48 protein-coding genes, 1 tRNA gene and 1 pseudogene are annotated in these 51,689 nt (G+C 45.3%); 42 read left to right on the top strand and 8 right to left on the bottom strand.

Annotation, left to right across the window (positions count from 1 at the left end; genetic code table 11):
• From FYJ35_RS14475 to FYJ35_RS13140, 13 genes are all read left to right on the top strand, one after another.
• Positions 1-275 (top strand): hypothetical protein (locus FYJ35_RS14475; RefSeq protein ID WP_205839842.1); only part of this gene is annotated, 275 nt, incomplete at its 5' end.
• A gap of 224 nt (positions 276-499) precedes the next feature.
• Positions 500-1,933 carry a recombinase family protein gene (locus FYJ35_RS13085; protein ID WP_328597093.1) on the top strand — a complete coding sequence of 478 codons (1,434 nt, stop codon included), beginning with the start codon at positions 500-502 and terminating at the stop codon, positions 1,931-1,933.
• A 670-nt stretch (positions 1,934-2,603) separates the two neighbouring features.
• A complete protein-coding gene (locus FYJ35_RS13090) occupies positions 2,604-3,305 on the top strand; it encodes a DUF5027 family lipoprotein (protein ID WP_154527276.1) in 702 nt (233 codons plus the stop codon).
• Between the two features lie 11 nt (positions 3,306-3,316).
• A complete protein-coding gene (locus tag FYJ35_RS13095) occupies positions 3,317-4,159 on the top strand; it encodes a hypothetical protein (protein WP_154527278.1) in 843 nt (280 codons plus the stop codon).
• Positions 4,146-4,979, top strand: coding sequence for a hypothetical protein (locus FYJ35_RS13100; RefSeq protein ID WP_154527280.1), 834 nt, complete (start codon positions 4,146-4,148; stop codon positions 4,977-4,979). Before FYJ35_RS13095 ends, FYJ35_RS13100 begins: the two co-directional genes overlap by 14 nt.
• Positions 4,980-5,074: 95 nt before the next feature.
• Complete coding sequence (locus tag FYJ35_RS13105) at positions 5,075-5,734, top strand: ATP-binding cassette domain-containing protein (RefSeq protein WP_154527282.1); 660 nt, start codon at positions 5,075-5,077, stop codon at positions 5,732-5,734.
• Between the two features lie 47 nt (positions 5,735-5,781).
• A complete protein-coding gene (locus FYJ35_RS13110) occupies positions 5,782-6,402 on the top strand; it encodes a DUF5028 domain-containing protein (RefSeq protein ID WP_154527284.1) in 621 nt (206 codons plus the stop codon).
• 142 nt (positions 6,403-6,544) lie between these two features.
• Positions 6,545-6,618 (top strand) — tRNA-Arg (locus FYJ35_RS13115).
• Between the two features lie 363 nt (positions 6,619-6,981).
• A complete protein-coding gene (locus FYJ35_RS13120; RefSeq protein WP_154527286.1) occupies positions 6,982-8,049 on the top strand; it encodes a DUF5688 family protein in 1,068 nt (355 codons plus the stop codon).
• A gap of 152 nt (positions 8,050-8,201) precedes the next feature.
• On the top strand, positions 8,202-8,438 hold the full coding sequence (locus tag FYJ35_RS13125) for a hypothetical protein (RefSeq protein ID WP_154527288.1): 237 nt from the start codon (positions 8,202-8,204) through the stop codon (positions 8,436-8,438).
• Positions 8,419-9,147: a helix-turn-helix domain-containing protein gene (locus tag FYJ35_RS13130; protein ID WP_154527290.1), complete on the top strand. Its 729-nt coding sequence runs from the start codon at positions 8,419-8,421 to the stop codon at positions 9,145-9,147. The genes FYJ35_RS13125 and FYJ35_RS13130 overlap by 20 nt, the downstream gene beginning before the upstream one ends.
• Positions 9,144-10,001, top strand: a complete 858-nt coding sequence (locus tag FYJ35_RS13135) for an ATP-binding protein (protein ID WP_154527292.1) — start codon at positions 9,144-9,146, stop codon at positions 9,999-10,001. The genes FYJ35_RS13130 and FYJ35_RS13135 overlap by 4 nt, the downstream gene beginning before the upstream one ends.
• Positions 10,002-10,154: 153 nt before the next feature.
• On the top strand, positions 10,155-11,144 hold the full coding sequence (locus FYJ35_RS13140) for a tyrosine-type recombinase/integrase (RefSeq protein WP_154527294.1): 990 nt from the start codon (positions 10,155-10,157) through the stop codon (positions 11,142-11,144).
• Here the strand turns inward: FYJ35_RS13140 and FYJ35_RS13145 are convergent.
• Together FYJ35_RS13145 and FYJ35_RS15420 are read right to left on the bottom strand one after the other, a co-directional pair.
• Entirely contained in the window at positions 11,071-12,759 is a 1,689-nt protein-coding gene (locus FYJ35_RS13145; protein ID WP_154527296.1) for a DUF4368 domain-containing protein, read from the bottom strand. The genes FYJ35_RS13140 and FYJ35_RS13145 overlap by 74 nt on opposite strands.
• Positions 12,760-12,817: 58 nt before the next feature.
• Positions 12,818-13,027: a hypothetical protein gene (locus FYJ35_RS15420; RefSeq protein ID WP_154527298.1), complete on the bottom strand. Its 210-nt coding sequence runs from the start codon at positions 13,025-13,027 to the stop codon at positions 12,818-12,820.
• Between the two features lie 1,079 nt (positions 13,028-14,106).
• Here FYJ35_RS15420 and FYJ35_RS13155 point away from each other — a divergent pair.
• Both FYJ35_RS13155 and FYJ35_RS13160 read left to right on the top strand, forming a co-directional pair.
• Positions 14,107-14,979 carry a DDE-type integrase/transposase/recombinase gene (locus tag FYJ35_RS13155; protein WP_205839843.1) on the top strand — a complete coding sequence of 291 codons (873 nt, stop codon included), beginning with the start codon at positions 14,107-14,109 and terminating at the stop codon, positions 14,977-14,979.
• Entirely contained in the window at positions 14,972-15,778 is an 807-nt protein-coding gene (locus tag FYJ35_RS13160; RefSeq protein WP_154527302.1) for an ATP-binding protein, read from the top strand. The genes FYJ35_RS13155 and FYJ35_RS13160 overlap by 8 nt, the downstream gene beginning before the upstream one ends.
• A 123-nt stretch (positions 15,779-15,901) precedes the next feature.
• Here FYJ35_RS13160 and FYJ35_RS13165 read toward each other — a convergent pair whose 3' ends face one another.
• Both FYJ35_RS13165 and FYJ35_RS13170 read right to left on the bottom strand, forming a co-directional pair.
• Complete coding sequence (locus tag FYJ35_RS13165) at positions 15,902-16,252, bottom strand: hypothetical protein (RefSeq protein WP_154527304.1); 351 nt, start codon at positions 16,250-16,252, stop codon at positions 15,902-15,904.
• Between the two features lie 138 nt (positions 16,253-16,390).
• Complete coding sequence (locus tag FYJ35_RS13170; protein ID WP_154527306.1) at positions 16,391-16,774, bottom strand: hypothetical protein; 384 nt, start codon at positions 16,772-16,774, stop codon at positions 16,391-16,393.
• 370 nt (positions 16,775-17,144) lie between these two features.
• On the opposite strand from FYJ35_RS13170, the gene FYJ35_RS13175 reads away from it, so the two are divergent.
• From FYJ35_RS13175 to FYJ35_RS13220, 11 genes and pseudogenes are all read left to right on the top strand, one after another.
• Positions 17,145-17,408 (top strand): ATP-binding cassette domain-containing protein, encoded by a 264-nt coding sequence (locus FYJ35_RS13175; RefSeq protein ID WP_154527308.1) that lies wholly within the window; start codon positions 17,145-17,147, stop codon positions 17,406-17,408.
• 442 nt (positions 17,409-17,850) lie between these two features.
• Positions 17,851-19,215 (top strand): IS4 family transposase, encoded by a 1,365-nt coding sequence (locus tag FYJ35_RS13180; protein ID WP_456300131.1) that lies wholly within the window; start codon positions 17,851-17,853, stop codon positions 19,213-19,215.
• Positions 19,216-19,502: 287 nt separating this feature from the next.
• Positions 19,503-19,637, top strand: a complete 135-nt coding sequence (locus FYJ35_RS14880; protein ID WP_268892554.1) for a hypothetical protein — start codon at positions 19,503-19,505, stop codon at positions 19,635-19,637.
• Positions 19,638-20,305: 668 nt separating this feature from the next.
• Positions 20,306-20,494 (top strand): helix-turn-helix domain-containing protein, encoded by a 189-nt coding sequence (locus tag FYJ35_RS13185; protein WP_154527310.1) that lies wholly within the window; start codon positions 20,306-20,308, stop codon positions 20,492-20,494.
• Positions 20,495-20,512: 18 nt separating this feature from the next.
• Positions 20,513-20,812: pseudogene (locus tag FYJ35_RS13190) on the top strand (response regulator transcription factor); the annotation flags it as partial.
• Positions 20,813-21,090: 278 nt separating this feature from the next.
• Positions 21,091-21,792, top strand: coding sequence for a response regulator transcription factor (locus tag FYJ35_RS13195; protein WP_154527312.1), 702 nt, complete (start codon positions 21,091-21,093; stop codon positions 21,790-21,792).
• Positions 21,789-22,763 (top strand): sensor histidine kinase, encoded by a 975-nt coding sequence (locus FYJ35_RS13200; RefSeq protein WP_154527314.1) that lies wholly within the window; start codon positions 21,789-21,791, stop codon positions 22,761-22,763. The genes FYJ35_RS13195 and FYJ35_RS13200 overlap by 4 nt, the downstream gene beginning before the upstream one ends.
• Positions 22,764-22,904: 141 nt before the next feature.
• Positions 22,905-23,648: an ABC transporter ATP-binding protein gene (locus FYJ35_RS13205; protein ID WP_154527316.1), complete on the top strand. Its 744-nt coding sequence runs from the start codon at positions 22,905-22,907 to the stop codon at positions 23,646-23,648.
• A 1-nt stretch (position 23,649) separates the two neighbouring features.
• The gene (locus FYJ35_RS13210) at positions 23,650-25,551 is read left to right on the top strand and encodes an FtsX-like permease family protein (RefSeq protein WP_154527318.1); all 1,902 of its coding nucleotides are present in this window, start codon (positions 23,650-23,652) and stop codon (positions 25,549-25,551) included.
• Positions 25,552-25,567: 16 nt separating this feature from the next.
• Positions 25,568-26,335 (top strand): TraX family protein, encoded by a 768-nt coding sequence (locus FYJ35_RS13215; protein WP_154527320.1) that lies wholly within the window; start codon positions 25,568-25,570, stop codon positions 26,333-26,335.
• Between the two features lie 224 nt (positions 26,336-26,559).
• Complete coding sequence (locus FYJ35_RS13220; protein ID WP_154527322.1) at positions 26,560-27,150, top strand: recombinase family protein; 591 nt, start codon at positions 26,560-26,562, stop codon at positions 27,148-27,150.
• A 353-nt stretch (positions 27,151-27,503) separates the two neighbouring features.
• On the opposite strand, the gene FYJ35_RS13225 is transcribed toward FYJ35_RS13220, so the two are convergent.
• Together FYJ35_RS13225 and FYJ35_RS13230 are read right to left on the bottom strand one after the other, a co-directional pair.
• Positions 27,504-29,366, bottom strand: coding sequence for an SPFH domain-containing protein (locus FYJ35_RS13225; RefSeq protein ID WP_235906577.1), 1,863 nt, complete (start codon positions 29,364-29,366; stop codon positions 27,504-27,506).
• 266 nt (positions 29,367-29,632) lie between these two features.
• Positions 29,633-30,331: an MIP/aquaporin family protein gene (locus FYJ35_RS13230; RefSeq protein WP_154527325.1), complete on the bottom strand. Its 699-nt coding sequence runs from the start codon at positions 30,329-30,331 to the stop codon at positions 29,633-29,635.
• Between the two features lie 1,324 nt (positions 30,332-31,655).
• Between FYJ35_RS13230 and FYJ35_RS15015 the strand changes: the two genes are divergently transcribed.
• The 8 genes from FYJ35_RS15015 to FYJ35_RS13270 all read left to right on the top strand — a co-directional run bounded on the left by FYJ35_RS15015 (position 31,656) and on the right by FYJ35_RS13270 (position 42,509).
• Positions 31,656-36,398, top strand: coding sequence for a Cna B-type domain-containing protein (locus FYJ35_RS15015; RefSeq protein ID WP_205839844.1), 4,743 nt, complete (start codon positions 31,656-31,658; stop codon positions 36,396-36,398).
• 781 nt (positions 36,399-37,179) lie between these two features.
• Positions 37,180-37,455 (top strand): HU family DNA-binding protein, encoded by a 276-nt coding sequence (locus FYJ35_RS13240; RefSeq protein WP_154527327.1) that lies wholly within the window; start codon positions 37,180-37,182, stop codon positions 37,453-37,455.
• Between the two features lie 66 nt (positions 37,456-37,521).
• On the top strand, positions 37,522-38,478 hold the full coding sequence (locus FYJ35_RS13245) for a hypothetical protein (protein WP_154527328.1): 957 nt from the start codon (positions 37,522-37,524) through the stop codon (positions 38,476-38,478).
• A 57-nt stretch (positions 38,479-38,535) separates the two neighbouring features.
• Complete coding sequence (locus FYJ35_RS13250) at positions 38,536-39,165, top strand: hypothetical protein (protein ID WP_154527329.1); 630 nt, start codon at positions 38,536-38,538, stop codon at positions 39,163-39,165.
• A gap of 317 nt (positions 39,166-39,482) precedes the next feature.
• Positions 39,483-40,910 carry a DUF6612 family protein gene (locus tag FYJ35_RS13255; protein ID WP_154527330.1) on the top strand — a complete coding sequence of 476 codons (1,428 nt, stop codon included), beginning with the start codon at positions 39,483-39,485 and terminating at the stop codon, positions 40,908-40,910.
• Between the two features lie 309 nt (positions 40,911-41,219).
• Positions 41,220-41,420, top strand: a complete 201-nt coding sequence (locus tag FYJ35_RS15425) for an ATP-binding protein (RefSeq protein ID WP_328597094.1) — start codon at positions 41,220-41,222, stop codon at positions 41,418-41,420.
• A gap of 98 nt (positions 41,421-41,518) precedes the next feature.
• The gene (locus tag FYJ35_RS15430) at positions 41,519-41,959 is read left to right on the top strand and encodes an IS66 family transposase (RefSeq protein WP_154527331.1); all 441 of its coding nucleotides are present in this window, start codon (positions 41,519-41,521) and stop codon (positions 41,957-41,959) included.
• Complete coding sequence (locus FYJ35_RS13270) at positions 41,889-42,509, top strand: IS66 family transposase (protein WP_205839845.1); 621 nt, start codon at positions 41,889-41,891, stop codon at positions 42,507-42,509. Before FYJ35_RS15430 ends, FYJ35_RS13270 begins: the two co-directional genes overlap by 71 nt.
• Positions 42,510-42,821: 312 nt before the next feature.
• Here the strand turns inward: FYJ35_RS13270 and FYJ35_RS13275 are convergent, their stop codons facing one another.
• Positions 42,822-44,099: a hypothetical protein gene (locus tag FYJ35_RS13275; RefSeq protein WP_154527333.1), complete on the bottom strand. Its 1,278-nt coding sequence runs from the start codon at positions 44,097-44,099 to the stop codon at positions 42,822-42,824.
• 5 nt (positions 44,100-44,104) lie between these two features.
• A complete protein-coding gene (locus FYJ35_RS13280; RefSeq protein ID WP_154527334.1) occupies positions 44,105-44,824 on the bottom strand; it encodes an ABC transporter ATP-binding protein in 720 nt (239 codons plus the stop codon).
• Between the two features lie 615 nt (positions 44,825-45,439).
• Between FYJ35_RS13280 and FYJ35_RS13285 the strand changes: the two genes are divergently transcribed.
• From FYJ35_RS13285 to FYJ35_RS13320, 8 genes are all read left to right on the top strand, one after another.
• Positions 45,440-45,652: a hypothetical protein gene (locus FYJ35_RS13285; RefSeq protein WP_154527335.1), complete on the top strand. Its 213-nt coding sequence runs from the start codon at positions 45,440-45,442 to the stop codon at positions 45,650-45,652.
• Positions 45,627-46,817 (top strand): glucosaminidase domain-containing protein, encoded by a 1,191-nt coding sequence (locus tag FYJ35_RS13290; RefSeq protein WP_154527336.1) that lies wholly within the window; start codon positions 45,627-45,629, stop codon positions 46,815-46,817. The genes FYJ35_RS13285 and FYJ35_RS13290 overlap by 26 nt, the downstream gene beginning before the upstream one ends.
• 123 nt (positions 46,818-46,940) lie before the next feature.
• On the top strand, positions 46,941-47,444 hold the full coding sequence (locus tag FYJ35_RS13295) for an RNA polymerase sigma factor (protein ID WP_154527337.1): 504 nt from the start codon (positions 46,941-46,943) through the stop codon (positions 47,442-47,444).
• Positions 47,445-47,455: 11 nt separating this feature from the next.
• The gene (locus FYJ35_RS13300; RefSeq protein ID WP_154527338.1) at positions 47,456-48,217 is read left to right on the top strand and encodes a hypothetical protein; all 762 of its coding nucleotides are present in this window, start codon (positions 47,456-47,458) and stop codon (positions 48,215-48,217) included.
• Between the two features lies 1 nt (position 48,218).
• Complete coding sequence (locus tag FYJ35_RS13305; RefSeq protein WP_154527339.1) at positions 48,219-49,109, top strand: ABC transporter ATP-binding protein; 891 nt, start codon at positions 48,219-48,221, stop codon at positions 49,107-49,109.
• Positions 49,087-50,319 (top strand): ABC transporter permease, encoded by a 1,233-nt coding sequence (locus FYJ35_RS13310; RefSeq protein ID WP_154527340.1) that lies wholly within the window; start codon positions 49,087-49,089, stop codon positions 50,317-50,319. The genes FYJ35_RS13305 and FYJ35_RS13310 overlap by 23 nt, the downstream gene beginning before the upstream one ends.
• Positions 50,320-50,552: 233 nt before the next feature.
• Positions 50,553-50,792, top strand: coding sequence for a DUF6870 family protein (locus FYJ35_RS13315; protein ID WP_205839846.1), 240 nt, complete (start codon positions 50,553-50,555; stop codon positions 50,790-50,792).
• A gap of 138 nt (positions 50,793-50,930) precedes the next feature.
• Entirely contained in the window at positions 50,931-51,188 is a 258-nt protein-coding gene (locus FYJ35_RS13320) for a recombinase family protein (protein ID WP_154527342.1), read from the top strand.
• Positions 51,189-51,689 lie beyond the last annotated feature (501 nt).

The following is a 51,689-nucleotide window of genomic DNA, read 5'->3' on the forward strand; positions in this document are numbered from 1 at the left end:
ATGGAGGTAATGCCATGGATTCTTCTACGATTGCTCATGATCTTCGCGCCAGGGAATGGCGCCAGATTATTCTAGAGGCCAACAACTCAGATATTCCCAAGAGCCAATACATCCGCGAACACCACCTGGATGATCTGATGCCATGGTCTGAAACATACAGAAAGTATGAGCAGGAACAGGCAGCGCAGGATCCATCCCTGGCGATCGGAGGGGAAGACCCTCCGCGGCCCAGGACTCCGCGAAAGAAAGACAAACAGCGGAGTGCCTGGTTATAGCAGGAGACCCTTCGCCATACATTAGCCTCAGACCGGACCACTCCGGTCTGTTTGGCATACCCTCAGCCTAGATTACCTGATTTACATGGCAAAGTGATTCAAGCGCACATTTTCAATGTGCAGGCCATCCGGCAGAAAGCCTGCCAGCACTTTACTTCAGGCTGCAAAAACTATAGCAGCAAATCAAGCCATTCCAAAGACGCCGATTATGTACCGCTCACGTTATATATGCCAGATATTCCTCATCTAACCAAAACGAGCAATCCATAGAAGGGCAGTTGCGGGATAATTATGCATGGGCAAAGCGGAAAGAGATCCTTGTTATAGGTGAATATATTGATAGAGCGATATCTGGGACAAAAGACAAGCGCCCAAAATTCCAACGCCTCATCTCTGATGCGAGCACGAGAAAATTCCAGCTTGTAATCGTTTGGAAGCTGGATCGATTCGCTAGAAACCGATATGATAGCGCGATTTATAAGGCAAAGCTAAAGAAATATGGAGTAAAAGTAGTGTCTGTCATGGAGAACATCACAGACAGCCCAGAGGGCATCATTTCCGAAGGCCTTTTGGAATCCATGGCAGAATATTATTCCGCCAATCTCTCAGAAAACACTAAGCGGGGCAAACGTGAAACGGCATTAAAAGGCCATTGGAACGGTGGTCACCTGCCGTATGGATACAAGGTAGAGAAAGGAAAACTGGTGCCAGATGAAAAAACGGCACCCATTGTACGCTACCTCTTTGAACAATATGCTTCAGGAAGAGCAAAGGCAGATCTTATCCGTGAGATGGAGTCGAAGGGGATAAAATCCCCAAATGGGAACCTGCTAACGTATGGAAGCTTTAATTCTGTCCTGAGAAACCCTGTATATATCGGAAAAGGTACGTTTAAAGGGGATATTGTTGAGGGGATGGCTGTCCCGCTAGTTGACGAAGAAACATTTAAAAAAGTACAGGCGCAGATTAAACTTCGATCCAGGGCTCCTGCTGCCCGAAAAGCAAAAGTCGAGTACCTTTTAAGCGGGAAACTATATTGCGGAACATGTGGAGAAGCTATGGTCGGAGTATCCGGAACATCGAAAAGTAAAATGATTTATCATTATTATCGATGTTCACACAGGAAACATCCCTACAGGTGTCCAAAGAAAAATGAGAAGAAGGAAGACCTCGAACAGTTTGTGGTCAATAAGACACTAGAGTATATTTTAGAGCCGGATCAAATTGAGTATATCTCAGAAAGAGTTGTACGGGAGTATAAAAAGAATTTCTCCGAAGTTCAAATACATGAATTGGAATCCAGGCTGAAAAAAATTGAGGGAGAACTTGACCGGCTTGTTGATACTCTTTCGGACGCTCCTAAATCCGTACATGGGAGAATTTATGCCCATATAGAGAATCTGGAAGTGCAGCGAGCCGATACGCAAGAAGATCTCTCAAAAATGAAAGTCGCTGCGGGTATAGGATTGTCGAAAGAAGAAGTGTCTGCCTGGCTGTACAAGTTTACAACAGGAGATATTAATGATGATAAATTCTGTCACAATATCATTGATACGTTTATAAACTCAGTTTATGTATATGACGATCATATAGTCATTTTCTATAACATTCGCAGCGGGATGAATGTAGAAAAAAAGAGATGGCCGTCTCTGATATGATATCAGAAACGGCCATGAAGGCAAATAAAGGTTCGTATTTGCCCTTAAAAACGTGCGCGAATGAATTCAAATACGAACACTATCTGGTCTTTGTTTCAGGGCTGCCGGGCTTAGTGGTCATGCGATCGCCAGAGGATAAAACAGTGCAAGGATGAATAGGATTAGCAGAAAAAGGAGGTGTCACTGACTCTGTGTCAGGATAAAATTTAAATAATGCACAATTTAAAACTATGTATTACGAAAATATTTATACAAGATATTAAAGATGTCACATAAAAGTACTTTTACAAAACGAAAGCTTAACTTAACAAAAAAATGGTATTTTTTTTGTGTACTATTCATGTTGAAGGGACATGTCTGTCGCGGTAGTATTGGGGTGTAAACGTTATTTTTATAGGTGTTGACGTTCATAGATAAAGTAATTCGGTGGAAATGAAACTTAATGGCAGCGTTATATTAAGCCTATATTTAGTATGATTGTTTCTGGGTATGTTTTGGATAGGAAGGAGTTAGACCCTTGTTCTAATACATAGTCACCACAGAAAGAGAGAGAAAGTATGTCATTGTGAATTGATGTCAAGGGAAAGGCAGTCTGTGTTAGACTGCCTTTCCTTATAATCATGATCTTACCTATAGGAACATCGACTTAAGGGGGATGGAGGGGATAAACTTGAAACTTCGACTTATGTCCTTAATGGCAGTTGTTATATACCTGCTCGCAGGATGTTCATCGGGACAGAAGGCAGATATGGCAGAAGCATACAAACCGATACTTGCAGAAAAGATACAAGCAGATTCTGGAAAGAAAGAGACACAGTCGGCAATGGAAAAGGAAAACGCGGAAACGGAAGAGGCAGAGTATGAAACCCGCAGCATGGCACAGGATAATGTCTCACTGGGGGAAAAATTTAATGATTCATTTATTGCCGCAGAGGGACAGTTGGCTTATACGGTCAAGAAAGCAACTGTTTTTGATAGCTTAGAGGAAGGGGCTCTGACAAAAGATGACTTTTCAGAAACAATCGATTTATATCTGGATTCCAGGGGACGGATTAGTTCGAAATGGAGACTGGTGTTGTTAGACATTGAGATTGAGAACATTGATGCGGTGGGATGGGTAAAGAAAGAGGTCTTTAACATAAATAACTTCTATCTTGAAAATATAAAAAATGAAGATATCTATGGGGCTGTATATTTCAGCGGGGCTTCTAATTCGCCGGTGGAAGGAGATCCTGGGTATTACAGACTGGCACAGGGAGAACAGACAGAGCTTACACTGGGGTATTTCGTTCCGGCGGCAGGAATAGAGGCAGGACAAATATGTGGTATGTATGCTGACAGAGTGATGCTGGATATCGGTTTAGCTGAATGAAAGGAAGCACTATGCGCAAATGTATCATTATGGAATTGAAGAAGGCCTTTTTTCAAAAGACTATGGCGGTAGTACTGGCCCTTCTTTTGCTGTTGGTCATACTCCAGGCAAGAGAAGCAATTGGAATCGGTCTACTCAGTTTACGGTATAAGGGGGCAGGAAATCCACAGCTAACGGCAAGTTCAGCTTTTGTGCGATGGATGGGGGCCGATACGTCTTCTTTTTGGAGCACCTTGTTCTACTTTATGTTTCCTCTATTCGCTACCTTGCCATTTGGCTGGTCGCTGTCAAGTGAGAAAAAAACCGGTTACACAGGCATTCTGATTGGACGTGTGGGAAGGAAGAAATATTTTACAGCAAAGGCAGTGGCAGTATTCTTAGCAGGGGCAGTGGTGATTCTGCTCTCCCTTCTTATGAACTTTCTATTGGTATCCATGTATCTGCCCTGTCTTACACCGGAAGTGGTCTATCCTTATGGTGCCTTGTTTCAAAAAAGTATGTGGTCAGGCTTATACTATGAGGAGCCTGGACTGTATGTGTTTCTATATATCCTGCTTGATAGTTTTTACGGAGGAGTTTTAGCGTTGCTTTCGGTAACGGCGGCTTTTTATGGGGCTGGCAGAACCACCGCTGTGCTGGTTCCATTCATTTTATATACAGCTATGGAATACATCGATTCGAATTTTTTGACTTTTCTGGGGACAGGTTATGATTTTTCTCCGGCAAAATTTCTTCGTGCAATGCCGATGGCAAACAACCATAACGGTTTGATTGCTGCTTCGGAGGCCGGCGTTCTGCTTTTATTTATGGTGTCAACGATTATGAGGAAGGGCAGGAAATATGAAGCTGTATAAGCTGATTATTTTTGATCTGAAGAATGGTATATGGGCAAAAAAAACTGTCTATCTGGCTGTTGTTGCCATAGGACTGCTTGTATTTCTTGATTTTTCTGCACATTATCATGCCTGCTATGGAGAAAATGTGTTCTCAGGAAACCTGACTTTGGCTGATTGCCTTCTTTACTGCTTTTCCGGACGCAGGCCACATAGTTTGGATGAGCGAATATTCCTTCTGCCAATCGTCTATTTCCTGCCATTTCTTGCTTCAGCACTTCTTACGCTGAATTATCCGATGGAGAATTTACGCGGAAGGTATGGCATACAAGTGTTTATTCGGATAAGAAATCGAAGATGGTGGTGGTTTGCCAAGGAAGTCTATGTTGTGATTTCCACATGCTTCAGTTTTTGTCTTTTTTATCTGACTTTGTTTCTTTTGTCTTTGCTGGTAGGGCTTTCGTGTACACTTTGCTTTTCAAACGAGGTTCTCCTCAATTTACAGGATTATGTTTTTATGACAGACCCATCAACCTTCGAGCTCGTTATACAGCTTTTCTTTCTGCCACCATTGACCGCTGCTGTATTCAATTTATTCCAACTATTTCTGAGCTTGTATATGAATCGTCTTGGTGCCTTCGCTATTGTGGTAGCAGTTCTTCTGGTTTCTACCTATGTGCAGAATCCATTGCTGCCGGGAGTGTATACAATGGTGATCAGAAGTATCTGGGTTGATGGGGGGAAGGCAGTGCAATCCACAGGGGTTTTGCTCAGCCTGGTTTATATGGCGATACTGACGTTGGCCGGCTGGCAAAGGATGAGAAGATTCGACATCATGTAAAATAGTCTGAATATCTACGGGATGGATAGAAGCAGATACGGGCAGATGCGAAAATAATACAATATCTGCGTCGATCTTCAGAAAGGACAGGCGGTATGCTTTGTATTAATCATGTGAATAAGACCCTGAAGGATAGGAAGGTTTTAAATGACATATGTGTGACATTTGAGAGGGGCAAAATCTATGGATTAAGGGGAATCAACGGAAGCGGCAAGACGATGCTGATGCGTATGGCGGCCGGTTTGATTTTTCCAGACAGTGGAAGCGTGTCTATTGATGGCAAGCAGTTGGGAAAGGATCTGTCCTTTCCTGAAAAGATGGGAGTGCTGATTGAGAACCCGGCTTTTTTGAACGCTTACACAGGACGCAGTAACCTGGAGCTTTTGAATTCCTTGAGTGAAGAGGCCCATCCAGAGGATGTAGAAACTGCATTGCTCCGGGTGGGATTGGATCCGGAGGACAGGCGAAAGTATCGGAAATATTCTCTTGGTATGAAACAGCGTCTTGGAATCGCAGCAGCTATTATGGGGCAACCGGATCTATTGCTTCTGGACGAACCCATCAATGCATTGGATGAGGAAGGCATCGATCTTTTTGAACAAATCATACAACAGGAAAAGGATAGAGGAGCTATGGTACTAATCACTTGTCATGATGATGAGCGCCTGAGAAGATGGTCGGATGTAATTGTTGAGGTTGTGGATGGACGAATTGTCAGCCTCAAAGAAGCAGTCGGTCACAATATCGAGAATTAATAGCAGGGATCCAGAAGAGAGGGAGATGGAAGGAGTGAAAACAGACAATGACAAATATAGATACCGTTAATAAAGGGAAAAGAGGAAGACATACGGTTGTAATTTTGCTGTTGTTTTTTCTTGCTTCCTTCGCAGGCATGTATGTGCAGTCCTACAGAAGCGTCAACCAACGCTGGAAAGATGCTGAGACTGTGGTGTACCCTATGGGGGAAAAGGTCTATCCGGATGAGGATATACTGATGGATTTCACTATGAAGGGATACGCTTTTCGGGTTGACAAAGCTGAAATTTTGGAATATCAGGATTATCTGACGAAATACGGTGGAGAGGACGAGTATACCTTCGCACCTGATAGGGTGTATGACGTAACTGTCACGTTGTATAATGAAAATGCAATGGATGGGGTCGGTATCAACTTACAGGATATTTATATTGGCGGAAAAGCCTGGTACGCTAGCCTAAATACTCTGCTTTTGGAACTGGCGAATCCAAAGCTGCAGGGTTCAACAGCAATTGCTCTGAGAGAGAACAGTGAGATTCAGATTCACCTTCCTTATGGTTTGAACAAAGAGACATTCAGGAAAGAGAACTGGGAAAATATGAATGATATGGAGGCAAATCTGATAGTAACGTTGTATCCAACAAAGAAAATGATCAAGTTGGTTTGAAAGCAAGATCATACACCGGATAGTCAAAGTTGCTGAGACTTTACTAAATAACTCCTAAGGTGATTGCGAACCGTCTGCCTACCGGAAAACTCATATCGGCTGTGAGTTCGAAAAAAGAGCCGAAATTGTCAATTTTATACAAGTCCTCGTAGCTCAGCTGGATAGAGCGCGCGCCTCCTAAGCGTGAGGTCGGAGGTTCAAATCCTCTCGGGGACGCTGAAAATTCCGCGGAAAATCAAGGTTTTTTGGTTTTCCGCTTTTTGTATCTCTCCATAAAATTCACTTGATTTCTGTTAGCCAGCTAACACCGCAAGCCGGGAGTTCAAAACCTTCCGCCTTTGTTAGCCAGCTAACGTGTTAGCAAAACCCCCTCTTTTTTGCTAACAAAAATCGTCGTTTTGCTAACAAGAGCAAAAATCACTTAAAAATCCTGCTAACAAAAAAGTTCGATTGCACGAGTTCAATGCCGTGATACTCCGTATTTTTTGATCATTTGTTCTACCTTACATAGGCCGGTTAGACCCTCTTTTGAGGCGATCTGACCGGTCTTATTTTATTTCACGCAAAGGAGGACGACAGATGAATTATGAGCAGTTTCTGGAACAGATAAAAGAAGATCTGACAGCACGTTTTGTCACAGATCTTCCGCCGGAGTATGCCGATGTGAGGATCGGGATTCGGGACGTGGAAAAGCTCCAGGGGGAATCCTATCGCGGGCTTTCTTTCCGAAACGGGGATTCCCGGGTAGAGGTCGATCTTAACCTGAATCCTGCATTTCAGGCCTATGAAGCCGGAAAACCCTTTCAGGACCTTGTGAAGGACGTACAGATGCAGATCATGGAAGCGCTTGACCGTACCCCGAAGATCGACATTGATGAACTCAGCAAGTATGAGACCATCAAGCCGAAGCTGATGATGGAGATCATTTCGCAGAAAGGAAACGAGGACAAACTGCAGAAGATTCCCCATCAGAAGGTGGAGGACCTGGCGCTGATCTATCGCGTGGACATGGGTGGCAGTGCCGACGGCAGGATGACCTCCGTTGTCACCAACCGGCAGCTGGAGGCTTTCGGGATCACCGCGGAACAGCTTCATCAGGATGCCCTGGAAAACGCGCCGATCACCCATCCGGCCTCTCTGTGTTCCATGCGGGAAGTGATGGCGGAGATGACGGGCACAGAGCCGGAAGAGCCGGCCATGCTGGTGGCGACCGTGGAAGATGGCTTTATGGGCGCTTCCGTCATCCAGTATCCGGGGTTCATGGAGCAGGCGGCGGAGCAGGTCGGCGGTGATCTCTTTGTCCTTCCCTCTTCCATCCATGAGGTGCTCCTGATTCCGGATGATGGGAAAGCGGACTTCCATGACCTGGAGGCGATGGTGCAGTCGATTAATGAGGCGCAGGTGGCCCCAGAAGAGAGACTCTCCGATCATGTTTATCACTATGACAAGACGAATCGTGTTTTTGAGCTGGCGGAGAAAACAGCAGCGAGGAATCTGGCACAGGAAAGGGAAAAGAAAGCAGCAAGGGACGGAGCAGAAAAGAAGCCTTCTGTTCTTGCACAGCTCGGAGAAAGGAAGAAAGAGGCAACGGGTCATGAACCGAAAGCAAAAACATCGGAAAGGACTGCACCGGAAGCGGCCTTATAAAGTGATTTTCACAGGAACATGCCAGAACAAGGGAGCGTTGGAAGCCTGCTGCAAAAGGCGGATCCCGCTCCCTTTTCTTATGTCCCAGGGAGGACGGATCAAATGAAGAACGAAGGGATACCCTTCCGGGTATCAGAAAGGGAGGGCGCGAAATGAGGTTTACCGATGGAAGGATGGGGGCCATCGAAGCGCTGATGCGGGAGACGCCGGGCTGTGACCACTATGATGACGGCTGCGATGGGAGATTTTCGGAGTGCAGGAACTGCCGATATCACACGCCCTATTCGCTCCGGGGAGACTGCGCTTTTGAGGAATGCCCTTACCTGGTTCCGGCAGCATCTTCCGGGAGAAAGAAAGGCGGTGGGCGTCATGGCTGTTTTCCGGGTTGAAAAGAATGCCAACTACACCACCATGTGTAACTATCACCTGCGGGATAAGAAGCTGAGCCTGAAGGCCAAGGGGCTGCTTTCGTTGTTCCTCAGGCTGCCGGATGAATGGCATTACAGCATCCGGGGCATTGCCGCGATCAGCAGGGAAGGCGTGGACAGCATCAATACGGCGCTCCAGGAACTGGAGAAAAACGGGTATCTCATCCGCAGCCAGAAACGGCAGGAAAACGGGCGCATGGGGGAGATCGAATACGTGATCTATGAGATGCCGGAGGGAACTTTGCTCAATGGGGCTTTGCCGGAGGGGGCTTTACCGGATACAGGATCACCGTATACGGAAAATCCGGATACGGGTCTTTCGGATACGGAAAACCCAAGAGAAATAAAGAAAGATAGAACAAGTACAGAAAGAACAAATACGGAAATAAACAAGAAAAGAGAGAGGAAGCATCCGGTCCGCCACCGCTATGGCCAGTACCGGAACGTGCTTCTTACGGATGAGGAGGTGGAAAAATTGAAAAACGAATTCCCGAATGATTACCAGAACCGCATCGAGCGCCTGTCGGAGTACATGGCTTCGACCGGCAGGATCTACAAAAATTACCTGGCCACGATCCGCAGCTGGGCAAGGCGTGATAGGCAGAAAGAGAGGGAAAAGAAGTCCTATGATCATGGGAATTACCAGTTTTCTGCCGGGGAGAGCTTATGAAAGAGCTGCTGGAAGGCTTTTTAAGCAGGCTGGAAACGGAGACAACGCCAAAGGAGGGAGAATACCTGGGTGACGACGGCCTGCTCTACTGCGGGAAATGCCATACGCCGGTGCAGTGCCGGAAGGAACTTTTCGGAAAGATGCGGATCCTTCCCTGCACCTGCAGGTGCAGGCAGGAGGAGATGCGGCGGCAGAAAGAGGCGGATGAAGCCAGGGAGCGGATGAACACCATCCATCGGCTGAAAGCAACAGGTATTCAGGAGCGCCACCTGCTGGACTGGCGGTTTGATGTGGCAGAGGAGACGGATACGATCCGTTGGGCGAAACATTATGTGGAGAACTGGAGGAAAGTCAGGGACAAAAACCTTGGCCTTTTGCTTTGGGGAGATGTCGGAACCGGCAAGTCCTTCGCGGCAGCCTGTATTGCTAATGTGCTGCTGGAACAGGCGGTCCCGGTGCTGATGACCAACTTTTCCAGGATCCTGAACCAGATGGGGGCCATGTATACGGAGGAGCGGTACCAGTACATTGCGTCCTTCAATCACTATTCCCTGCTGATCATTGATGATCTGGGGATCGAGCGCAGTACGGAGTATGCGAAGGAGCAGGTCTATGCCGTGATCGGCGAACGCTATAAAGCGAATCTTCCGCTGATCATCACGACCAACCTGACGATCCGTGAGCTTCGGAACCCGGCAACGGTTGCGGACGCACGGATCTACAGCCGGGTGCTGGAAATGTGTACACCGGTGCAGGTCAGCGGCGGTGACCGCAGGCAGGCCGTCAGCAGACAGAAACAGGAGCTGGTGAAGGATGTCCTGTTCTCAGGGAAAGGAGGGGAAGTCAGCCAATGAGTACAAAGGCAACCGTGATCGCCTGTGTCAACCAGAAAGGGGGACGGGTTATGGAAAGCTATAGATTATGAAAAGTTAATGACACCAAAACCCTTTCCTATGCGAATTATCAGTTGATTTACTTCTCATAATCCGACAGGATTTCTTTGTCTCATGACAAAAAATCGTGAAGGAGGTAAATCAATCATGAGGACTTTATTATTACCGGAGCTCGCTGATAAAACATTTGTGGCTCTTAAAGAAGCAGGGGCTTCCAGCTACTATCAGACGACTTTTCAAACAGTTGCAAGACAGTTTATCCGCTACGCTACGGAGAAAGACGCCCAGACATTCAGCATGGATCTCGGCCTGCAGTTTCTGGAAGATCACTATTCCATGTCGGAAAGAATACGAGAAGGAAAGTTCTGTTACCAGTATCTGCGCTCTATCAATGCTATGGCAGAGTATCAACAAAGTGGCAGTGTGATCCTTTATCTCGCAAAAGACATGCGGAATTACGTCTTCCCTGATGTCTTTAAGGAAAGTGCGGACGCCTATCTCGCATATCGAAAGAGCATCGGTTTCAAGAAAAAATCAGTTCAGACATTCAGTCTCTATCTGGAGAGATTTTTCACCTTTCTTGACGGAAAGGGCATTCGCTTACTGAATGATATCGGTATCAGGGATGTGTACGCCTTTATGGATTCCTTATCTGCCTGTTATGAAAAGCCCACGATCAACCATACAATGCGGGCGGTCCGCTACTACCTGAAATACTGCTATGATAACCAGCTCATGGAACAGGAACTCTTTCCAAAGATCCCAAACCCTCACTATAACAGACAGAGCAGAATTCCTTCTGTTTATTCAGAAGAAGAAGTCAGAAAGCTTCTGTCCTCTATTGATCAAGGCAATCCTTGCGGATTGCGCGACTATTCCATCATTCTGCTGATTACCCGGCTTGGCCTCAGGAGCAGTGATGTGGCAAATCTCCGTTTTTCCAACATAGACTGGGAAAACGAAAAAACCTCATTAATGCTAGGCTTTTATAAGGACACTTCCGGTTTAACGGTAAGCAGTACAGTTTATTTTATGGCTGTACTGCTTTTCCACGCCATAACGTTATGTTTGACTTGTCAAAAGAACCGATATGATTGTAGATAATCTCTATCTCCTGCAAACGCTTCCCGCTGCTCTTATCAGCCTCATGGACGATGATCCTATCGATAAATTCATGCAGGATCTCAGGCGTAAGTTCCGGAATCTCCGTGTATTTCCGGACAATATGCAGGAATCTTTCTACATTAACCGCCTGGCGTGATTCTTCTTTAAGCCCTGCAGATAAAACAGTTTCCTCTTCTTGCAGAGACGCCTGCTCCACATCATATCCCTTTGTCAGCTTCATAAAACGTTCATCTGATAATTTCCTATGGACATTATCTTCATAAACCCTTTGAAATAACTGATCAAGTTCCCTGTACCGGTTCTGGATTTCCTCCAGCCGCCTGTTTTTTTGCTCGATGTCTCTGTGCTTCTCTTTGTAATCTTCGTCCATGATCATTTTTGTAAATTCATCCTCATAGGACGAGACATAGGAAACAACTTCACGGAGATTTTCAAGCACAATCTTTTCCACAACAGCATAGCGGATATAGTGCATGGTACAGTTGCCCGGCCCCTGACGATAACGGCCACATACAAAGTTATACTGACCTATAGAATCAGAAACCCGTCGCTGCAGGAACATCCGGCTTCCACAGTCCGCACAGTAGAGCATTCCGCTGAGGATCGGCATCTTGCCCATCCGGGTAGGCCTGCGCCGTCCCTTGCGTATTTTCTGTACAATAGAGAAGGTTTCTTCGTCAATGATCGGTTCCTGCGTGTCCCTGAAGATTTTCCATTCTTCCTGCGGATTATTCACTTTCTTTCGATTCTTGTAAGACTTGATATGGGTCTTGAAGTTTACGGTTTCTCCGAGATAATCCCTTCGTTCCAGTATGTTGACGACAACAGTAGACGACCACCCGTAGGGAGAGGTTGGAAGATGAGAAATTGGTTTCATCCCTTTCGTGATCATGTAGTGAGTAGGGCAGAGAATTTTCCGTTCCGCCAGCATTTTCGCAATCCGTGCCGGCCCGTTTCCCTCCACACACAGTTGAAAAATTTCGCGTACGACTTCGGCCGCCTCCTCATCAATCAACCAATGCTTCGGGTTATCCGGATCTTTTCGGTATCCATATGGTACGTTGCTGGTCATATGCTCCCCGGCAAGTCCTTTGGCTTTCTTGACAGCCCGGATCTTTTTGCTGGTATCTCTGGCGTACCACTCATTGAATACATTCCGAAATGGCGTCAGCTCATTTTCACCCTTGTCACTGTCCACGGCGTCATTGATCGCAATGAAGTGAATGTCGTGATCTGGAAAAAGGATTTCCGTATACATTCCGACTTGAAGATAATCTCGCCCCAGTCGGGACATATCTTTGACAATGATCCTTCGGATAGATCCGTCTTTGACACCGGCGATCATTTTCTCGAAACCCGGCCTCCGGAAATTTGTACCAGAATACCCGTCGTCAATGAAATAGAGATAGTTCTGAAAGCCATGCTCCACGGCATATTGTTTTAGAATCCGCTTCTGATTAAAAATACTGTTGGAATCGCCTTCCTGTTTGTCATCCTGTGACAGACGGCAGTAGAGAGCGGTAACGGAAGCCTCTGTATCTGCAGCGATTATGTTTGACTGTTTTGTCTCATTTCCTCCTTTCCCGACAGTCAAACAGATCTTCAGCCATTCCTATTATACCGCCGCATGGATGCTTCCGTCCGCTGCGTTTTCACTGTTTCTGCCGTTCTGCATTTCCTGTATGAAGATCGGATTTCCTTTTCCTATATTCTGCCAGGATCATTTTCTGGATCTTTGCAGGAGCCCGTTCCTTTGCCTGTTCAAAGCCATAAGAGCGGACAAGAAAGGTCGTATTTCCTATCGTATATGCTGAACAGGATGGTTCCTCCAGCATCCGGAAGGAATTTTTGTCATTCATCATGTGTCACTCTCTTTCATACTTGTATGGTTCGTTAAAAATAACAGATCAGACGGCCCTGACAGAGCCCACGGGAATCTCACCCCTGCGTGGTTCTCACCCAGCCGTACCCATTGCCTTTGGTGCAGTATCATCACTCAGACTGTGGCTGTACGGGAGTATCATTATCCATGATGAAAAGTCATCGCTGCGGTCCTGTCAGAGACCGCCTGCGGAACGCTGGTCAAAATCGCTCGCCTCGTTTCATCCCTCCTTTCACGGGTCATGGCGCACCAGTCCGACGGCTCGTTTCCATCATAAAGTATCTGAACTGTTGTTATACTGCGCTGATTGGGCGCTTTCTTTGTCAAGGAACAATCTGCACAGAAGAGGACAGGAGGGAAAGGAAAATCAACTGCCTGTCTCGCTATACAGGCTTACCCGTCAAATCCGACGAGATAAGCAATCAGTTTTGCCTGCAAAAGACTTTTCATGCAGCTATCGGTCTGAACTGCTGTTAGCATCGGATTTTTATAGCCAATAAAAACATCGGATTAAATCAGCCACATGATCATCGGATTAAAAAAGCCATTGCCAGTCATCTAGGTTCTGATTAAGCTAGTGAATGACCAATACACCAGTTGACAGGATCAATGAACAAAGAAGACATTAATGGCAATGACCTTCAGACAATCATAACACACGGTCTCAATGAGATAAAAGAAAAGCTTGGGCCGAATTTCGATATCAGGAAGGTCAATCTCGCTGAGATGCAGCGCATTACGGGAGTTTCCCGTGCGAAACTGCGGCGTCTCAAGAAAAATAACTTTATAGTCAGTCCTCATGGCCGGACAGGCCAGAAGGCGGACAGAACTGTCCTTACGGGGTTCACCGATATAATCGACGACCTGCTTCGGCAGAATGTTACAAATGCTTAAGTGATTTACAACCGCCTGAAAGAAAAGTCCTATACAGGCGGCATCACGCGGATACGTGTTTACATAGAGACACACAGGGATCTGGTCCCGGCTAAAAGGCAGCAGGTCTCCCCACAGGGCAATCGCGGACGGAGATATTCAACTCCGGCTGGCGACAGTTACCAGATGGACTGGGGTTTTATTGATGTAGGGACCAGCGCTGGCGGCACTTACCGACTTGCCTGCTTCGTCATGGTCTGCCATCACTGCGGCATGTGTTACATCGAGTTCTTTACCAACGCCCGGCAGGAAAACCTGTTTATAGGCATGCTGCATGCTTTCCAGATGATGGGCATTCCCAGTTACGTCCTTACTGACAACATGAAAAGTGTTGTGATCAGACGTGCATCTGACGGAAGCCCGATCTGGCAGAAGGATTACGAGCGTTTCATGAACACAGTGGGTTTCGAAACAAAACTCTGCAAACCCAGACATCCTTTTACAAAAGGTACCTCAGAGAGGCTGGTACGCTTTGTGAAGGAGAACTTCCTCCCGGGAAGAATCTTTACAGAGCTGACAGACCTTAACTATCAGGCAGATCACTGGTGCTTGGAGCAGAACAACCGGTACCATCAGTCTCATGACTGTGTCCCGTTTCAGATGCATGGAAAGGAATGCAGTCAGAAAACAACCAGGCTGGAACTTACTGATGAGATCCGGTTCTATCTGGCTCCGGAAAGAACGATCTCCTTCGATGGGTTTGTGGCCTATGAAGGCCGGAGGTTTGGTGTACCTTACGCTTATGATCAGAAGACCTGTCGTGTTATGCGTGATGGCTACACGCTCTACATTTACGATCAAAAAATGCAGTATGAGCTTACGCATCATAATGTAACGTGGAGCAGAAAAGATTCATTCTGCGCAGACCAATATCCGAAGCTTGAACCCGAGGAAGAGCCTACAGCGCCTGTCAAAGCAAGCATTTATCAGAAAGAATCATCATGCCACGATCCATGGTTTGATCAGTTCAATCTGGAGGAGGGCAGATGGCATGAATAAAGATGCAACCCTTTTCTTCAGAGAAATCGGGGTGATGGCAAAGGATCTCAAACTGGATGCAACTGCTGAAGAGATCGCCTGCTTTGCCCAGAATAATAATCTCAGCTATGACAACGTTTACTATATCCATAAACTCTTTAAACTTATGGATGAGAAAAAGCGCAGGCACATCGTAGAGATGATGTTGAATCTGAGCCGGCTTCCTATGAAGCATCCGTGTACGTTTGAAAGCTTTGATTTCACACGCTTTCACGGGCACGAGGCAGATGAACCTGAGAATCTCCAGACTTTATCTATGTTGGAAGCCCGTCAGAATCTGCTCCTCGTCGGTCCGCAGGGCGTTGGTAAAACCCATCTGGCTATGGCCATCGGCCACAAATGCTGTGAAAAGGGGCTCAAGACCTATTTCCTGAAGGCATCTGAGCTAAATGATAAGTTCACGGCTGCTCTGCTGGATGGACAGCGTGAAAAGATAATCCGCCGTCTGATTAAACCGACCTGCCTGATCATCGATGAATTCGGTTATTGTGATTTCGATAAGGAAAACACACGCCTTTTCTTCGATGTAGTGGATCGTCGGTATAGCAAAGATGCGCCTAATACAATGATCCTTACCAGCAATGTAGAGCCCGATAAATGGATCGATTTCTTCTCTGATGAGGAAGCACTAAAAAGTGCAATGGATCGCTTTTTTGATCAGTGCCTTGTTATCTCATTGCATGGTAACAGCTATCGAGGTTCAGGACGGAGAAAAATAGACATCCATGTCGGAGACCAACTATCAACAATGAATAATTAATAAAAAAGGAGCTGCTGGTGTATTGGCTCTATTAATCCGATACTGATTGGTTGTTTTAATCCGATGCTGAGTGGCGATTTTCGCCCGATGACAACACCAGCAACGTCGTAGGTCCGGAAAAGATCACAAAAAACAGCAGGGACAGTCCCGCGAACATGATAAGAAGCTCCTTTCGGGATATGCGCTCCTTTTCCGAAGCCGCTTCCTTTGCTTCCTCAGGGCTGTTCTGCCCCAGACGGCAGGCAAGGCTGTGACGGCGGCCAGCAACAGAAGAAGGAGGATGAGAAGAGGGTTAATCCCAGTGATCCACGCGATCAGGTCTTTCAGGAAGAAGAGATAAGGATGGTTCACGTAATCAGCCGCAATCCAAAGCATGATGTTTCCAACAATCAGAAATACAACCGGGAAAACCAGTAATTTAACGAGTCTGTTGATTCGTTTGCTGTTTTTGCTCTGTTTCGTTTCAGCTTCCATACCTTCCTCTTCCCCTCTGCGCATATTTTTCTCAAAACAGTTTCGACGGTTCATCGATACCGCCTCAATGCCCTGTGCTTTTCTCGAAATCATCTGTCTGTCCAAATGGGCGAAACTGCCATGTTATCAGCGAGTCCCTTATGTATGCAGACCCAGCTGTTCCAGCGTAATGCCTTCTATGTCATGTAGCCGAAAGAAGGAGCACCATTCACTCCTGTCATTGACACGAAACTCTGTTCCGTCCGGCGCGGTATAATAGCCCATACTCCCCATGCGGTCTGTCTCCCTGCATCCAAGCTTTAAAAGCTCATCACCGGTCCAGTCATGATCCGTCAGAAACAGCGCTTCCAGATTCTGTTCTTCCAGCACAACTGCCTCACGGAAAAGATTGACTTCCGCCACCTGCCAGGGAGTAACTTTCCCTTTTCCATATTGATGAATGCAAACCATCATGTCAATTGTTACGATTACGACAAGTGCGGTCAGGATTCCCAGCAGCCATTTTAATAATCGTTTCTTCATCAATCAGCTCCTCCATGAAGGCCAGGCAAAGCAAGTCCAAATTCCTCTGAATTTTCCTGAAATCACGAAACAGTGATTTCCCCTCTGTCTTTTTTGCAGGAAGTTCATAGATTGGTGTTTTTGCAAGGGGCAAACGAGGCAGAGAAAAACTGTCTTAACATCTGAGAAAGAACATAGATATATAGACTTATTATATCCTCACAGGTGCAGAGAGGTCTACTTGTTAACAACAGGATTTATATCAGTTTGGCATATTCCCGCGGCTTTGTAAAATCCACTATGATATTTTATCAAAACTTTAAGGTACACATATGGAGCGTTTAAGTTCTGATGCTATTCTTCTCCTGACAACAGAGATGGAGGTAAGTTTATGCAGCCAAACAAAGAAACTGTATTAGAAGTCAGCGAACTCACTAAAAAGGTTGATCGGATGATACTTGTCGATCATCTGAATTTCAGTCTTGAGAAGGGGGATATTTGTGGTTTTTTGGGAGAGAATGGGGCTGGGAAGGCCACGACGCTCCGTATGATGACACACCTTATTTTCCCAACATCCGGCGATGTTCTGATCCATGGACACTCAATAAGAACAGACACACGAGTAGCACTCTCTCAGGGATGTGGACTCCAATGAAATCCTGCAAAAAATGATTCCGATCGGCCTCGATGAAACCCATGGGTATAGATATACAGAAAAGAACATGATGTATGAAATGTTTTACGGGACCAATGCGCTGGTAAGTTTTCTTTGTAGCTATCTTGGCATTGTCTTTCTTCTGATCTGTGCGGCACTTCTGGCGCTAAAGCAACTGACAGAGACGACGGACAATGTTTATCGATATGGATTGCTGCAAAAGCTGGGAACGACACGCAGACAAATTAACCGGACACTTTTTATACAGACGGCTGTCTTTTTTACTGAAACTTCCCACACGGGAAATGTCTGAGAACCTTGAAAACTCAATATCTTAGCCGATAAAAAAGGGCGTAAGCCCCATACCTTGGTACAATAGATTCGACGAAAAACCAATCACACCTTGGAGGACTTGCGCCATGTCTATTGTACCATTTGATGCTTGCAACAAAAGAAAATTTCCAACTCAATCTCACGATTTATCCATGATTTCAAGGTCGGCTCCCTCTTGAAGAAATGTAACTGCAAGAAGGAAAAGGGCATCCCTTTCATGACGCTGTTCACCTACATTCTATGCAATGTCTTCCGTGACAGGAGTATGTACATGCAGAAGAGAACTGGTAGCTTTAAAGAGGATTTTTCCAAGAATGCCTATTATCGTTTTCTCCGCAGTGCTCATTCTAACTGGCTGCGTTTCACGACAAAACTTTCTGAGAAGATCATCAACGAGCATCTGCGCGGGCTGACTTCCAAAGACAGAGCTGACTGTTTTGTTGTTGATGATTCGCTCTATGAAAGGATTGGTTTCAGGCATACAGAACTGGCATCCAAAGTGTTTGACCACGTCAGCATGAAGTTCAAAAAAGGATTCCGCTTGATGACATTGGGCTGGACCGATGGATGCTCCTTTATTCCGATCAACTTTTCCCTGTTAGCGTCTTCGAAAAAAGAAAACATCCTGGGAGAGGTGAAGTCTTATGACAGGCGCTCGCTTGGAGGAAAGAGAAGAATCATGGCGCAGAGCAAAGGAACAGATGTCATGATCCAGCTGATTGACGAAGCCATAACAGCTGGGCATAAAGTCCGATATGTTCTCTTTGATAGCTGGTTTTCCAATCCTCATCAGATCGTAGAACTGAAGGATAAGGGACTGGATACCATCGCCATGGTCAAGGTCAGTTCCAGGATCAGCTATGAGTTCAACGGTGAACGCCGGAACATCAAACAGATTTATAACAGCTGCAAAAAGCGCCGTGGCCGTTCAAGATATCTTCTGTCCGTTCCCGTAAAAGTTGGACAGGATAAAAAAGACGGTCATTCTGTGGATGCCAGGATCGTCTGCGTCAGAAACCGTATAAACCGGAAAGACTGGCTGGCTCTGATTTGTACAGATCTGTCTCTGAGTGAGGAAGAAATCATCAGGATTTATGGCAAGCGTTGGGATATAGAGGTCTTCTTCAAAACCTGCAAGAGTTTCCTTAACCTTGGATCTGAGTATCACGGACTTTCCTATGATGCTCTTACTGCGCATGTGGCACTGGTATTTACCAGATACATGATGATGTCGGCCGCAAAACGCGATGATGAAGATGAACGCACACTTGGGGAGCTCTTCTATTTTATGGTGGATGAAGTGGCGGATATCACATTCAACCAATCCATGAGGATCCTGGTGGACGCCATGCTGGCAAGTATAAAAACAGTTTTCCGGGCTTCGGAAAAACAGATTACTGAATTCATGAACGATTTCATTAGCCGCCTTCCAGAATATATGCAGAAATCTCTTCTGCCAAACGCCGTTGCATGAAATGATAATTTTTGCCAGTTAAACTATTGAGTTTTCAAGGAGCAAGCCCACTTTTGATGTGGGAAGTTTGAGTTTTTTACCCTTCCTTTAATGGTCGCATGGGTCTACTCGGCTTTTTTGATCAGCAAGGGAATGGCTGTCGTGGAAGAGTTTATGAATATTCATATCTCAACCAATATCGGTTTGACAATAATTCTGTTCCTCATTATTTATGGAGGATATTTTCTTGCAACCTATCTGGCCAGCAAACGGATCGTGACAGAGTAAAAGAAAACGGAGGGATGAAGATGTTTGAAAATGTAAATTGGAACGGTGTATTTCAGAGTATAGTTGACACATGGCTGCCTGTAATCGGAGTTATTGTCGCCGCGATTGTGATTTCTGTCATTGTCCACGTGATACGGAAAAAGAGAAAACACTGAGTTATGGGATAATTTGACTGATATTAATCTTCACATCAGGAATATAGAACAGCGGCGCTCTTGGAAATGCAAGAAGCTGCTGTTTTTGTTCTTGAAGATCTCACCTCAACTGTAAAACGAGAGGGGTTGCATCTCGTTTTGCAGTTGAGGAGACAAAAAATGACAAAAGAAAGTTGTAAGTGGCGTTCATGGATAACGTAAACGCCGCTGGATGCAGGTACTGCATCATTATCGCGGACAAAGGCTTCTATTCCAACCAGAACGTGTCGGTTTTGTTGAATGCCAGAAGGCGGTACATTCTTCCACTCCGGGGAGGATTCTATCAATGTCATACTGGCGATCCGCCACATTGAGCATATCGACTCATGCTAACTATGATTGTTGCCTTAATAATAGAAAGTGTTGTTTTTGAGGATAATAAAAGAAGTCCAGGAGAATTTGGCTCGTTTTCGAAGGCGTGGCAGGGCAAAAACTCAGTTTCAGGGAAGGAGTAAATCTTCTGGATACGAATCACATAACCTTTGATCTGTGGCTGAAACAGGAATGATATAAGTAAAACTGTTATTATAGTTGGCGGAAACATAAAAACCGTTAAACTATCGCCTCTGTTAATCTGGTATCTTTCGAAAGAACGAAGTATAATAGCTTTTGTTGGAGGTGCAAGTGGTATGGACTACATGACATTGAAAGAAGCAAGTAGCATATGGGGCATTTCACCCCGGATGATAAATTACTACTGCACAGCAGACCGAATCGCTGGCGCTGTCAAAATGGGGACGGTATGGCTGATCCCAAAAGATGCGAAAAAACCTATTGATGGCAGGACAAAGCCAGGACGGTGGCGAGAGCATGAATAAGATTTTAGTGATTCACGGGAAGAAACAGAGGCTGATTGTTGCTATTCTGATCGAGATGGATTGGAGAAGTTAAAGGAAAACGAGTATCAGCTTGTCATTCCTGACGTGATGATGCCCGGATTTGACGGCTTGGAAACTCTGGTACAGATCAGAAAGGAAAGCAGCGTCCCCGTTCTGATGTTTACGGCGAAAAAAGGCAACATATCAAAGGCGCGAGGCCTGCGGGCCGGAGCCGATGATTATCTGACAAAGCCTTTTGTCATGGAGGAATTGCTGGCACGCATTATCTCCCTGATCCGCCGCTATACACGGTTTAATCTAAATATGCTACCTTGCCGGAAGGAAGCACTTTGGCAGCATTGATAACAGTGGTAATTATGGCATTTATTTCTATACTTAGCATATGCCTTGTGCCTTATTCTTATGAGAGGGCAACTCAAAGCGATAAGAAAGTTACTGTTAAAAAACCGGTACAACTGAGCGGCGCAAAATGCAAAACGTGATTTACAATGGAATCAATCGCTGTATGATAGAGATTTCAGATTATTCTTAACCTGAAGAAGTTACTATTTGTCACAGGAGGGAGGAACAACCGTTTGTCGTATAAGATCACAATCATTGAAGATGACCGGGCGCTTGCAGAGCAGATTTCCCAGTTGCTTTCCCGCTATGGTTATGACTGCACAGAGGCAAAGGATTTTTCAATCATTGATCGGCAAATCGAAGTGGAACAGCCGGATCTGATCCTGCTGGATATCAATCTGCCGAAATATGACGGGTTTTACTGGTGCCGGAGTCTGCGGGAGCGTACAAAAGTTCCGATTCTGATCATGTCGGCTCGAAATAGCACCGCAGATCAGATCCGCGGGATGGACTCCGGCGCGGACGATTATATCACAAAACCCTTTGATCCCGATGTACTGCTCGCCAAGGTAAATGCTATCATACGCCGTAATTATGGAGAATTAAAGCCTGAGAACGCAGACCATGGAGAGGAGAAATGCGGTGTTATCTTCTGGGAGAACCGGCAGACCGTAGCATGCAGAGGGAAACAAACAGAGTTGTCCTTTACGGAGAACAGTCTGTTCCGCGTGTTATTTGCTGCATTTCCTGATGCTGTGTCCAGAGGAGAGTTGTTCATGCAGGTCTGGGACGATGATTCCTTCGTGGAGGAGAACACTTTAAATGTCAACATCCGCAGGCTACGTGAAAAGTTTGTCGCCGCAGGATTGCCTATAGCAATCCGGGTGGTCCGCTCTTTCGGTTATAAGCTGATCATTGGAGGTGACAATACATGAAGCTGTTTCTGAAAGACCATTTGGATATCATTCTCCTTTATTTTTTTAATGCCGTTTTTCTGTCTTATGGCTATCACCGGTTGGATGGGTTTCAGACAGCGGACGGCATTTGTTATTTCCTGTTTCTGTCTTTGTTCCTGTTTCTGATGTTAATGGTGCTGCGGTATATCCGCAAACGAAAACTTTACCAGACACTGAATCGCGTGCCGGATTTTCTGGAAGATATGGTTGAGACGAAAACGACAGATGATGAATCTAACGCCTTTTTCCGCTATAACAGGAAATGTTATGAAATCTATCAGCGTCAAATGAATACATGGCAAGAAGAAAATAGCCGGTGGCAGAGCCACCTGATGCAGTGGATCCATCAGATGAAAACCCCTGTCAGCGTGATTCGTCTGATGGTACAGAATGATACAAAGCAGATAGACACTTTCGGTGTGCTGTATGAACTGGATCGTCTTCAGAACCAAATGGATCTTATGCTGGGACTTGCCCGTTCCGGACAGGTCAAAAACGATCTGGTAATTGAGGAAATCTCTTTAGGGGAATTGCTGCAGGAGGTCATCCGAAAGAACAAACGGCTTTTTATCCAATATCAGGTACTTCCGCAAGTGACATGCGGGGATCAGACTTTGATTCATAGCGACAGGAAGTGGCTGGCCTTTGTGATAGAACAGCTGCTCCACAATGCAGTCAAGTATTCTTCGGCGGGCTCCGGGATTACGATTCGCACGAAAAAGGAAGGAGAACATGTTTCTCTTGCCATACAGGATGAAGGCGTCGGCATCCGCCCGCGGGATCTTCCCCGGGTCTTTGATCTCTATTATACAGGTTCTAACGGGCGGGAAAACGACCAGTCCTCCGGCATCGGATTATATTTGGTGAAAACAGTATTAGATAACCTGGGCCATAAAATTGAAATTGAGTCAGAGACAGGAAAAGGAACCGTTGTTTCGATTGCGTTTTGAAGCAAAAAAAGCATACCTTATTCGCAGAAAGTGACAGTTCGTGTCACTTTCTGTCACTTTAAAAAATGGTTTCCGTATCTCTTCTTCAGTAAGATCACAGTGTAAACAGTAACAGGATCAAAAAGAAAGGAATTATCTTGCATGAATGTATTATCTGTCGACCAGGCAACGAAGATATACGGAAACAAAGTTAAGGTTCGGGCGGTGGATCATTTGTCGTTGTCGGTTATGGAAGGTGAATTTGTCGCTATCATGGGGCCTTCCGGAAGTGGGAAATCCACCTTTTTGAACCTGATTTCCGGCATCCTGCCGCTGACCTCCGGTGAAATCCGCATCGGAGAAGAAGATATCTCCCGGCTGAAAGAAGAAGAAGCCGCCCGATTCCGCAGGGACAAACTGGGGTTTGTCTTTCAGGACTATAATCTGGTGGACACCCTGACGATCGGGGAGAATATCATGCTGCCGCTTATGTTTCAGCAGAAGGACCCGGGTAGCATGCGCAAGGAGGCGCATATCTGCGCGGAGAAGCTGGGAATCGATGCGGTCTTTGACAGCAGGACTTACGAGGTTTCTGGTGGTCAGGCCCAGCGAGCCGCGATTGCCCGCGCGATCATCCATCATCCCAAGCTGCTCCTTGCAGACGAGCCCACCGGGAACCTGGATTCTGCTTCGGCGGAACAGGTGATGCGGATGTTCGCCGCACTGAACACGGAAGAGCATGTCTCTTCCATTGTTGTGACCCACGACCCTCGGACGGCAAGCTTTTGCGGGCGGGTGGTGTTCATCCGGGACGGAAAGGTCTTTCACGAGCTTTACCGGGAGGACAATCAGCTTCAGTTTTATGACGAAATTCTAGGAGTCCTCAAGTTTCTGGGAGGCGCGTGATATGACCTTTGGACAATTTGTGCGAAACAACGTACTTCGGGATAAGGAAAACTATGCAGCCTACTGGCTGAGCAGTATCTTTACGGTGGTTGTTTTTTTCGTCTTCTCTGCAGACCGTCACCATCCTGAGCTTTCCACGGACCCCTCTATTAAGGATATGATGAGCTACGCACAGGTGGCAATTCTGATCTTTTCCATTGGCTTTTTAGCCCTGTCTATTCTTGCCTTCATCAAGGAAAAAAGGCAGACTTACGGAACCTTGCTGATGATGGGCATGAGTAAAAGGCAGGTGCGGCGCATGGTTTTTCTGGAGAACCTGCTGATTGGTGCAAGCGCTGTCGCGACCGGGGTATTGATCGGACTGGTATTTGCCCATCTGACCGTGATGATGATGGCAAGATTCCTGCACCTGAGTGAAATCCGATATGTATTTCCGTGTCAAGCCATCCGGGACACGGTCATTGGCTTTTTAGCAGCCTTTGCCGTGGTCAGTCTGTTTCAGGGAAGGAAACTCACAAAAATCCCTGTCCGGGAACTCATTTCAAGCAGGGAAAACGAGGGCAGGGATATGAAATTCCACCCCTCCCTGGCAATCCTGGGCATAGCATCGCTGATCTTTGGCTATCTACTGACATCGTTCCATGAGATCCCATGGATTCGTATCTTTTTAGAGCAGAATGAAATACTGGTAAAAAATATTGTCCCCATGATTATCGGCCTTGTGTGCGTTGGACTGTTCTTGGTGTTCCGGGAATTTGTATTTCTGTTCCTTGATGGAATCCGTCACCGTTCAAATCGATATCTGCAGGAAGGAAATGCCATCTGGGTCTCCGGGCTGCGGGACAAGCTGAAAAGTTCTGTCACTACGATGTTTATATCCACTGTTATGCTGACGATGGCTTTTTCCTCTATTATCACATGTATTTCCATTATAGCCTCCGTGCGTAAAGACATCACGGCAATGAATCCGGCTGCAATCCTCTATATGTCCTTTGAAGGAGATCATGAGGCGGAAGAAAGCACGGAATTGATTGGACAGGTCCTGCGGGAAAACGGCGTGGACTATCAGTCCTACCGGTATGACATCCTGGAATACGGCGATGATGAAATGTATGCCAATAAATTGCTTCGAGCTACCGATTACAACCACCAGACCGGGAGCAACCTTGCCCCAGCGGACGGGCAAGCCATTGATATCTCCGGCGGAAAGCCGAAGACTGCAAGGATTACAGCCACAGATTCGGATGTCCTGGATGTAACCGGTTCTGCCGCACCATGGCTGGAGTTTCATCGACGGAATCATTCTTATGTTGTAAGCGACCACACCTATGACAGCTTTCTGTCTTCCGGGAAGATGAATATTGTAACGGTATACGAATATCAGGCGGATGATGAGGCTTATGCAGAGGAAGTACGTTCCGCCAGCCGCATCCTGACGGAACGAATTGCATCCGGTTACGGGACTCCCCGAATGTTTCTTGCAAGGATCATAGATATGGATCTGCAGGAGTATGAGTATAGGCTACTTGGATATGTGGCATTTCTTTTCTCTCTGATTTTTATAGTGGCCTCTGCCAGTCTGCTCTACTTTCGTCTGGTCAATGACGCAAGAGAGAATCTGCCTCAGTCAAAAAACCTGTTTCGGTTCGGCCTGTCAGTACCACAGATCCTGAAGGTTCAGAAACGGCAGATGCGCATATTGTTCCTGCTGCCATTGGCGTTCGCCGTACTGTCCACCTTCTTTGCCATGAACTTTATGATTAACATTGAGGCGGCTTCTACCCACATTTTTGTTCGTGCTGCGGTGATTTTAGTGCCGTTAATCTTATTGGAACTGGGATACTTTACTTTACTGAACCGACGTTTTGAATGGAACCTGCGCAGATATTTGGCAGTAGAATAGAAAAAAGAGGTATGACATGAGATTCGGATTAAACAGATCACAACTGAAAAACATAGCACTGGTATTCATGGTTCTGGACAATGTCTGGCTGCGTTTTTCCACGGGCTTCAGCAGTGTGGCGCATTTGGTGACACGGTTTGTGGCACCGCTGTTTGCATGGCTCATGGTAGACGGTTTCTTCCATACGAAGTCCAGAACCCGCTATTGCAGACGACTATGGATTGCGGCGGTTTTGATGCAGATCGGCAATATCATTTCCTTTGCAATCTTCAAAGATAAAGGCATCACGGACAACATTTTTCTGACATTGGCTTTTGGCTTTAGCATGATCTGGCTGTTTGAACTCGCAAAGACAGAGGAACAGCGCCAAAAGAAAGTCTGGCTCCGGATCTTGGCCATCGCGCTGACTGCATTGGGACTTGCGCTGAGCATCGTTCTGTACATTCCGCTTCCTTTTGGAAATGTCATTATGCTGGAGGGTGGTCTGCAACTGATCCCGTTCATTCTGTTCGCTTACTTCTTCCACGACAGCAGGCGGAAACAGGCCGTAGCAATCTTTGTCTGCAGCCTGGTACTGTTCTTCACGCTGTACGGCGGTATCGAGGGTTATCAGGGCTTTGACATGTTCTGCGTGAACTCCGACTGGATGACCTTCCTGGTGATCCCCTTCATGTTCCTGTATAATGGAGCAGAAGGAAAGAAAAGTGCATTTGGAAGGTGGTTTTTCTACGCTTTTTATCCCATCCACCTGTGGGTGATTGCGATTGTGAGCGTTGTTTTATAAGCGGTGCCGCAAAACAAAAGCTGAGGAGTTCGATATCGACCGCTCTTTGAAAAAGCAGGCGGTCGACACACTGTTCAGTAAGCCCCTGCTCTTTCTTTTTCTGTCCCGCTAAAACTTTCCATGGTAAAAATGGGCTTTGCACCTTTTTGTGCCATGTTTTATTTGCATATAAATTTCAGAATCTCCCATAATTTCTATAGCAGAAATTTAGGAGGTTTGTATCTATGCGTTATGGGTATGTTCGGGTATCAAGTAAGGATCAAAACATTGATCGGCAAATGGAAGCAATGCGGCAGGCAGATGTTCCACTCAAAAACATTATCATTGATAAACAATCAGGAAAAGATTTCAATCGCGACGGCTACCAGCAACTTCTGGAAAAATTGAAGCCGAACGATGAACTCTTTCTTAAATCAATTGATCGGCTGGGACGTGATTATGATGAAATCATAGAACAGTGGCGCGTTCTTACCAGAAACAAAGCGGTGGATGTGGTCGTTTTGGATTTCCCGTTATTAGACACCAGAAACCCGGTTCATGGACTAACGGGAAAATTTATGGCGGATCTTGCGTTACAGATTTTATCCTATGCGGCACAGCTGGAACGTGAGAACATTCACCAAAGGCAGAGAGAGGGTATACGGGAAGCTCAAAAAAAGGGAGTTAGGTTTGGACGTCCTACGATGCCTCTGCCTGAAAATTATGAGGAAGTCCGAGAAATGTGGCGCAAAGGTGACATCAGTCTACGGCAGGGGGCCAGGCTTCTGGGAACAACACACGCCACATTTTCCAAATGGCTAAGAGAAACGTCCTAGGTTGGCCCAGGAAGCCTTCATGACTATTCTTCAGATATTCTGAGTTCCCATCGACGGGAACGCTTCATCTTGCAGATGCTGACTGTCGAGTCTGGCTGCAGGGCTACATCATCTCCAATGAGTTTTGCTCTATAACAACCAGGTTGGAAGGCCGTTATTGAGGGGGAGTCAGGCGTAAAGAATGAGCTGAAAATCGGAATATACAATTATTGGAGGGGGCCTCTCTCTGATTACACCTGCACGCAATAGTACATCGTTAGGAAAGATGGCTGCTTGATGGTTTATGAGACAAATTCGCTGCATAAAACAAAGTACGGAGGGGCTGCCTTTTGGCAACTCCTCCGTACTTTGTTTTATGCTTCCCCATCTGCATTTTTGCTGATTTCTGTCTCTTCAGGTTCCATGGAATCTTTTCCAGTTTCCGCAGTTTTCTTATTCAATTCTACCCCAAGTTTTTCGAGGGATACAAGCTGTAAAAACTGCTCAAGCGCATTTGCCATGCCCTGATCTTTTGCGCCATTCTGAATCAGATTATCTGGAACAATCTTGATCTTTCCGGATTTCAAAGCATCTGCCATAGCCAGTGCAACATCCTTTTGTACCAAAATTTCTGCACCGCCATAAGCTCTGACATTTTTCTCCGCGGCTTCTGCCTGGGCAGCTCCTACTGCGGTTGTCTTGTGTGCTTCTGCATCGGCAAGCTTGATAACTCTGTTCGCCTCTGCATCAGCCTCTACCTTGACGGCATTTGCCCTTGCCTCTGCGTCAATCTCGGTCTTGTACCGATTTGCATCCGTATCAATTTTTAGTCGTTCTTTGTTTTTCTCTGCAACACGTCTTGCCGCTTCTGCCTGGTTCGCATCAATATCAATCTGAACCTGAGACGCCGTCAGAGCAGTCTGCTTCTCTGCTTTCGCCTGCGCATCATTCAACTCCTGCAGCTTTGCCTCGGCCTTCATCTGCTCACTGTAGGTTTTAGATTGCTCCTGTGCGAGCTGGCGATCCGACAGCTGGTTTATCATCTTGTCAATTCTCGGATCATCGGAAGAGTCCGGTGTATCAATGAGCACGTCTTCAATCTCAAGATTAAATTTCTCAAATTCCGTGCCCATAGCGCTTTTGACTTCTTCCGTGATTTCAGACTTCTGCTGAATGAACTCAATGAGTGTTTTCTTTTCCGCGATCTTCTTGAAATGTGCAGAGATCATCGGATCAATGGTCTGTTCAACAAGCTTTTTCACGGATCCGAATCTTTGAATGACTCGCGGTGCATTTCTGTAATCAATGTGGACAACAATGGAGAGCGGAATATTTGGCTTATAGCCATCGTTTGTGACTACAGAGAGTTCGCGCAGGTTTTCATCATACCGCAGCTCGTTTGCCTGTCCGGACTTCCAGCGCAATACAAAGTTGTCAACCGGAACTTTCTCAACTTTGTATGCATATGGATTCAGCGGATACTTGCCTGTTCGAAGCGGATTGGCAAGCACGCCCTTGGATCCCTCTGCGACCAGATCTCCATGCTTATATTCCTCGCCTGTAACATCTTCCCCGTTAGCACCAAAATATGACGTCACAACGCCGACCTCTGATGCTCCGATGACGACATTGGATTCCAGCTTAACCGTGGCAAATAGCGAATTAATATAATACTTTCCCTGCGTCAGGATCTGAAGCTGGCGTCCTTTACGGCCGCCTGCATGCAGAAATTCATCAATTTTTTGGAAGTTGTTATGATAGGTCGTTGGATCTGAAGGATCATTGCCGACAATCGGGGCAACAACCTCTTTTCCCTTTATATCATCGGTCTGATTTAATGCAAGGCCCTCGTTTGTGGTGACTGTTCCTATGACGTCACAGGCGTCATTGATAATGATCGGTTTGAACCCATTCAAGTTCTGTCCTTCTTCGTTCACAGAGCCTGACGTTGCAATACGCTGCCGCATTTCTTCAATTTCTTTCCGGTCATCTCTACCAATTGGAATGTAATAGGCCTTTTCAGATGTCAGAATTACGAACTGTGCAAGATTGAATCCATAGGTTCCCTCACGCAGAACACTTCTCTGAATGCCCTTCTGTCCGCCATTTTCTATGAATGCTCTTGCGTCCTGATAATTGCTGCATTCAACGGTTTTCGCAAGTGCCTGATCCGGATCAAGCGGCCGTCCCGAACGGGCGAACACATAGCCCATCTCATCCTGCTTGATAGTAATCATCGGACACTTGCGTATTTTGTAGATGATTCGGCATTTGAAGTGCAGGCCCGTTCTTAAAATGTCTGCTTGGAAACCAGCTTCGCCGTGAAGCGCGATAAAGTCTCCGTTTTTTAAATGTCTGCCAAACCTTTTCTCGATAACTGCGACATCGTCAGAAGAAATAAGCACTGGGCCAACCAAAATATAAGCTGCGAGGAGCACAAGCACGATAATCATAATTGTAAAGATCGTATCTGCAAAAATCATTTGTTCCTCCTGTGTTCTTATTATTCAGAATCTTTTCCGGCAAGGCATCGATAGCAGACAGCGGCCGCTGCACCTCCAAGAAGCGGAGCAATTATGAAAATCCAAAGGACACTGGCGGCCGCATAGTTTCCATTGACAGCGGCAACAAGCGCTGGCCCGATAGAACGCGCCGGATTGACCGATGTCCCGGTCAGCCCGATTCCCAGAATATGAACAAAGGTAAGCGTCAATCCAATAACCAGGCCACCGAAGGACCCGTGGCCGGCTTTCTTTGATGTCACGCCCAAAATAGTCAGGACAAAAACAAACGTTAGAACCAGTTCAACAAGCAGCCCGGCTGCGGCAGAACCGTTTACCCCCGCAAGTCCATTGGCGCCAAAAGAGCCGGTCTGGTCAGGCACGTTTCCAAGTGTAAAAATGCCCATCAGCAGGAAACTGCCACAAATTGCTCCGAGAACCTGAGCAATGATATATCCCCAAAAGTCCTTTACGGACATTCTTCCGCTGAGCAACACACCAAGAGAAACTGCAGGGTTAATATGGCATCCTGAAATGTTTCCGATGCAGTATGCCTCCGCAACAATAGAAAACCCAAACGCTAGTGCGGTCAACAGGTAGCCTGATCCGCTGGATGCGTCACACCCAACGAGCATGGCAGTTCCGCATCCAAAAATGACGAGAACTGCAGTTCCGATAAATTCTGCAACATACTTCTTCATAAAAAGTCCTCCTTTATGGTTTGTTTGTCTGGTGAACGTGATGGAAATTGCAGAGATGAGTTCAAGCCTTACGCTCTCGAAATCTTTCCGAAAGTCAAGGATTTATTGGCAAAAATAGTAGACTTTATTAGACAAGAGTTTCCGGCAGAAAACGCATGTTTAGAAGGTCGACCTTCCCCATGATAATAGGCATTCTCAGTTATGGTAATTATAACAATATTCTGGAGAAAAAGTCTGCTTTTCTAACCAGTAGGCGCCAGCACAATCTATAGAAAGGACTATACCGCAAATGAGAAAAAAAGTAAAACAATTTCTCGGTACTGCGTTGGCTTTCGTAATGATTTTCGGAATGCTGACGCAGAATGTTATGGCGAATGAAGATACTGCGCCTTCGTCTGTTGCCAGTGAAACGCCCCCTGAAATCAATTCGGAAAATTCCTACCAGACAGAGGCCTCTACACAACAATTGGAGGAGACGTCTGAGGAACAGCAGCAATCACCTGACAGCACGGCGTCAGCATCTGCAGAAAGCGAAGAGGACTCGAAACAATCCACAGAGAATACAGACGAAAATCTTACGCGAGGATCACCGGCAGACAGCAGTGAGAGCATAACTGAGGTTGAGAACAACGACCCTCAGGAAAGTCCTGAATCGCAAAATGTTCAAAAAAACGCTCCCCGTCAAGTCCCAACGGCAACGACAAGCAGTGATTTAGCGCTTTTTTTAACGAATGTTTCTTCTAATCTTACGCCTAATGCAGATGGCACTTATACCGTTTCGTCTGGACAGAGCTTTACGCTAAACCTCACATTTCAGGAAGACGAAAGTAAACAGCTGGATGATACAGCAAACCTGACGTATACTGTTCCGTCCGGGTTGAGTCTGAACGGAGCATCCGGGACATTTGATGTAAGTGTCAGTGATGAAACAGGAAGTGGGATCGTCAGTGGAAACACTTATTCGGTGAGCGACGGGATTTTGACTGTGAAGCTGAATCAGAGTGACCCGAATTTCTCTCGTCTTCAAGCTGAAGGTGATGTTGGATTCACATTGAATTTTAATGCACAATTGAACGGGCAACCAGGCAGCATTACTTTTATTGATGACGTAACCTATAACTTCGACTATAAAGAGCCTGAAGCAAAGGTTTCTGTCAGTAAAAGTGGCACATATGACGCAAATTCTGGCCTTATCACATATACGGTGGACGTTGTTTCTACTGGTGCAAACACAGATGTGACGGTCACAGATAGCATATCAGGGACTGCGCTTGTTTATCAAAAAGACGTCTCCGGTACGTCCAATAAATCGGGGGCGCTTTCTGTGGCAGCATCGAATGCCGACTCCGGATTTACTTATGTTATTCCGTCCATGTCAGATGGTGAAAAAGTGACGCTGACCTACACGGCTAAAGTCGATTATAGTAAACTTTCCGGCGAGGGAAGAGGTACCTATGATGAAACCAACAACACCGTAAAAGCATCTAGTCCACAGGATCCAGAAGGCGATACAGCTTCTAAAGATTTTACTAATCTGATCCGGTATAAAACACTGGAAAAGACATCTGGCGAAACCTCTACGGATGCAAACGGAAATACGGTTGTTCCGTGGACCGTCACAGCCAATAAGTATCGTCAGATTTCCCTTGCGGGCAAACTCATCACGGATACAATTGATACTGCATCTCAGAACATCATGCATTATAGCGGATCCGGCATTACGATACTAGTAACGAAAGAAGATGGTTCTACAGAAACGCGAACCGCCAGTTGGGATCAACTGACAACAACATCCGATTCCAAGGGACTGATATCCTGGAGCTATCAGGTGCCGGCTTCGGATGGAAAATACAGATATCAGATCACCTATGATACCACTGTCGTTACTGCAGGGTTGATTTCTAATCCGACTGTAAAGAATCGCGTAACAGACGGAAATATCAATGCTGATGGTTCCAAAGAAATTGGAATTGGCGAAGATGATCAACTTACGATTAACAAAGAAGTTGTCAGTACAAGCTCTGCTATGACTACGTGGAAAGTAACTGTTCATGTGCCAAAGTCTGGTTATGACAACCTGACTGTAACGGATGTTTTGCCTTATCAATGGCTTCATGATAAGCCATATGCAGACTCCCTGGTCGCTGGTTCAATTCAGGTCATTGGTCTTGTGGGTGATGAATCCTATCAGATGGAAGAGGCCATTACAGAGAATTCCGCAAACTCGTTCACACTAACGTTCTATCGGGATGCCGCTCATAGTGCGCCAGGTCTTGTAGCAAATTCAGAGAGCCGAGACATTATTATCACGTTTTCCACTAATAATAATCCGGAATGGATGAAGTTGTATGAGACAGAGCGTGTGGAGTGGTATAGGCAGCATACGAACAATGTTTCTGCAAAGGTGAACGATATAACCAAGACGGATTCTGCCACCTCCACACCGGCAAATTCTACCATTGTAAAATCTCTGACCAGGCAGAGCACGACAACAATTGATGGTGTTACTTATCCGGTTTATGACTATGAATTGAAGCTGGAGAATGTTACAGAGGATTCCGCCGTCTTAGAAGATACCTTTGACACCAAGTATCTAAAATACTATGAAGCATCTGGCGTTTCAATCGTCGGCGGAGACATTTGGGGGCAATATGATACAAATGGTGGCGCTGCGACAGTCACCGATGCCGGCACCGGCATCACGATACATGTGTCATCTTTCCCTAAGAACAAAGGCGCAATGTATGACGTCTATGATATCCGTTACTCGTTGATCGTAAAAGATGCAGCTGCGCTGAAAGCGTTGGATGCGGCAAGCATCGCAAGCCCGGATGGTGTGACGCTGAAAAACACAGCAACATGGAATGGTCAAGCTTCGAACGAGGCAACGGTGACTTACAAATATGATTCTCTGAGCAAGGAGCTGAGCGTTACTCCGTCCAATGACAATCATTATCGTGCGACCTATCGTTTGGTTGTAAACCCGAATGCAGAGGATCTGTTGGCTGGGTCCGACCAACTGACGCTGACAGATGTGTTGTCCAGTAACCTTCGTTTTTTGGAAGACACACTACAGATCACACCATCCGATGGCGTCACATACCGTTATCAAAATTCGACGCTTACAATGGAGATCCCGGATTCGACTTGTGTCGAGATCCTCTATAGTGCTTACGTGATCGGTGAGGATGTACAGACGTATACGAATACAGCAACGTTAGAGGGCGTATCAAAAAATGTTGAAGAAACAGTGACGATTGATTCTTCTGGAAGCGGAACCGGAAGCAATCCATATATTACACTGCATAAAGTCAGTGCATCGGATCACGCGTCCTTAGCAGGAGCAACCTATCAGTTATATCGCTATAATGCGTCTGGTGAAATAACTCCGGTAACCGATAACAGTGGGAACTCGGTATCGTTCACGACAAATGCTGAAGGTTTGGCACGAATTATAGGAAATCAAAACGCCTTAGGCTGGGTTCTCTGGAAAAACAGCCACTATGCTTTAGTGGAGACTGTTGCTCCAGTCGGATACTCTCTGAGTAAAGAGCCAGTGAATTTTACAATTTCCGACACAATCAGCCCTGATGATGCGGATACCTATTACAGCGGGGATGTGATCACGGTCTCCGATGAAGAAGAGAAAACAAGCGTCAGCGGAGGCAAGACATGGGATGACAACAACAACCAGGACGGCGCAAGGCCGGACAGCATCACGATCCGCCTCCTGGCAAATGGTACAGAAGTTGCCAACAAAACGGTTACAGAGAATGACGGATGGGCGTATGAGTTCACTGACCTCGCAAAATACATGAATGGACAGGAAATCACGTATACGGTCACAGAGGATGCTGTCGAGGGCTATTCGAGTTCTGTGAGTGGCTATAATGTTACAAATACCCATACGCCAGGCAAGACCAGCGTGGCTGTAACAAAGGCGTGGAATGACAGCGGCAATCAGGATGGAAAGCGTCCGAACAGTGTCACTATTCATCTCCTCGCTGACGGAGAAGATACTGGGAAGTCTGTTACGCTAACGGAAGCCAACAACTGGTCTGCGTCGTTTGTGGATCTGGATCAGAGGAAGAATGGCACAGATATAAATTATACCGTATCGGAAGACGCTGTTTCTGATTACACGACAACCATCACAGGCGATTCGGCTACCGGGTTCACTGTGACAAATACGCATACGCCGGAAACGACAAGCGTCAGCGGAAGCAAGACATGGGATGACAATGACAACCAGGACGGCACAAGACCGGACAGCATCACGATCCGCCTGCTGGCCAATGGTACAGAAGTTGCCAACAAAACGGTTACAGAGAATAGCGGATGGGTGTATGAGTTCACTGACCTCGCAAAATACATGAATGGACAGGAAATCACGTATACGGTCACAGAGGATGCTGTCGAGGGCTATTCGGGTTCTGTGAGTGGCTATAATGTTACAAATACCCATACGCCAGGCAAGACCAGCGTGGCTGTAACAAAGGCGTGGAATGACAGCGGCAATCAGGATGGCAAGCGTCCAAACAGTGTCACTATTCATCTCCTCGCTGACGGAGAAGATACCGGGAAGTCTGTTACGCTGACGGAAGCCAACAACTGGTCTGCGTCGTTTGTGGATCTGGATCAGAAGAAGAATGGCACAGATATAAATTATACCGTATCGGAAGACGCTGTTTCTGATTACACGACAACCATCACAGGCGATTCGACTACCGGGTTCACTGTGACAAATACGCATACGCCGGAAACGACAAGCGTCAGCGGAAGCAAGATATGGGATGACAATGACAACCAGGACGGCGCAAGACCGGCCAGCATCACGATCCGCCTGCTGGCCAATGGTACAGAAGTTGCCAACAAAACGGTTACAGAGAATGACGGATGGACGTATGAGTTCACTGACCTCGCAAAATATATGAATGGACAGGAAATCACGTATACCGTCACAGAGGATGCTGTCAAGGGATATTCGAGTTCTGTGAGTGGCTATAATGTTACAAATACCCATACGCCAGGCAAGACCAGCGTGGCTGTGACAAAGACGTGGGATGACAACAACAACCAGGACGGAAAGCGCCCGGACAGTGTAACCGTTCATCTTCTGCTAGATGGGGAGAATACCGGAAAGACTTTAACACTAGACGAAAGCAACCATTGGAGCGGAAGCTTCAATGATCTGGCTGAGTACAAAAACGGCACTGTCATTTCGTATACGGTAAAAGAAGACGCCGTTTCAGAGTACACGTCCAGGATCACCGGAACAGCTGCCACAGGCTTTGTTATCACAAACGCGCATACGCCAGAGACAGTTACGGTTTCCGGAACAAAGACATGGGATGATGCAGGGAATCAGGATGGAAAACGTCCTTCTTCCATCACCGTCCAGTTGATGAAGGCAACTGAGAACGGATCGACGACCATTGCAACAAAAATGGTAGCCGCAGACAGCAATGGAAAGTGGCAGTACAGTTTTGAGAACCTGCCGAAATATGAAAATGGGGAGCTTATCACATATAAGATCGGCGAGGAAACCGTAAAAGATTACACGCTCACGGTTGACGGGTATAACATGATCAATAAATACACACCGGCCAAGACCAACATCTATGTGGCAAAGACATGGAATGATGATCGGAACAAGGAGGGCATCCGACCCAAGAGCATCATTGTCCATCTTCTGGCTAACGGAGAGGATACTGGCAGAACGGTTACCCTGCATGCGGACAACGGTTGGAGCACAAGCTTCAGAGATTTGGACCTGTATGCAGATGGGGTGGCTATTCAATATACAGTTTCCGAGGATCCGGTGGCCGGTTATATCGCGACGGTTACTGGTGACAGCATCAAGGGCTTTACAATCACAAATACACATACACCTGGAGAAAAAGTGGCAACGCCCAAAACGCCGTTGACACCGACAAGTAAAACCGCGGTATCGTCGCCAAAGACCGGAGACACTTCCAATATTGTCCTGTACGGGACAACCTTTGCTACGGCGCTTATTGCACTGCTGGTTCTGCTAATTCGCTGCAGGAAGGGAAAAGCCAATTAAGCAGATGGCATTACCAACGTAACACAGAAAAGGAGGCGGAGGTCGGCCCTGCCGGGGCTGGCTTCCGCCATTACGATTCAAGGGAGACGAACCGGACAAGAGGAAATAGAAGAAAGCACTTAGAATGCTGGCGTTCTCCATATTTCTCTGTGCGCCAGCGGGCATTGGGAAACGTGTCCCTTCGGTGTTACGGAAACTGCTACTGCCCAGGCATCCGATACGGATAAAAAACGGGGTAAACAAATCAATTCAGACAGAGGGAACAACGCTGCCATATCGCGTTCACAATAGTCGACAAGCATTTAGGCGGTAAACTTGCTACCCTTGCTGGTTTTACTTCAGAACTATCACTGTACAAAGCGCAAGACACTGCAAATAATATGCACGGTTTCTTATGCATGCGCAACATGCAGTAATATATCTTTCCTGAAATTATTGGACTATAAAGAAGCCGGAATTCTTATCTGGCTATTTCGGAAAACGAATATAGCCGATACAGGTGGAAAGACAGAGTTCTTACATTGTGTAAACGTATTGTCATGCTTGAGCACTTTTAGACAAAAAATTAGCATGTTATTATCGAATACAGGGAGGTGAATTACTGTGGCTGAAATGTTGGCTAAGAATTTTGCAGAAATTAAAATCATACAAGGTAAGCAATAGTTAGGAGGGTGTGTAGTGCAATGCACCTTGTCTTTATGCAAAGTTTGGGGATTCAGGCAGAACAAACGCCTCCTTTTGCGGAAAGGAATGCATGACGTATGGCGAGGAGAAATGGTCTATGAACAGAACGGAATTAATTGATCAGGTCCGGCTTAAAACCGGGAAATCAAAAAAAGATGTTGAAGAGATTTTAACTGCGTTCATTGAGACGATATCAGAAGAGTTGGATAAGGGAAACAAGGTGAGTCTGGCAGGGTTTGGCACATTTGAGGTGCTTCACCGTACTGCTCGTTCCGGAAGAAATCCCCAAACGGGTGAACCGATCATGATAAGTGAAGGAAAGATCCCGAAGTTCAGGGCGAGTAAAAGGCTTAAAAGGCAATTGAATCAATAATTCTGGGTATCAAAAGATATACGTTTTCTAGTTTATATACAACAGCTTATCAGGCGGGAGAATATAATGGCAAACAAAAAAATTCTGGACAGGCTTCAGGAGGCAACCGGGTTAAAAGCGGATGATGCAAGCGGACAGCTTTACGGGTTCTACAACGGATACCATGTGCGCCTTGTTCCGTATAACCCGAATAACGCTTATAACTACATGGCCTGCGTTTCCCTTTCGTTTGGGGGAATGCAGCCGCGAAAGGAAGAATTAAAAGAGATTGCAGTCGGGATAAAGACACTCAGCCGAAGAGTTCAGGTGAAGGGTTTTTCAGTTTCCTTTTTTATCCGGTCAAAAATGACGCTGGAAAAGACTGCGGAGAATATCCGGACAGCACTTAGCTGTATTACTGAACAGCTCACGGTCAGGGGATATCGCGAATGCTGTGAAAACTGCGGCCGGGAGACTGCACTGGAACACTATCGTATGGGAAATAAGTATCAGCTTTTGTGCTCGGATTGTTTTTCCCAAAAAGGAAAGGAGATATCCGACAGGAGCCAAAGAGAAGCGCTGAAGGAAGAAACGGTAATTGGAGGCGTGATAGGTGCGTTGTTCGGTTCTCTTGTTGGAGCGGCGGTAATCGTGATTCTCGGACAGCTTGGATATGTTTCCGTATTATCCGGCATAGCCATGGGATTCTGTGTGTTAAAAGGGTACCGGCTTCTGGGAAACCGCATCAGCAGGAAGGGGATCGTTATCAGTTTCCTGGTAATTGCGCTTATGGTGTATGCTGCAGACCGGTTCGACTGGTCTCTGTCCTTTTCTCGGTGGTCAGAAGGGAAGGTGGACGTACTAACTGCCTTTCAATATTTCCCGGAACTTTTGAGGGAGGGGTATATCGACACATCCAGCTACGGGCTGAATCTGTTGCTTGTCTATGCTTTTTCTGTGCTTGGCGCCATCCCGACGGTTTTGAATATTATCAAAAGTGACCGAAACGCAAAGACGTTCAGCCAGATGGGAGCGGAGGAATAATCTATATAGGACAATTAGCGAAGCGTCTTAACAGGCTGGCATAGGAGGAAGAACGGCATGCAGCGGAACATAAAGGCCAGACCAAGATCAGGAAAGGAGACTTTTATGAATCGGTACTGGATGAAAGGTGCAGGAATCCTTATTTTTACATCTGCGATAACGTTGGCAGGTTGTGGGATAAAGAACCCGGAAGGCAATGCTTCGTCGGCTTCAAATGCTCCTGGCACATCATCTGCGGGGGTGTCCAGAGCAAGTTTCCAGACAGAGTACGGAAGTTTTGACCTACCGTCCGGTTGGATAAAAAATGAGGAACATTCCACAGTGGATAAGCCGCTTTTTGTCACCAAAGATTATAACGGGAATGGTATTCCGGATAATATCTCTGTAGAATATGGGACAAGTCATTATACAAAGGAGCAGGCCAAGGAATTTGGAGAAGCTGTATTAAAACAGCTGACGGAACAGTCACAGGGCGAAGCAGAAGGACAGATTACAGCATCAGGGGAGAATACAAAAAGCGGGGAATCGGTGCTGGTATACAATATGCCGTTATCAGACCGCGTTTGTACACAGTATTATATTGTTGGGGATCAAAGCTATGTGATGGTCTATGAGACAAATGTCAGCGGATCCACATCCTGTGATTCAGCCGCAGAGGAAATTGTGAATTCTTTTCAATGGAAATAGTGTAGTAAAAAGGAACCGCTACGGATACATACCAGATTATACGCGTCTCTGATTATACGGTTAATACCTCTGAAAAAGAGCATGGCTATCTTTGCCGTTTCCGTATATCAGATATGCAAGGCAATCGTTACTTTACTGATGACCTGGAGATCCGCCGGTGATAGAAATCCAGGTTGCAAGAAGGAGAAAAAATGAGAATTAATAAATGGAAATCGGTAGGAATAAGTGCGGCAACAGCAGTAATAGTATTCAGTATGTCGGCATGTGCAGGTGCGGCGCCAACTGCGCAAAGCGTTGCTGCCGGCGTAGAGAAGAGCATGGGCAGGGTTACTTCTGCAAGCGAAAATGTTGAGGTGGACTTTTCCGGAAGCCTGGCTGTTTCAGGGGTAACCGCGGATGTTTCCATGCATATGGAGAGCAGTGTGGAGGAAACAACGGATCCGTTTGCAGCACATGCCAATACAGAAGCCAGGCTCAGTGTTTTTGGGAATTCTACTAAATCAAAAACCGAGAATTATATGATAATGGAGGACGGGCAGCTTATTACATACAGTAACGCCGATGACAGCGGATGGGAAAAGACAACCACCAAATTGAAGGACAGTGAGAAAGACAAACTGATGTCTCTTTATAACAAAGACTTGTACAGCAAGATTGCGGATGGGAGCCAGGAGGCCACATTGGAGGAAGCAACAGAGAACGTCAATGGCAAGGCGGCTTATATTCTGGATACCACCCTGGAAGGGGACCTTCTGAAGTCGTTGTTCCTTGAATCCGTCAACTCAGAGTCGTCGGAAGAAGCTCTGAAGCTGGATGAAATCAACTGGGAAGATCTTTCGTCGGATGTGCGTATTTATATCTATAAGGAGACCAAACAGCCGGCGAAACTGGAAATGGATGCCAGCAAGATAGGGGAAAGCTATATGAAACAGCTTCTTGCCCTTTCTGCAGGAGACGACACCATGGATCTCGATGTGAATTCGTTTGATGTCAATATTACTTTTGACAAATATAACAAAGTCGAAGAAATAACAATTCCTAATGAAGCGATGAAAGCGGAGGAGAGCGCTGATGACAATCCAGGCAGCCTTCTTGATGAATTGGGCAGGGATGACTCCGGCAGTGGTGGAACAACATCTGCGTCGAGTTCCGATACGGAACCTACACCCGCTGAAAGCACATCTCCCACTGTGGATTCTTCTCAGCAGGCGCCTGCGAACCTGGGAACTTCCGACTGGACGGGAATGGCTTTTGCCCTGAATGGAGATGCGTACCAGATTCCTTTTGCTTATGCGGATCTGGTTTCACACGGATGGACCCTTGGCAAAGAGAGTGGATTAACAGAAGGTTATGTATTGAATCCGGGGGATAAACTGACTGCCCTTGCCGATCTGAAGAACGAAGCGTATGATGGGGACTTTGAATTTACGGTTGGTTTTGCCAATACCGGGGACAGTGTCCAGGATGTCACAAAGTGCAGCATCTGGTCTGTTTCTATGCGAACAGAATACTGTAAAACGGATAGCTACCCGTCCCTTGAACTTCCGGGAGGCATTACCTGGGGATCGACCGCAGAGGACGTAGTGAAAGCGTACGGGGAGCCGCATGATGAGCCGTACCGCTCAGATGATTTCGGCTATTCTGTCTATGATTATCAGACAGACGATTTTAACTGTTACTTAAAACTATCCATTTATGATAACGGCGGGGTGAAGGAGGTCAGTCTGCAGAATTACCTGAACTAATTCTGAAAGAAATCGTTTTTCTTTACATGATTAAAGATGCATAATGTAATAATGTAGCGGTGACTTCAAGCATCTCATCCACCGACCAACGCTGGTCGGTGGATGAGATGCTTTTGCTTTATGAGCTTCTGAGGAGGTGAAGTAAAGTAAGCGGTAAACCGCCAGTACCTTATTAAAAAATACAGCTGCCAGACTGTAGCGGAGCATTGCTCCGCTGGTCATTATACGAGAGTAATGGTTGGCCGTCGAACATGGCTCTGCCCAGCCGGAAAATGTTGCCCTGCTGGCCGCTAAACACGGCTATCTGCAATATCTTCTGGAGTCTTCGAAAGACGTTACGATCAATGGCCGACCATCTTTTGTTCGCAGTACAAAACGAGCGAATGGCATCCCCGCCTCGGCGGTGGTGTCGTTGCAGATGCCATCATGGACAGAATCGTCCATAATGCAATGACTATTAACTCAGGGACGCTGAATATGCGGGAATTCCTTGCCGCGCATCCAATCTGACCCTGCGGTATCGTTTGGCGGAAAGGCGGTACCCTTGTCGCGGACTCGCGGTACCGCTCGCCCGGATTGGCGGTCTTTTGACCGCGGAATATTCACATATGCTCTGTCTGGAAGCGGACTGCCCTTACCAGAACGCGGATGAAACGTTCCTGCGGGTGGTTGGCGAGGAAGGCAGCAGACCCGGCAGGAAGTATTATGTCTGGGTGTTCTCTGCCGGGGAGCTTCTGGAAGGCCATCCGGTCATTGTTTGCCGGTATGGTCCGTCACGCTCCGCAGAAAATCTGCGGGAACAGCTGGGCATCCTCGACTATCTCAGGACCATTACCTGCGATGCCTATGCCGCTTACGATACCGTTGCGAAGGAATCGGATGGAAAGATTTCCGTTTCAAACTGCCTTTCCCACGCTCGACGCCGCTGGGTGTTATGCGCTGGAAGTAATTCATCCAGGCGGGTACACCGACGAACAGATGAAGGAGCTACCGGAAGGGAAGGCTCTTATTCTGATTCAGGAAGTTTTCCGGAAAGATACGCCCCTTAAGAAACTCTCCCCGCAGGAACGGCTGGAGAAGCGTGACACAGAAGTCCGGCCGGCGATGAAGGCATACCTCGATTTCGTCCATTCGCTGAATCCAGAAGATCTCTCCCTCTCTGAAAAAGCTAGGGATGCAGTATCTTATTCCATCCATCATGAAGCCGGTCTCACAAAGTTTCTTGATGATGGGAATATACCTCCCGACAATTCGTTTTCCGAGAGAGTTGTGAAGGCTGTGGCCCTTGGCCGCCGCAACTGGCTCTTTGCCATGACACCGGACGGTGCCAGAACCATCTGTGCATTCGATACCTTTGTGGCAACGGCCAGAGCGAACCACGCCAATGTTTACTATTATCTGAAATATCTGATTGAAAAGGCGCCACTGATTCCTCAAACCGGTGGAGACGCTCTGCTGGATGATCTGATGCCATGGGCTGAAACATACAGAAAGTATGAGCAGGAACAGGCAGCGCAGGATGCATCCCTGGCGATCGGAGGAGAAGACTCTCCGCGGCCCAAGACTCCGCGAAAGAAAGACAAACAGCGGAGTGCCTGATTATAGCAGGAGACCCTTCGCCATACATCAGCCTCAGACCGGAGCACTCCGGTCTGTTTGGCATACCCTCAGCCCAGATTACCTGATTTACATGACAAAGTAATTCAAGCGCAATTTTCAATGTGCAGGCATCCGGCAGAAAGCCTGCCAGCACTTTACTTCAGGCTGCAAAAACTATAGCAGAAAATCAAGCCATTCCAAAGACGCCGATTATGTACCGCTCACCATAGATCTCTGCCATTATCGAAAAAAGCCAAAAGGATGAAACACAATCCCTATATAAAGTGGCCTCACAGTTGCGACTTGGTACAATCATAATAGAAAGAGTATAGATATAGCAAAAACTGACACGCTAAACAGAACGTAAAGTTTACTTAGCAATTTCCTGTTTTTAACTGAAAGTGTCATCGTGACTAGCAAATACACACTCAAAAACACCCAGTATAAGATATTGTAATATACTTTTCCTTTAAGTAAAACGGATATTACTATAGATATAGCAGTAATATAGAGCCAAGGAAAAAGAGCAAATTGAAAAATTATTTTTTTCTCTTTTACAGGCAAAAACAGTCCATTTGCTTGCTTTTCCATAAAGTCAATGATTTGCGACGAAAATTCTCGTATACTAATTTGAGCAATGCTATATATTCCCATAAGAAGCACAAAATATCGAACTTCTTTGATCTCTAGTATCGGAAACTCCCAAAAAAATGGAATTGTATATATGGTAAACGATAATGTAAATAGTATGACCCCAATAATAATGGGCGTTCTCCCTGTTCTGCTTATTGATATGAACGCTTTCCATATCAGTGGATAATGATCTAGTATCCATGATTTTTTTCTCGTATGTGGTATTTTTCTAACAAGCTTTTCTTTCGAATATTGTTTAAGTAAAATTACATTATTATTGTTTTGTGCCTCCAATACTTTTTCATAGTACACCATATCATCATTATATTTGTAATAATTTATTTCAAGAAATCTATTGCAGTAGACAAGTAGTACACTAATAATAATTAAGTTTATAATAATTAAAATGTGCGCTTTCAAACAAAATGCGCTAATCACTCCTCCCGCAAGGGCAGTAATACGCAATAAAATAATACATACCTTATTTTCTGAATTGTATATCCCCCATGCAGTTAAAGTTCCGATCATTAGACATAAGGAATAAGAAAAAAAGCAACTAACAAAAGCCTTTACATGAATAGAACCGCAAGTAATAAAAGATAAAATTGCGGAAAAAATGGTATACTTAATTACTTTTACCACAAATTTAAGTGCAAATAATCTTTGGAGTCTGGAATCATCAAAGCAGAAAAGTGTCATGGGTTTTACAATTATTTGTGGTGAGACTCTACCAATATTTTTCTTTAAGCTAAAAAATAATAAGATACCCATGCAAATTGCGAAAAATTTTTTATTTAAAGTCGGCTCCGCTGTTATTGATAGATAAAGGGGCCATCCAAATACCCAAAAAGCCCAGATAGCCGCTATCAATAACCCAATTAGGGCTGCATAAAGGTTCTTGACTAGGCGAATATTCTCCCTTATCCTATTCAGGAACAGATACTTATACACTTTCATTGACCCTACATCCTCTCCTTGATCAAGCTCAAATATACCTTCTCCAATGTGCTATTAGGGTTTAAATCAAATTTCCTAATAATATCTGATTTCGTGCCATACGCAAGTATAGTACCACTATCGAGCATAACATATTTATCACATAAGCCTTCCACCAGATCTAATAAATGCGTTGAAATTAAGACCCCTTTTCCTTGTGCTTTTTCTTCAAGAAGAAAGCTCTTAAACTCATTTATTTGTTGCGGATCCAACCCATTAAATGGCTCATCTGCAATAAGTAGCTTGTGTGTCCGTAACATTGAAATAGCAATTAGCATTTTCTGTAAAGTCCCTTTAGAAAGCATACTGGGAATTTTATATAAATGCTCTTCAAGATTCAAACGCCTGATAATTTCATTTATATCTATTTTATTTTCTGGATAAAGCGCCTGTACAAAATTTAGATGCTCTATAAGTGTGAGTTCCTCATAATAAACGGGTTCATCAGGAATGTATGAGATTTCTAATCCACTTCTTGGTATACTAATTAAATCTTTTCCATCAATGAAAATTTTTCCATGATTTGGCTTTAATCTTTTTACTATATTATAAATAGTGGTAGTCTTTCCCGCTCCATTGGCACCAATCAGTCCTGTTATTTCACCTCGATTTATTCCAAAATTAATGTCTCTTAGAATCATATTCTGCCCGTACGAAAAAGATACATTTCTCAATTCGAGATACATCGATTTTCCTCCCGCTCTTCTTTTTTATTTTCTTTTAAAGCAAACACTATTGACAAAAGCAACAGGTGCCAAAAATCTCCATCCATTACGTATGAACAAGTATCTCCAAGGGCATATATATTTTGTAGAACATTTATCAAATTTAGTTCCTTAGTGATTTTTACTAATTTCGTTGCCGTTCCATTTTCAAACTCATAGCCTTCTAGAAAGGCAGTAAAATTCATAGTTTCTGGATCTAAACTTTCATCAAATCCATTTAGACGCTTATTGTGTACCGCTCACCTTTGAACAATCACATTTTACCAGAAATCGAGCTCTTTTTTTTGCTCACTTATTAGATGAAAGCAAAAAGCTTGAAAAACAAAGTAACTATGCGGCTTTCAGCTGCAATCATCGTGTAACGGTGAATAATTCAGGATTAAATATAGTGATAAAAACTATATTTTATCAGTATATTTAATTATTGCATACGGCAGATCCCAGTGGCCGCTTTTGCGGCCGTAAGTGACCACGGAGCAGAGCGAGTGGCCGGGTTTATTGAGTTTTGAATTCCGTTATCTCCTATAATGAGAACGCCCACCTATAGCGGTGGAGATTCTTATTAGGAGGTAGCCTATGCTAGACTACAGAGACATTCTCAACAAATACTTCGTGATCAAGTTGTCGGTGAGAGAAATCAGCCGGCAAACCGGTATGAGCAAGTCCGGGATACAGAAGTTTATCCACGTATTCGAAAAATGCGAAGATCTGGATTTCCCACTCCCGCCCGGGATCACAAACGCCGGGATTGCCATGAAGGTGTATGGCAATCCAGACAATGGTGCCTGACCCCTTTGAGAAGCTCTGCATTGACATCTGTAAGCGTAACGGCAAGAACAAGCTGATCTGGTTCGGGGACAAGGATAAGACGCTGAGTTATTCTCCGAAGAGCGGGAAGATGATCCTGACGGTTCATAGGTGGTTTGCGAATAAGTCCTGTCCGGGCAACTGGATGTACGCGAGGATGGGCGATCTGGCTGAAAAGGTGACGAAGGCGCTGCAGGGTTCCTCTGATTCAGGCGGCGGTTCAACTTCAAAGTGGACTCAGGCATCTGTCCTGAAGGATCTGTCTGAAGCGGATGCGATCAAGAAGGTCGGTGCGCTGTTTACGGCGGATCAGAAGAAGAACGGTATCCTGGCGTCGGTATCGCTGGCTCAGTTCATTCTGGAATCCGGTTATGGAAAGAGCGAACTGGCTCAGAATGCCAATAATATCTATGGAATGAAGTGCAACCTGTCCGGGAATACCTGGAGTGGATCCAGCTGGGACGGCGAGAGCAAGTATACGAAGAAGACGCAGGAACAGAATCCTGACGGCAGCATGGTCACGATTACGGCTGACTTCCGGAAGTATTCCTGCATTGAGAATTTCATTGCTGACCATTCCACTTATCTGCTTGGGGCGAAGAACGGCAGCAAGCTGAGATATGCAGGTCTGAAGGGATGCACGGATTATAAGAAGGCTGTCCGGATCATCAAGGACGGCGGCTATGCCACAAGCCTGACCTATGTGGAGAAGCTTTGCTCCATCATTGAGAAGTGGAATCTGACCCAGTGTGACGCGAAGGATTCCGGAGGTGAAGCGGTCAGGTGGTACCGTGTCAGAAAGACATGGGCGGACAGCAAGAGCCAAAAGGGCGCTTATAAGGTTCTGGCCAATGCGAAGAAGTGCGCGGATCAGAATCCGGGATACAAGGCATTCGACACTGACGGCAAGGTGGTGTATGAGCCGAAGGCGGCGGAGCCTGCGGTGAAGGTGCCGTTTCTGGTCAGGGTGAAGATTAGTGACCTGAATATCCGGAAGGGACCAGGGACGAACTATGACAGGGTTCAGTTCTGTCCTCCAGGAGTGTACACGGTGGTTGCCACTTCCAAAGGAGTTGGGGCTTCGCTCTGGGGGAAGCTGAAGAGCGGGATTGGATGGTTGAGCCTGGACTATGTTCAGAGGGTCTAAAAAATATGGTCGGTGGAGATTGATTTCTCTGCCGGCTATTATTTTTTTTCAACAGACTATCTTTTTGATGTTTGTTTCCGTTATATATATAAAAGAGTGTTTTGCAAGCGGAAAGGAGGAAAAATGGATGCTGATTGGATTTTAATACACAAGATACGCACTGGCGATGAAGCAGCCATTGATGCCTTCGTCCGAAAATATTATCAATCCATTTTGAAATATTGCTTTTATAAAACCTCAGATGAGATGATAGCGGAAGATTTAACACAAGAGACATTTTACCATTTTTTTAAATCGTTCTCTACATATAAGCATAAAGGGAAATTGGCTAATTATCTTTATACTATAGCTGGTAATTTATGCAAGGATTACTGGCAAACGGAGGACAAAATACATTTTGAAGAATTGACGGAGAGTGTTCAGGCTGAGGCCGACAGTGATAATGAGAAAGCGAAAGTCATGGATGCTGTTGAAAGGCTGCCTAAGGAATTTAAGGATGTGATATTGATGCATTATTTCTATGATATGAAACTACAGGAAATTGCTGCTTCGGAGGGTATCAGCCTTCCGTTAGTAAAGTATCGTTTGAAGAGAGGAAAAGAGATGCTGAAATCTTTTTTGGGATAGGAGGACGGAGCATGAATGTAGACAAGCTGTTAGATAACAATTTAAGAAAATCCAGTCGTATTATTCCAGATGAGAACGCTATCAATAATACGGTAAAAAGAGCAAAAGAAGCCTACTGGATCGGAGAGACAGAAAGATATGTGTCATGGCCAGAGTTTATTTACCAGCAGATGTTTTATATCAATAAAATGTGGTGGCTTTTTCAAGCAGTTGTCCTTTTGCTTTTGTGGTTATTGCTTAAATATGCAGTAAGTGGTATGTACGCTGAACGGTGTATGGGCATAACCGCTCCTATTTTTGTTATTTTATTTTTACCTGAATTATGGAAAAACTATAACTATCAGTCTATGGAAATTGAGTGTGCTGCATTTTATTCATTGCAAAAGGTGATGGCAGCGAGGATGCTGTTGTTTGGAATGATAGACCTTGTTTTGCTTACGGCATTTATGGGCATAGGCGTTGCATCTACAGAAATCACAATGCGGGAGATGATTATTCAATTTATCCTGCCCATGGTTGTTACTACTTGTATTTGTCTCCGGTTTTTCACCGGACATTTTGCAAGAGGAATGGTGCCGTCTATTATAGCCAGCCTGTTTTGGCTTACGTTATGGACATTAGTTGTGCTTCGAGAAGATATATATTCTAAGGTTTCTACATCGATATGGATTATTTTGATAATTTTTGCACTGCTCTATATGTTCTATTGCATTTATCGGATTATGAAAGAAACGGGGCAGATGTATACCTATAACATGATAGGGGGAATATGATATGGGATTAGAAATTATGGATTTAACAAAGGAATTTCATGGGTTTAAGGCAGTAAATCGCGTAAGTTTTTCGTTTGATAATAATGGGGTTTACGGATTGTTGGGGGTAAACGGAGCTGGTAAGACAACATTAATGAGGATGATTTGTACATTGATTCATCCGACATCTGGCTCTATTACATACGATGGGAAAGACATTTTTGAACTGGATGGGGAGTACAGAAAGATTTTAGGATATTTACCGCAGGAGTTTGGCTTCTATCCGGAGTTTACTGTTGTTGATTATCTCAGATATATAGCATCTATCAAGGGGCTTTCCCAGGTTGCTGCCCGAAAAAAGGTGGATTTGGTATTACGACAGGTTGGAATGGAAAAAAGCAAAAGGATTAAAATGAAAAAGCTATCGGGCGGTATGAAACGAAGGGTTGGAATAGCACAGGCTATTTTAAATGATCCGCAGATCTTGATACTTGATGAACCGACAGCTGGATTGGACCCAAACGAGAGAATCAGGTTTAGAAATCTTATAAGTGAGCTTTCACAAAATAGAATCGTGCTTCTTTCTACACATATCATTTCTGATATTGAGAGTGTGGCAAGCAGAGTGTTTTTTATGAAGGACGGTGAAATTACGCTTTCGGGAAGGGTTGAAGAGATACTTGGTACAGTTCCGGCTAAGGTGTGGATCTGTGAAATGACACCAGAGGAAGCAGATAGAATTCAAAAGCAATATAGTGTTTCAAATCGAAGGCTACATCAAGGGAGTGTGGAGTTAAGAGTTATAACGGAAGAGAGGCCTGTGGAGAATGCCAGAGAAGAAAATCTGACACTTGAGGACTTGTTCTTATACGTTTTTGGAGAGAAGGGTGATGATACAAATGGTGAGATTTGAGATAAAGAAAATGCTGTCAAAAACCGGAGGGAAGATAGCATTAGTCATGATTTTCATGATTGTTGTGATTGTTTCTGTTTTTGCTGTAAGAAGTGTAGATTTTGTTAAATCGGATGGAAGCAGCATTACTGGAATCAGGGCGGCTAAGGAACTTCGATATATGAAAAGCGCTTGGACGGGATATTTGACTGAGGATGTGTTTGCTGAAGTAATTCGCCTTAATGCAGAAGTCGAAGAAACACCGGAAGCGCAATCTAAAGACTGGCATGAAAGCAATAAAGCTTATGCTATGAAACAGGGATATCTTGATATACGTGATATCATCAACAGTGCATTAAGTCCTTTTAGAGAGTATAACTATTACAATATTGACGGCGCTGATCCAGGGGTTGCTTCAGAAATATATGAAAGACGGATTGCTAATCTTGAAAAATGGCTGGCCTCAGATGAAGCAAAAGACAGATACTCTGAGACAAAAAAACAATTCTTTGTTGATCAATATAGTGAAATTGAAACCCCCTTGTATTATGAAGACGCGGATGGATGGAAAGCCTTGTTGGAATACTCGAAGACTGTTATCATGTTGACAATGCTGATCCTTAGTTTTCTTGTGTGCAATATATTTTCCGGTGAATATCACCTAAAAGCGGATTCGGTATTTTTTTCGTCATTGGAGGGAAGAAGAAAAGGCGTGAAAGCGAAACTTCTGGCAGGGTTATTGCTGATTTCTATAATATATTGGAGCGTTATTCTTATCTACAGTTTAGTTGTGTTATCTGCTTTAGGAAGTGGTGGATGGAACTGCCCAATACAAGTAAGCCTTTATGGATGGAAGAGTTTTTATAACATAACATTTTTAGAAAATTATACTTTGACAGTTTTGGGTGGATATGTAGGAATTTTGTTTATATTAACCACTGAATTGTTCATATCTGTTATAACGAGATCAGCAGTGGTTTCGATAACGTTTCCTTTTGTATTATTATTTTTGCCGTCATTTGTGGGAAGCATTAACTCAATTTCCGGAATATTAGGACTGATGCCGGATCAGCTTCTACAGATCAGTGTTGCAGTAAGGTTATTTAATGCGTATGAATTTGGAAATACTGTTGTGGGGGCACTACCTATTTTGTTCATGGTGTACTCAATGCTGTTTATGATCTTGATTCCTGTTATTTACAGAGTCTTTCGAAGGGCGGAAGTGTGTTAGACTCCTTTGGGTAATAACAGCAGAAATATGGTCGGTGGAGATTGATTTCTCTGCCGGCCATTATTTTTTTGCCTTCAAGGTTTAAAACTGCGGATTTTCTTTGACTGGGATGTGAGAGGAAGAGCCACATCCGGCAGAGGGAATCTATTTTTTTGTGTTTGAAATAAATTCTGAACTGTGATTGTGCATACCACGAGCCTCGTCTCCATTCCCAAGTAGGAGGTAAGGCACCTATGACTATTGAAGAAATGAAAGCCGTTGATATCAGAACGGTAGATCCCAAGACTCTGGTGGATGTCACTACAATCAAGATCGATGAGAACTTATCTAAGGAAGAACGAGTGGCGGAGTTTTTAAGGCAGGTGAAGAATCCTTACTGTTTTCGCGTAGGTGATGTGGTTGTAAAGAATGTTTATAGCACTGATGGTGTTACGCTACAGGATCGGTTTGAGCAGTTCGCCAGGACATTGTAAGAAGTCCTTGGACATCGCACCAAGTCAATGATTATGGGTTTAATCTGTGATACTTTGAAAGCGGACTAAGCCGTCATAGGCTTCCTCCTTTTCTGGTTGAGGATTGGGCTCCAAGAGATCAGAACAGGAGGAATTACAATGACGAAAAACAAAACATATCGTGCAGCCGTGTACCTAAGGCTGTCAAGAGAAGACGGTGATGTTGCTGATGGCGGAAAACAGGTCAGCAACAGCATCGCTAATCAAAAAGAACTGGTCATGGACTATCTTAAGTCCCACCCTGAGATCACGGTCGTATCCACCTATACGGATGACGGCTTCAGTGGCGTTAATTTCGAGAGACCGGAATTCCAGCGGATGCTCTCTGATATCAGAGCAACAGTGGAGCAACAGTGAGACCCCTTTGATGGAAAAACGGAATGAATTGCCAAGGAGCTGTATTATCTGCTCGCAGCGCGAGCCAAAGGCATGGCCCTCCATGCTGATGGAGGATGAGGTATCATCCAACTCGTTGCTCAAGCGGGTGACGAAACACTACATCGTTATGATTGAACGAAAAGTGGCTGATTAACCCCGGCCACTGGCAACGCCTAGTGGCCACTGGCAAACGCACTGGTGGCCACTAGGCGGCGCAAAACGCAATTATTCAGCAGACACTAATTATCCCTCTTCGCTTATGACTCAATTGCAGTAATTTTCTTTTAAAATACGCAATTTTCTAGAGAGAGTGTGGTATTTTTTCTGTAAATACGGAATAAGGAATTCCTTCAGGGTCTCCTGTGATATACACTTAATCACAGGAGGCCTTTACTATGCCAAGAAGCGAAAAGAAACCCGTCCACAAAGTAGTGATGACTGAAGGTAAACGTCAAATCATTCATCAGCTTCTCCAGGAGT

The organism is Porcincola intestinalis, from assembly GCF_009696445.1.
In the GTDB taxonomy this organism is placed as follows: Bacteria; Bacillota; Clostridia; order Lachnospirales; family Lachnospiraceae; genus Porcincola; species Porcincola intestinalis.

Bases quoted from the DNA above. Each gene is read 5' to 3' on its own strand.
- FYJ35_RS14880 (WP_268892554.1), top strand. From the start codon at position 19,503: ATGTTTGAAAATGTAAATTGGAACGGTGTATTTCAGAGTATAGTTGAC.
- FYJ35_RS13155 (WP_205839843.1), top strand. From the start codon at position 14,107: ATGGACTGGGGTTTTATTGATGTAGGGACCAGCGCTGGCGGCACTTAC.
- FYJ35_RS13205 (WP_154527316.1), top strand. From the start codon at position 22,905: ATGAATGTATTATCTGTCGACCAGGCAACGAAGATATACGGAAACAAA.
- FYJ35_RS13110 (WP_154527284.1), top strand. From the start codon at position 5,782: ATGACAAATATAGATACCGTTAATAAAGGGAAAAGAGGAAGACATACG.
- FYJ35_RS13210 (WP_154527318.1), top strand. From the start codon at position 23,650: ATGACCTTTGGACAATTTGTGCGAAACAACGTACTTCGGGATAAGGAA.
- FYJ35_RS13170 (WP_154527306.1), bottom strand. From the start codon at position 16,774: ATGAAGAAACGATTATTAAAATGGCTGCTGGGAATCCTGACCGCACTT.
- FYJ35_RS13285 (WP_154527335.1), top strand. From the start codon at position 45,440: ATGCTAGACTACAGAGACATTCTCAACAAATACTTCGTGATCAAGTTG.
- FYJ35_RS13270 (WP_205839845.1), top strand. From the start codon at position 41,889: ATGAAGGAGCTACCGGAAGGGAAGGCTCTTATTCTGATTCAGGAAGTT.
- FYJ35_RS15430 (WP_154527331.1), top strand. From the start codon at position 41,519: ATGCTCTGTCTGGAAGCGGACTGCCCTTACCAGAACGCGGATGAAACG.
- FYJ35_RS13305 (WP_154527339.1), top strand. From the start codon at position 48,219: ATGGGATTAGAAATTATGGATTTAACAAAGGAATTTCATGGGTTTAAG.
- FYJ35_RS13280 (WP_154527334.1), bottom strand. From the start codon at position 44,824: ATGTATCTCGAATTGAGAAATGTATCTTTTTCGTACGGGCAGAATATG.
- FYJ35_RS13220 (WP_154527322.1), top strand. From the start codon at position 26,560: ATGCGTTATGGGTATGTTCGGGTATCAAGTAAGGATCAAAACATTGAT.
- FYJ35_RS13225 (WP_235906577.1), bottom strand. From the start codon at position 29,366: ATGATTACTATCAAGCAGGATGAGATGGGCTATGTGTTCGCCCGTTCG.
- FYJ35_RS13320 (WP_154527342.1), top strand. From the start codon at position 50,931: ATGACGAAAAACAAAACATATCGTGCAGCCGTGTACCTAAGGCTGTCA.
- FYJ35_RS13250 (WP_154527329.1), top strand. From the start codon at position 38,536: ATGCAGCGGAACATAAAGGCCAGACCAAGATCAGGAAAGGAGACTTTT.
- FYJ35_RS13095 (WP_154527278.1), top strand. From the start codon at position 3,317: ATGCGCAAATGTATCATTATGGAATTGAAGAAGGCCTTTTTTCAAAAG.
- FYJ35_RS13140 (WP_154527294.1), top strand. From the start codon at position 10,155: ATGACAAAAAATCGTGAAGGAGGTAAATCAATCATGAGGACTTTATTA.
- FYJ35_RS13165 (WP_154527304.1), bottom strand. From the start codon at position 16,252: ATGGAAGCTGAAACGAAACAGAGCAAAAACAGCAAACGAATCAACAGA.
- FYJ35_RS13245 (WP_154527328.1), top strand. From the start codon at position 37,522: ATGGCAAACAAAAAAATTCTGGACAGGCTTCAGGAGGCAACCGGGTTA.
- FYJ35_RS13295 (WP_154527337.1), top strand. From the start codon at position 46,941: ATGGATGCTGATTGGATTTTAATACACAAGATACGCACTGGCGATGAA.
- FYJ35_RS15420 (WP_154527298.1), bottom strand. From the start codon at position 13,027: ATGATGAATGACAAAAATTCCTTCCGGATGCTGGAGGAACCATCCTGT.
- FYJ35_RS13310 (WP_154527340.1), top strand. From the start codon at position 49,087: ATGATACAAATGGTGAGATTTGAGATAAAGAAAATGCTGTCAAAAACC.
- FYJ35_RS13255 (WP_154527330.1), top strand. From the start codon at position 39,483: ATGGGCAGGGTTACTTCTGCAAGCGAAAATGTTGAGGTGGACTTTTCC.
- FYJ35_RS13200 (WP_154527314.1), top strand. From the start codon at position 21,789: ATGAAGCTGTTTCTGAAAGACCATTTGGATATCATTCTCCTTTATTTT.
- FYJ35_RS13100 (WP_154527280.1), top strand. From the start codon at position 4,146: ATGAAGCTGTATAAGCTGATTATTTTTGATCTGAAGAATGGTATATGG.
- FYJ35_RS13130 (WP_154527290.1), top strand. From the start codon at position 8,419: ATGGCTGTTTTCCGGGTTGAAAAGAATGCCAACTACACCACCATGTGT.
- FYJ35_RS13175 (WP_154527308.1), top strand. From the start codon at position 17,145: ATGCAGCCAAACAAAGAAACTGTATTAGAAGTCAGCGAACTCACTAAA.
- FYJ35_RS13240 (WP_154527327.1), top strand. From the start codon at position 37,180: ATGAACAGAACGGAATTAATTGATCAGGTCCGGCTTAAAACCGGGAAA.
- FYJ35_RS13135 (WP_154527292.1), top strand. From the start codon at position 9,144: ATGAAAGAGCTGCTGGAAGGCTTTTTAAGCAGGCTGGAAACGGAGACA.
- FYJ35_RS13290 (WP_154527336.1), top strand. From the start codon at position 45,627: ATGGCAATCCAGACAATGGTGCCTGACCCCTTTGAGAAGCTCTGCATT.
- FYJ35_RS13160 (WP_154527302.1), top strand. From the start codon at position 14,972: ATGAATAAAGATGCAACCCTTTTCTTCAGAGAAATCGGGGTGATGGCA.
- FYJ35_RS13230 (WP_154527325.1), bottom strand. From the start codon at position 30,331: ATGAAGAAGTATGTTGCAGAATTTATCGGAACTGCAGTTCTCGTCATT.
- FYJ35_RS13105 (WP_154527282.1), top strand. From the start codon at position 5,075: ATGCTTTGTATTAATCATGTGAATAAGACCCTGAAGGATAGGAAGGTT.
- FYJ35_RS13125 (WP_154527288.1), top strand. From the start codon at position 8,202: ATGAGGTTTACCGATGGAAGGATGGGGGCCATCGAAGCGCTGATGCGG.
- FYJ35_RS13120 (WP_154527286.1), top strand. From the start codon at position 6,982: ATGAATTATGAGCAGTTTCTGGAACAGATAAAAGAAGATCTGACAGCA.
- FYJ35_RS13315 (WP_205839846.1), top strand. From the start codon at position 50,553: ATGACTATTGAAGAAATGAAAGCCGTTGATATCAGAACGGTAGATCCC.
- FYJ35_RS13215 (WP_154527320.1), top strand. From the start codon at position 25,568: ATGAGATTCGGATTAAACAGATCACAACTGAAAAACATAGCACTGGTA.
- FYJ35_RS13300 (WP_154527338.1), top strand. From the start codon at position 47,456: ATGAATGTAGACAAGCTGTTAGATAACAATTTAAGAAAATCCAGTCGT.
- FYJ35_RS13275 (WP_154527333.1), bottom strand. From the start codon at position 44,099: ATGAAAGTGTATAAGTATCTGTTCCTGAATAGGATAAGGGAGAATATT.
- FYJ35_RS13185 (WP_154527310.1), top strand. From the start codon at position 20,306: ATGGACTACATGACATTGAAAGAAGCAAGTAGCATATGGGGCATTTCA.